At 68.8% G+C, this 54,492-nt stretch carries 57 protein-coding genes (1 of these 57 only partly in view); 24 read left to right on the top strand and 33 right to left on the bottom strand.

Annotation, left to right across the window (positions count from 1 at the left end):
- Together VLF18_RS19580 and VLF18_RS19575 are read left to right on the top strand one after the other, a co-directional pair.
- Positions 1–162 carry the 3' portion of a TonB-dependent receptor plug domain-containing protein gene (locus VLF18_RS19580; protein WP_325281315.1) on the top strand. Its footprint begins 2,751 nt before the window's first position, so only the last 162 of its 2,913 coding nucleotides appear in the window; its start codon lies off the left edge, out of view; the stop codon is at positions 160–162.
- Between the two features lie 225 nt (positions 163–387).
- Entirely contained in the window at positions 388–528 is a 141-nt protein-coding gene (locus VLF18_RS19575) for a hypothetical protein (protein WP_325281314.1), read from the top strand.
- Between the two features lie 264 nt (positions 529–792).
- Here the strand turns inward: VLF18_RS19575 and VLF18_RS19570 are convergent, their stop codons facing one another.
- The 3 genes from VLF18_RS19570 to VLF18_RS19560 all read right to left on the bottom strand — a co-directional run bounded on the left by VLF18_RS19570 (position 793) and on the right by VLF18_RS19560 (position 1,683).
- Positions 793–993, bottom strand: coding sequence for a CsbD family protein (locus VLF18_RS19570; protein WP_325281313.1), 201 nt, complete (start codon positions 991–993; stop codon positions 793–795).
- A gap of 9 nt (positions 994–1,002) precedes the next feature.
- Positions 1,003–1,440 carry a PA2169 family four-helix-bundle protein gene (locus tag VLF18_RS19565; RefSeq protein ID WP_325281312.1) on the bottom strand — a complete coding sequence of 146 codons (438 nt, stop codon included), beginning with the start codon at positions 1,438–1,440 and terminating at the stop codon, positions 1,003–1,005.
- An 81-nt stretch (positions 1,441–1,521) separates the two neighbouring features.
- Complete coding sequence (locus VLF18_RS19560) at positions 1,522–1,683, bottom strand: DUF1328 family protein (protein WP_325281311.1); 162 nt, start codon at positions 1,681–1,683, stop codon at positions 1,522–1,524.
- Positions 1,684–1,894: 211 nt separating this feature from the next.
- On the opposite strand from VLF18_RS19560, the gene VLF18_RS19555 reads away from it, so the two are divergent.
- Entirely contained in the window at positions 1,895–3,268 is a 1,374-nt protein-coding gene (locus VLF18_RS19555) for a sigma-54 dependent transcriptional regulator (RefSeq protein ID WP_325281310.1), read from the top strand.
- A gap of 81 nt (positions 3,269–3,349) precedes the next feature.
- Here VLF18_RS19555 and VLF18_RS19550 read toward each other — a convergent pair whose 3' ends face one another.
- The 6 genes from VLF18_RS19550 to VLF18_RS19525 all read right to left on the bottom strand — a co-directional run bounded on the left by VLF18_RS19550 (position 3,350) and on the right by VLF18_RS19525 (position 10,396).
- The gene (locus VLF18_RS19550; protein ID WP_325281309.1) at positions 3,350–4,663 is read right to left on the bottom strand and encodes an aspartyl/asparaginyl beta-hydroxylase domain-containing protein; all 1,314 of its coding nucleotides are present in this window, start codon (positions 4,661–4,663) and stop codon (positions 3,350–3,352) included.
- A 25-nt stretch (positions 4,664–4,688) separates the two neighbouring features.
- Entirely contained in the window at positions 4,689–6,770 is a 2,082-nt protein-coding gene (locus VLF18_RS19545) for a tetratricopeptide repeat protein (protein ID WP_325281308.1), read from the bottom strand.
- A 142-nt stretch (positions 6,771–6,912) separates the two neighbouring features.
- A complete protein-coding gene (locus tag VLF18_RS19540) occupies positions 6,913–7,902 on the bottom strand; it encodes a YheT family hydrolase (protein WP_325281307.1) in 990 nt (329 codons plus the stop codon).
- Between the two features lie 25 nt (positions 7,903–7,927).
- Positions 7,928–8,749: a lysophospholipid acyltransferase family protein gene (locus VLF18_RS19535; RefSeq protein ID WP_325281306.1), complete on the bottom strand. Its 822-nt coding sequence runs from the start codon at positions 8,747–8,749 to the stop codon at positions 7,928–7,930.
- Positions 8,750–9,014: 265 nt separating this feature from the next.
- Entirely contained in the window at positions 9,015–9,962 is a 948-nt protein-coding gene (locus VLF18_RS19530; protein WP_325281305.1) for a serine/threonine protein kinase, read from the bottom strand.
- The gene (locus VLF18_RS19525; protein ID WP_325281304.1) at positions 9,959–10,396 is read right to left on the bottom strand and encodes a hotdog fold thioesterase; all 438 of its coding nucleotides are present in this window, start codon (positions 10,394–10,396) and stop codon (positions 9,959–9,961) included. Before VLF18_RS19525 ends, VLF18_RS19530 begins: the two co-directional genes overlap by 4 nt.
- Before the next feature lie 190 nt (positions 10,397–10,586).
- Here VLF18_RS19525 and VLF18_RS19520 point away from each other — a divergent pair, with 190 nt between their 5' ends.
- Together VLF18_RS19520 and VLF18_RS19515 are read left to right on the top strand one after the other, a co-directional pair.
- Complete coding sequence (locus VLF18_RS19520) at positions 10,587–11,675, top strand: CDP-6-deoxy-delta-3,4-glucoseen reductase (RefSeq protein WP_414717247.1); 1,089 nt, start codon at positions 10,587–10,589, stop codon at positions 11,673–11,675.
- Positions 11,672–12,235: a DUF2845 domain-containing protein gene (locus tag VLF18_RS19515; protein ID WP_325281302.1), complete on the top strand. Its 564-nt coding sequence runs from the start codon at positions 11,672–11,674 to the stop codon at positions 12,233–12,235. The genes VLF18_RS19520 and VLF18_RS19515 overlap by 4 nt, the downstream gene beginning before the upstream one ends.
- 76 nt (positions 12,236–12,311) lie before the next feature.
- Here VLF18_RS19515 and VLF18_RS19510 read toward each other — a convergent pair whose 3' ends face one another.
- The 3 genes from VLF18_RS19510 to VLF18_RS19500 all read right to left on the bottom strand — a co-directional run bounded on the left by VLF18_RS19510 (position 12,312) and on the right by VLF18_RS19500 (position 15,522).
- Complete coding sequence (locus VLF18_RS19510) at positions 12,312–13,568, bottom strand: heme biosynthesis HemY N-terminal domain-containing protein (RefSeq protein ID WP_325281301.1); 1,257 nt, start codon at positions 13,566–13,568, stop codon at positions 12,312–12,314.
- Entirely contained in the window at positions 13,565–14,650 is a 1,086-nt protein-coding gene (locus tag VLF18_RS19505) for a uroporphyrinogen-III C-methyltransferase (RefSeq protein ID WP_325281300.1), read from the bottom strand. The genes VLF18_RS19510 and VLF18_RS19505 overlap by 4 nt, the downstream gene beginning before the upstream one ends.
- A gap of 68 nt (positions 14,651–14,718) precedes the next feature.
- Positions 14,719–15,522, bottom strand: a complete 804-nt coding sequence (locus tag VLF18_RS19500) for a uroporphyrinogen-III synthase (RefSeq protein ID WP_325281299.1) — start codon at positions 15,520–15,522, stop codon at positions 14,719–14,721.
- Between the two features lie 85 nt (positions 15,523–15,607).
- Here VLF18_RS19500 and VLF18_RS19495 point away from each other — a divergent pair, with 85 nt between their 5' ends.
- The 4 genes from VLF18_RS19495 to VLF18_RS19480 all read left to right on the top strand — a co-directional run bounded on the left by VLF18_RS19495 (position 15,608) and on the right by VLF18_RS19480 (position 18,078).
- Entirely contained in the window at positions 15,608–16,084 is a 477-nt protein-coding gene (locus tag VLF18_RS19495) for a YiiD C-terminal domain-containing protein (protein ID WP_325281298.1), read from the top strand.
- Between the two features lie 80 nt (positions 16,085–16,164).
- Positions 16,165–16,584 carry a hypothetical protein gene (locus VLF18_RS19490; RefSeq protein ID WP_325281297.1) on the top strand — a complete coding sequence of 140 codons (420 nt, stop codon included), beginning with the start codon at positions 16,165–16,167 and terminating at the stop codon, positions 16,582–16,584.
- A gap of 95 nt (positions 16,585–16,679) precedes the next feature.
- Entirely contained in the window at positions 16,680–17,123 is a 444-nt protein-coding gene (locus VLF18_RS19485; RefSeq protein ID WP_325281296.1) for a rhodanese-like domain-containing protein, read from the top strand.
- A gap of 94 nt (positions 17,124–17,217) precedes the next feature.
- Positions 17,218–18,078, top strand: coding sequence for an ABC transporter six-transmembrane domain-containing protein (locus VLF18_RS19480; RefSeq protein ID WP_325281295.1), 861 nt, complete (start codon positions 17,218–17,220; stop codon positions 18,076–18,078).
- 68 nt (positions 18,079–18,146) lie between these two features.
- Here VLF18_RS19480 and VLF18_RS19475 read toward each other — a convergent pair whose 3' ends face one another.
- From VLF18_RS19475 to VLF18_RS19430, 10 genes are all read right to left on the bottom strand, one after another.
- Entirely contained in the window at positions 18,147–18,542 is a 396-nt protein-coding gene (locus VLF18_RS19475) for a hypothetical protein (protein WP_325281294.1), read from the bottom strand.
- Between the two features lie 39 nt (positions 18,543–18,581).
- Positions 18,582–18,980 (bottom strand): hypothetical protein, encoded by a 399-nt coding sequence (locus tag VLF18_RS19470; RefSeq protein ID WP_325281293.1) that lies wholly within the window; start codon positions 18,978–18,980, stop codon positions 18,582–18,584.
- A 699-nt stretch (positions 18,981–19,679) separates the two neighbouring features.
- A complete protein-coding gene (locus VLF18_RS19465; protein WP_325281292.1) occupies positions 19,680–20,015 on the bottom strand; it encodes a high-potential iron-sulfur protein in 336 nt (111 codons plus the stop codon).
- A gap of 21 nt (positions 20,016–20,036) precedes the next feature.
- Positions 20,037–20,696: a c-type cytochrome gene (locus tag VLF18_RS19460; RefSeq protein WP_325281291.1), complete on the bottom strand. Its 660-nt coding sequence runs from the start codon at positions 20,694–20,696 to the stop codon at positions 20,037–20,039.
- Positions 20,697–20,743: 47 nt separating this feature from the next.
- Entirely contained in the window at positions 20,744–21,148 is a 405-nt protein-coding gene (locus tag VLF18_RS19455) for a cupredoxin domain-containing protein (protein ID WP_325281290.1), read from the bottom strand.
- A gap of 80 nt (positions 21,149–21,228) precedes the next feature.
- A complete protein-coding gene (locus VLF18_RS19450; RefSeq protein ID WP_325281289.1) occupies positions 21,229–23,784 on the bottom strand; it encodes an MtrB/PioB family outer membrane beta-barrel protein in 2,556 nt (851 codons plus the stop codon).
- A 14-nt stretch (positions 23,785–23,798) separates the two neighbouring features.
- Positions 23,799–24,866, bottom strand: coding sequence for a DmsE family decaheme c-type cytochrome (locus tag VLF18_RS19445; RefSeq protein ID WP_325281288.1), 1,068 nt, complete (start codon positions 24,864–24,866; stop codon positions 23,799–23,801).
- Positions 24,867–24,868: 2 nt separating this feature from the next.
- Positions 24,869–26,200: a S8 family serine peptidase gene (locus tag VLF18_RS19440; RefSeq protein WP_325281287.1), complete on the bottom strand. Its 1,332-nt coding sequence runs from the start codon at positions 26,198–26,200 to the stop codon at positions 24,869–24,871.
- Positions 26,201–26,204: 4 nt separating this feature from the next.
- On the bottom strand, positions 26,205–26,894 hold the full coding sequence (locus tag VLF18_RS19435; protein WP_325281286.1) for a zf-HC2 domain-containing protein: 690 nt from the start codon (positions 26,892–26,894) through the stop codon (positions 26,205–26,207).
- Between the two features lie 2 nt (positions 26,895–26,896).
- Positions 26,897–27,532, bottom strand: coding sequence for an RNA polymerase sigma factor (locus VLF18_RS19430; RefSeq protein ID WP_325281285.1), 636 nt, complete (start codon positions 27,530–27,532; stop codon positions 26,897–26,899).
- A 164-nt stretch (positions 27,533–27,696) separates the two neighbouring features.
- On the opposite strand from VLF18_RS19430, the gene VLF18_RS19425 reads away from it, so the two are divergent.
- Both VLF18_RS19425 and VLF18_RS19420 read left to right on the top strand, forming a co-directional pair.
- Complete coding sequence (locus VLF18_RS19425) at positions 27,697–28,413, top strand: hypothetical protein (protein WP_325281284.1); 717 nt, start codon at positions 27,697–27,699, stop codon at positions 28,411–28,413.
- 117 nt (positions 28,414–28,530) lie between these two features.
- Positions 28,531–29,307, top strand: a complete 777-nt coding sequence (locus VLF18_RS19420; protein WP_325281283.1) for a cupredoxin domain-containing protein — start codon at positions 28,531–28,533, stop codon at positions 29,305–29,307.
- Between the two features lie 318 nt (positions 29,308–29,625).
- Here the strand turns inward: VLF18_RS19420 and VLF18_RS19415 are convergent, their stop codons facing one another.
- Together VLF18_RS19415 and speE are read right to left on the bottom strand one after the other, a co-directional pair.
- Positions 29,626–30,531 (bottom strand): AEC family transporter, encoded by a 906-nt coding sequence (locus VLF18_RS19415; RefSeq protein ID WP_325281282.1) that lies wholly within the window; start codon positions 30,529–30,531, stop codon positions 29,626–29,628.
- An 86-nt stretch (positions 30,532–30,617) separates the two neighbouring features.
- Complete coding sequence (gene speE / locus VLF18_RS19410; protein ID WP_325281281.1) at positions 30,618–31,469, bottom strand: polyamine aminopropyltransferase; 852 nt, start codon at positions 31,467–31,469, stop codon at positions 30,618–30,620.
- 269 nt (positions 31,470–31,738) lie between these two features.
- On the opposite strand from speE, the gene speA reads away from it, so the two are divergent.
- The 6 genes from speA (at position 31,739) to VLF18_RS19380 (ending at position 37,946) form a co-directional block, all read left to right on the top strand.
- Positions 31,739–33,628, top strand: a complete 1,890-nt coding sequence (gene speA / locus VLF18_RS19405; protein WP_325281280.1) for an arginine decarboxylase — start codon at positions 31,739–31,741, stop codon at positions 33,626–33,628.
- 192 nt (positions 33,629–33,820) lie between these two features.
- Complete coding sequence (locus VLF18_RS19400) at positions 33,821–34,831, top strand: NAD-dependent epimerase/dehydratase family protein (protein ID WP_325281279.1); 1,011 nt, start codon at positions 33,821–33,823, stop codon at positions 34,829–34,831.
- A 76-nt stretch (positions 34,832–34,907) separates the two neighbouring features.
- Positions 34,908–35,891, top strand: coding sequence for a glycosyltransferase family 2 protein (locus VLF18_RS19395; protein ID WP_325281278.1), 984 nt, complete (start codon positions 34,908–34,910; stop codon positions 35,889–35,891).
- The gene (locus tag VLF18_RS19390; protein WP_325281277.1) at positions 35,888–36,220 is read left to right on the top strand and encodes a hypothetical protein; all 333 of its coding nucleotides are present in this window, start codon (positions 35,888–35,890) and stop codon (positions 36,218–36,220) included. The genes VLF18_RS19395 and VLF18_RS19390 overlap by 4 nt, the downstream gene beginning before the upstream one ends.
- Positions 36,217–37,341 carry a mannosyltransferase family protein gene (locus tag VLF18_RS19385; RefSeq protein ID WP_325281276.1) on the top strand — a complete coding sequence of 375 codons (1,125 nt, stop codon included), beginning with the start codon at positions 36,217–36,219 and terminating at the stop codon, positions 37,339–37,341. The genes VLF18_RS19390 and VLF18_RS19385 overlap by 4 nt, the downstream gene beginning before the upstream one ends.
- The gene (locus VLF18_RS19380) at positions 37,338–37,946 is read left to right on the top strand and encodes a hypothetical protein (protein WP_325281275.1); all 609 of its coding nucleotides are present in this window, start codon (positions 37,338–37,340) and stop codon (positions 37,944–37,946) included. The genes VLF18_RS19385 and VLF18_RS19380 overlap by 4 nt, the downstream gene beginning before the upstream one ends.
- Before the next feature lie 6 nt (positions 37,947–37,952).
- Here VLF18_RS19380 and VLF18_RS19375 read toward each other — a convergent pair whose 3' ends face one another.
- Positions 37,953–38,588 carry a LysE family translocator gene (locus tag VLF18_RS19375; protein ID WP_325281274.1) on the bottom strand — a complete coding sequence of 212 codons (636 nt, stop codon included), beginning with the start codon at positions 38,586–38,588 and terminating at the stop codon, positions 37,953–37,955.
- Positions 38,576–38,764 carry a hypothetical protein gene (locus VLF18_RS19370; RefSeq protein WP_325281273.1) on the bottom strand — a complete coding sequence of 63 codons (189 nt, stop codon included), beginning with the start codon at positions 38,762–38,764 and terminating at the stop codon, positions 38,576–38,578. Before VLF18_RS19370 ends, VLF18_RS19375 begins: the two co-directional genes overlap by 13 nt.
- Before the next feature lie 171 nt (positions 38,765–38,935).
- Here VLF18_RS19370 and VLF18_RS19365 point away from each other — a divergent pair, with 171 nt between their 5' ends.
- From VLF18_RS19365 to VLF18_RS19350, 4 genes are all read left to right on the top strand, one after another.
- Positions 38,936–39,892, top strand: coding sequence for a YafY family protein (locus tag VLF18_RS19365; protein ID WP_325281272.1), 957 nt, complete (start codon positions 38,936–38,938; stop codon positions 39,890–39,892).
- Positions 39,893–39,927: 35 nt separating this feature from the next.
- Positions 39,928–40,569: a ubiquinone biosynthesis accessory factor UbiJ gene (locus VLF18_RS19360; RefSeq protein WP_325281271.1), complete on the top strand. Its 642-nt coding sequence runs from the start codon at positions 39,928–39,930 to the stop codon at positions 40,567–40,569.
- On the top strand, positions 40,566–42,227 hold the full coding sequence (gene ubiB, locus VLF18_RS19355) for a ubiquinone biosynthesis regulatory protein kinase UbiB (protein WP_325281270.1): 1,662 nt from the start codon (positions 40,566–40,568) through the stop codon (positions 42,225–42,227). Before VLF18_RS19360 ends, ubiB begins: the two co-directional genes overlap by 4 nt.
- 136 nt (positions 42,228–42,363) lie before the next feature.
- Entirely contained in the window at positions 42,364–43,056 is a 693-nt protein-coding gene (locus VLF18_RS19350; protein ID WP_325281269.1) for a phospholipase D-like domain-containing protein, read from the top strand.
- Positions 43,057–43,094: 38 nt separating this feature from the next.
- Here the strand turns inward: VLF18_RS19350 and VLF18_RS19345 are convergent, their stop codons facing one another.
- The 5 genes from VLF18_RS19345 to VLF18_RS19325 all read right to left on the bottom strand — a co-directional run bounded on the left by VLF18_RS19345 (position 43,095) and on the right by VLF18_RS19325 (position 50,203).
- On the bottom strand, positions 43,095–43,292 hold the full coding sequence (locus VLF18_RS19345) for a hypothetical protein (RefSeq protein WP_325281268.1): 198 nt from the start codon (positions 43,290–43,292) through the stop codon (positions 43,095–43,097).
- Between the two features lie 141 nt (positions 43,293–43,433).
- Positions 43,434–46,148: a serine/threonine-protein kinase gene (locus VLF18_RS19340; RefSeq protein WP_325281267.1), complete on the bottom strand. Its 2,715-nt coding sequence runs from the start codon at positions 46,146–46,148 to the stop codon at positions 43,434–43,436.
- Positions 46,149–46,221: 73 nt separating this feature from the next.
- Positions 46,222–48,963 (bottom strand): serine/threonine-protein kinase, encoded by a 2,742-nt coding sequence (locus VLF18_RS19335; protein ID WP_325281266.1) that lies wholly within the window; start codon positions 48,961–48,963, stop codon positions 46,222–46,224.
- Between the two features lie 169 nt (positions 48,964–49,132).
- The gene (locus tag VLF18_RS19330; protein ID WP_325281265.1) at positions 49,133–49,588 is read right to left on the bottom strand and encodes an ADYC domain-containing protein; all 456 of its coding nucleotides are present in this window, start codon (positions 49,586–49,588) and stop codon (positions 49,133–49,135) included.
- A 300-nt stretch (positions 49,589–49,888) separates the two neighbouring features.
- On the bottom strand, positions 49,889–50,203 hold the full coding sequence (locus tag VLF18_RS19325; RefSeq protein WP_325281264.1) for a hypothetical protein: 315 nt from the start codon (positions 50,201–50,203) through the stop codon (positions 49,889–49,891).
- Between the two features lie 240 nt (positions 50,204–50,443).
- Here VLF18_RS19325 and VLF18_RS19320 point away from each other — a divergent pair, with 240 nt between their 5' ends.
- The 3 genes from VLF18_RS19320 to VLF18_RS19310 all read left to right on the top strand — a co-directional run bounded on the left by VLF18_RS19320 (position 50,444) and on the right by VLF18_RS19310 (position 53,295).
- A complete protein-coding gene (locus VLF18_RS19320; protein ID WP_325281263.1) occupies positions 50,444–51,013 on the top strand; it encodes an ECF-type sigma factor in 570 nt (189 codons plus the stop codon).
- Positions 51,014–51,475: 462 nt separating this feature from the next.
- Entirely contained in the window at positions 51,476–52,309 is an 834-nt protein-coding gene (locus tag VLF18_RS19315; protein ID WP_325281262.1) for a hypothetical protein, read from the top strand.
- A 14-nt stretch (positions 52,310–52,323) separates the two neighbouring features.
- Complete coding sequence (locus VLF18_RS19310; RefSeq protein WP_325281261.1) at positions 52,324–53,295, top strand: hypothetical protein; 972 nt, start codon at positions 52,324–52,326, stop codon at positions 53,293–53,295.
- Positions 53,296–53,359: 64 nt separating this feature from the next.
- Here VLF18_RS19310 and VLF18_RS19305 read toward each other — a convergent pair whose 3' ends face one another.
- Positions 53,360–53,785: an OsmC family protein gene (locus tag VLF18_RS19305; RefSeq protein WP_325281260.1), complete on the bottom strand. Its 426-nt coding sequence runs from the start codon at positions 53,783–53,785 to the stop codon at positions 53,360–53,362.
- 69 nt (positions 53,786–53,854) lie between these two features.
- Positions 53,855–54,307: a TerB family tellurite resistance protein gene (locus VLF18_RS19300; RefSeq protein ID WP_325281259.1), complete on the bottom strand. Its 453-nt coding sequence runs from the start codon at positions 54,305–54,307 to the stop codon at positions 53,855–53,857.
- Positions 54,308–54,492 lie beyond the last annotated feature (185 nt).

Here is a 54,492-nt window from a genome sequence, read left to right as displayed (position 1 = left end):
GCCGGCTGGCAGACGCCCTGGAACGCGAAGATCACGCTCGGCGTCCGCAACGCGTTCGACCGCGACCCGCCGGTCGCCTACTCGACCCAGTTCAATTCGTTCTTCGCCGACTACGACGTGCCGGGGCGCTACTGGTATGCGAGCTACCGCCAGCGGTTCTGAACCGACGCTGCGCTGAAGCACGGAAGATGCGGTTGCCGCCTGCGCCGCACGGGAAAACTGGTCGTCGCCGGCGGCGCGGCCAGTACCCCGCCGTCGCTGCCGACGACGCCGCAGCAGATTCTCGAAAGCCTCGGCTATTCGTTGTCGCAACCGCTGTTCGGGCGGCTCGCGACATGCTGAAGAAAGAAGCTTCACCGCGCAGCCCTATGCGACCTGCCGAGTGCTATGCCGGCTCGCGGCGCGCCGCAGCCGCGCGACGTGTTCGAACCGGCCACCGTCGTCGATCGCTTCGACATCGCATCGAACACGCAATGCTGGCTGCCGCCCGTATTCGATCTCGGAACCATCTCGGCCGAGTTCCCGTAACGAAAAAAAAGCGGCGACGCAGGGGAACGTCGCCGCCTTGGACCACGCACGTCGCCCCTTGGGGTGGGCGGGTGCTGCGCCGCTTCACAGCGGTGCTGGACCGGTCGGTCGGGGAAGGGTTCAGTGACCGGTCCGCTTGGGGAAAAGAACTTCCGTGTCGATGCGTCTTCCGTTGCGGGTCGCCCCGCGATTCGCACCGTTTCGCGTCGACACCGCGCCGTTGGTTCGCGGCGGCGACACGGGACGATGTGTCAGGTGCGGCGCCTACTGCAGCCGCGATTCAAAACTGTCGACTTCCTTCTCGGCCTGGTCCTTGGCCCAGCCGTAGCGTTCCTGCAGCTTGCCGACGAGATATTCGCGGTGGCCGTCGGCGACACCGAGGTCGTCGTCGGTCAGCTTGTTCCACTGCACCTTCGCTTGGCCGGCAACCTGCTTCCACTTGCCCTTGATGATGTCCTGGTTCATGGCGGTTCCTCAGGCAGCGAGACGGCGTTTCAGATCGCGCATTTCGTCATGCGTGCGCTTGAGATCCGGATAGTGGCGTTCGGCGATGCGACGCAGCTCCATATCGTCGCTCTGGGTCAGATCGTCGCGGAACGCTTCGAGGATGCGGTCCTCGGTCTGTTCGAGCTGCGCCACGTAGACCGATTCGCTGTCCTTGCTCATGCTCGCGCGGACGTCGGCGTAGAACTTGCGCAGCGAACCGAGCATGGTGCCGCCCTGCGGCGCGGTTTCGCCGTGCGAAGCCAGGCGGGCCGAAAGGTCGCTCGCGATCGCCTGCTTCTGCTGCGCCATGCGCTGGAACAGGTTGGCGTACGCGGGAATTTTCACCTTCGTCGCCGCCTCGCTGTAGAACTTCTCGCCGTCGTTCAACAGCTCGATCAGGTCTTTCAGGTTGCTCGTGGTACTCATGGATTTCTCCTTGGTTCTGCAGGGTGGTCGGGCCGCCGTCCCAGGCGGCCGGGCGTCGTCGTCGATGCCGGCCGATGACGGCTAAGCGCTTCGGCGGCCGGTGATCAGCGAGATCACGAACAGCACCAGGAACACGAAGAACAGGATCTTGGCGATGCCTGCTGCCGCGCCGGCGATACCACCGAAACCCAGCACCGCCGCGATCAGAGCGACGACCAAAAACACAACGGCGTAATGCAACATGGGTTATCTCCTTAGGCTTGCCATCCGCGTCGCATCCCGATGCCGCCGCGGTCGAAGCAATAGAGTCAATCCGCATGCCAACCGCGATGCTGGAAATTTCCCTTTGTTTTTCATTATCTTGCTATCTGCTGACATCGCTTTCACGAGGCGGATTGCAGGAATGCGCCAACTGCCCGTGCAGACTGCAAGGGCTTGAGCCCATGGGAACGCAATGAACGAAACCGCCAACACGCCGCGCGAACGCGTACTGTTGATCGACGACGACGCCACGGTGCTGCGCAACTTCAGGCTGTGCCTGGAAGACGAGGGTTATCAGGTCAACACCGCGCCGAACACCGGGTCGGCGCTCGCGGCGGTCGCCCGCAGTGTCTTCGACGTCTGCGTGCTCGACCTTCACATCGGCGAGGAGTTCGGCCTCGACCTGCTGCCGCAGCTGCGGGCTGCCGCGCCGTGGATGCGCGTGATCATGGCGACGGCCGAGTCGGATGCGGCGATCGCCGTCAGCGCGATGCGCGCCGGCGCGGCGGACTATCTGATCAAACCGTGCGAGCCCGAGAAACTGCTGCATGCGGTCGACCAGCAGATGCAGGCGCGCCGGCTCGAGCGCCGCATCGAGGAACTCGAGGCCTCGCGCTCCGAGACGCTGCCCGACCTGCTCGACAGCGCGAATCCGACCATGAGCCGTCTGCTCGAAATGGCGCGGCAGGCCGCCGAGACCGATGCGACCGTGCTGATTCTCGGCGAAAGCGGCACCGGCAAGAATGTACTCGCGCGCAACATCCATTTGTGGAGCAACCGGCGCAAGGCGGGCTTCGCGACGGTGAACTGCCCGTCGCTGTCGGCGGAACTGCTCGAGAGCGAATTGTTCGGCCACGTGAAAGGCGCCTTCACCGGTGCGCACGATCATCGCCAGGGCCGCGTGCAGGTCGCCGAGGGCGGCACCCTGTTCCTCGACGAGATCGGCGAATTCCCGCTGTCGCTGCAGCCGAAGTTCCTGCGCTTCCTGCAGGACCGGGAGTACGAGCGCGTCGGCGATCCGCGTACGCGCACGGCCGACGTCCGCATCATCGCCGCGACGAACCGCGATCTCGCCCATTCCGTGGCCGAAGGCACGTTCCGCACGGACCTGTACTACCGCCTCAATGTGATCGCGCTGACCGTGCCGGCGCTGCGCGAGCGCCCGGAAGACATCCTGGGGATCGCCGACCGTCTGCTGACGACGCTCGTCGCGCGCTACCGCCGTCCGGCGCGCCGCTTCACCGATACCGCGCGCAATGCGCTGCTCGCGTATTCGTGGCCAGGCAACGTGCGCGAACTCGCCAACGCGATCGAGCGCGCGGTGATCCTCTGCGCCGGCGAGGAGATCGCGTATGAGCATCTGCCGTTCGCGACCTCGGGCGTGGCCGCGACGAGCCTCGCGAGCGCGACCCCGCGCGCCGGCGATCCGGTCACGATCGAACAGCTCGAACGCGCGCACATCGAAGCCGTGCTCGGCGCGACGCCGACGCTCGACGTCGCGGCCAAGCAGCTAGGCATCGATGCGTCGACGCTGTACCGGAAGCGGAAGGCCTACGGGTTGGGGTGAGCGGCGAGAAAGAGAGTGACCAGGAGTGGGAACCGAGGAAGAAGAGCCGGTCACTCGCCTCTCACTCCTGTCCACTCGCCGTCAGCGAATTCCCGCCTTCTGATTGAAATCGCCGATCACGCCGACGAGCGCGGTCAGCGCGTCGCGTTCGGCGGCGGTCAGGTCGGGGTGCCAGGTGTCGAGAATCAGCACGACGCGCGTGCGCTCGCTGCGATTCCAGGCTTCGTGTTCGTAGGTGTCGTCGAACACGACGCAGCGGCCTTCCTGCCAGACGTGGTCGATGCCGCCGACGCGCAGCGCGCAGCGGTCGGGCACGATCAGCGGCAGGTGCGTGACGAGGCGCGTATTCGTGACGCCGCGGTGCGGCAGGATGTGCGCGCCGGGCGTCAGCAGCGAGAACAGTACTTCGGGCGCGTGGTCGCGGATGCGCACGATCGGCAGGTTGTCCAGCGCCGCCGTCGTCTGCGGGCAGCGCGCGCAGTTGTCCTCGCGGCGCTCGCCGTGGCGGTAGAAAAAGAATCCGGTCCAGGCGGACTGCCCTTCCCGGCCGCGCAGGTAATCTTCGACGCGCGCATCCGAATCAAAGCGCAGGAACGGCTCGAAGCCGTGCTCGGCCGCAAGCAGGTTCACGAGTTCGAGCCGGATCGCGTCGGTCTTCGCTTCGAGCGCCTCGAGCCACGGAAAACGCGCGCGTTCGTAGTAGGCCTGCGAGGCAATGCCCGGAAAGAACAGGAACAGCGGCCGCTGCGCCGGATCCGGGTAGTGCGCGGGCGCGTCGCCGAGGTAGATCGCGAGCGCCTGCTCGACGCGCCGCAGCTCGGCCGCACCGTGGCGCGCACGCAGCGGCGCGAGCGCGCCGTCGAACAGGGCATGGCGGCGCTGGTCGACGTAACGCATCGCAGCGAGCACCGGCTGGCGCAGTCCGGGCGGCGTCGTCGCTTCGTTCAGCCATTCGCCGAACTGCTGCGCCGTGCGCAGCGCGCGGAAGTATTCGGGCAGCGCTTCGTCGTCGCGCTGCAGCTGCTGCAGCGTCGCAGCCAGATGAAAGCGCGCGAGGAAATAGTCCGGTTCGCGCTCGACGGCCGCGCGCAGCATCGTCGCGGCCGTGTCGGGGCTGCCGGCACGCCGGTACGCCTGACCGAGGTTCTTGAGCGTTTCCGCATCGTCGGGCGCGACGCCGCGCGCGCGTTCGAACAGCACGATCGCATCGTCGACCTGCTGCCGCGACAGCGCGCACATGCCGAGAAAATTCAGCCCTTCCGCGAGATCGGGCAGCACGTCGACGAGCTGCCGGAACTGCTGCTCGGCCTCCGCGATGCGCCCTTGCGCGGCGGCGGTGCGCGCCGCGGCGATCTGCGCCTGCAGGGCCGGCGGCGGGCTGGCGGATGCGTTCATGCGGACGGGTTCCGGCGGCGGGCGCTCAGCGTGGCAGTTGGAGTTCGGCGAACGGCGCCGCGAGAACTTCGGTATAGGCCTGCCAGCGGCCCGGCGCAAGGCCGATCGGCAGACCGCCGAGGCCGCGCTGCAGCGTGCCGGCGGCGAGCTCGGTGCCGCCGATCGCCGCGGCGAGCGCGCCGCCCTGACCGACCGGGTCGGCCAGCACGGCGTCGGCATCGACATGGACCACGTTTATATCTTTTGCGTTGTTACATTCAGCAAGATGCGCATTGGCGCGGTTGAGCCAGCCGGCGGCGGAGACCGGGTCGTGCAGCGCGAAGCCCGGCATCCAGCCGTAGGCGAGCCAGTTCAGCAGCAGATCGCGCGGATCGCGTTCGACGATGACGACGGTCGCGCCCGGAAACGCCTGGCGGATCAGCGGCAGGAAGCGCGCATCCCAGCGCACGAGCCAGTCCACGATGCGGCCCTGCTGCGAATCGACGCCGTGGCGTTCGATCTCGGCCTGCCACTGCGCGCGCGCGGCCTGCGCCGTCGGCGCGTCGATGCCGTCGGCCCAGCCGGCGAAATCCGGCTCCGCGAACACGTCGCGGCGCACCGGCGAGAACGCGCGGTCGCGCAGCAGTTGCACGCCGGCCTGCTGGTGCAGCAGTGCGGCGACACGCTCGACCATGCTGCCGGGCAGCCCGACGAGGAAGATCGGCGGATTGGCCAGCGGCGCGGGCGCAGGCGCGGTCAGCGCCGCGGCGAAGGAATCGGGCAGCGCGGGCTGTTCGTGAATCTGGACCGGCAGCGTCGACTGCGATTCGAGCCAGGCCGGCACGGCCAGCTGCACGTCGTTGCGCTGGTCGGCGAGTACGCCGAACTGATGCGCCGCCTGCATGACCTGCAGCGGCGCGAGCTGCAGCCGGCGCAGTGATTCGAGCAGCGCGAGCGCTTCGGTATCGCGGCCTTCGCGCCGGGCGGCGCGCGCGCGCAGCAGGATCAGGTCGGCGTCTTCGGGCAGCGCCGCGGCAACGCGCTGCGCGAGCACGTCGGCGCCGGCCGTGTCGCCGCCGCGTTCGTGCAGCAGCGCGAGCCGCGCGAGCGGAATCGGATCGTTCGGCCGGCGCTGCGCGAGGCGCTGCCAGATCGCGAGCGCGCCGGCGTCGTTGCCGAGCTGGCTCAGGAGTTCGGCCTGCGCCGCTTCGATCGCGACGGTCTCGGGATTGCGCTGCAGGAAATCCGCATAGAGCTGCAGCGCTTCGTCTTCGCGCGCGCTGACGACGAGGCAGTTGCCGAGCAGCTGCACCGCGCGCGGCTGATCGGGCTGCAGCGCGAGGCCGGCGCGATAGTGTTCGATCGCCTGATCGATGCGGCGCTGATGGCGCGCGACGTCGCCGAGGCCGAAGCGGGCGATCGCCTGGTAGCCCGGCGCCTCGCCGAGCACCGCGAACGCGGCCTGCGCCTCGTCGACCTTGCCGTCTTCGAGCAGCACCTGGCCGAGCAGGTAGCGCGCGCCGTGGAGTTCGGGCGCCAGCGCGAGCGCGTTGCGCGCGGCCTGTTCGCCGAACGCGCGATTGCCGCGCAGCACGAGCGCGCGGGCCAGCGCGAACTGCATGCCGGCGTCCTTCGGCGCGAGTTCCACCGCGCGGCTCAGATAGGCCAGCGCCTTGTCGGCGTCACCGCGATCGAGCAGCAGGCGGCCGAGGCCGGAGATCGCGTGCGCGTCGTTTTCATCGGAGCGCAGCGCCGTGCGGAACAGCGACTCGGCCTTCGCGAGGTCGTTGTCGACGATCGCGATGCGCGCGAGCAGCGTGTGCGCACCGGGCTGGTTGGGGTTGTGACGGATCGTGTTCTCGATCAGCGCGCGCGCGCCGACGAGATCCTGTTCGAGAAAATAGAGGCCGGCGAGCTCGAGTGCGACGTCGCCGCGTTCCGGCGCGAGCTTGCGCGCTTGGTCGAGCAGCCGGCGCGCTTCGCCGAGATCCTGGCGCTGGCGGCGCAGCAGGCCGAGCAGATGCAGCGCGTCCACGTTGTCGGGTTCGTCGGCGAGAACGGTGCGATAGCCGGATTCGGCCTCGTCGAAACGGCCTTCGGAATGCAGTCGGGCAAAATCTTGCAGCATGGAATTCATGGAATGGGACGGCGGCGGACGCGAGCTGGCCATTATGCCGCAGCTACCGCCGGGGCGCTCCGGCAGGGTTCCGCCGCCCGGTTCCGGCAACGCCGCGGCCCGCCGCGCGCCGGAACCGCAACACCCGGCCGCTTTAGGCCACGAGCCGTCCGAGGCGGTGCGCGATGAAATCCTCGGTCCAGCTGTGCAGGCTGAAATCGCGGATGAAGCCGCAGTGGCCGCCGGCCGGCGCGATTTCCAGTTCCGTGTGCGCCGGCAGCTTGAGTTCGTGAAAGCCGCCGACCGGAATGATCGGGTCGTCAGACGCGGTCAGGATCGTCGCCGGCACGACGAGGTCGGCGAGGCGGTCGCCGGCGATCGAATAGCCGTCGAGATAGTTGTCGAGCGTGCCGAAGTCGGTATGACGCGCGACCATCGTCGCCGTCAGTTCGCGCATCGAGGCGCCGAGTTCGGTCGTGCTGAAACGCGCCGCATCGGGAAACAGCTTCTGCTTGCGGCGCAGCGATTCGCGCCATTTGTGCATGAAGTAGGCGTGGTAGAACCACGGTGCGCGTTCGATCGCGTCGAGGATGGCCGGCGGATGCAGCGCCGGGCAGACCGCGAGCGCATAGCTGAGCGGCAGGCCGGCGTCCGGCGCGCGCAGCGCGACGCGCAGCGCGAAATTGCCGCCGAGCGAGAACCCGGCGATCGCAAGCGGCCGCGGCGCGAAGCGGCGCGCGACGTCCTTGAGCGCCCCGACGACTTCGTCGATGCGGCAGGAGTGGAACATTTCCGGATTGAGATGGTGCGTTTCGCCGTGGTCGCGGAAGTTGAGCCGGAACACGTCCCAGCCTTCGGCGACCATGCGCGCGGCCGTGTGCAGCAGATAGGTCGACCGCACGCTGCCTTCCCAGCCGTGCAGCAGCACGACGAGCCCGCGCGCCTGTGCACGCACGTTCTGCGCGGTGTGATAGCCCTGCAGGCGCACGCCGTCGCCGCAGTCGAGGATCAGCTCTTCCGAGCGCGCTTCGAGCGCGGTGCGGCGGCCGCGCAGCAGCCAGCGGCGCACGCCGCTGGAAGCGAGCACGGATTGCAGATGCGCATTGCGCAACAGGCGGTGGGGACGGAAATCGGCGGCGCGCACGGCGGTCTCGGCTGGCAGATTCGTCTCAGTCTTCGGCGTTCGCGGCGGCGGCGCCGCCGCGTTCATGCGCATCGGGCAGGCCGAGTGCTGCGCAGATTTCGCTGCGCGCGTGTTCGGCCATGCGCCGGCGGCCTTCGCCGTTCACGGGTATCGGTGTACAGAAATGCACTTCCGCAGTCATGCCCGGTCCGCCGAGCACGCGCAGGAAGTTCGCGAAGAAGCTTTCGCCCGGCCCGAACGCGACGGCCGGATCCTGGCGGTGATCGTTGCCGTAGAGCAGCGCGACCGGCTGCACCGGAACGCCCGCGTCGAGCGCGACCTGGAAAATGCGCGCGTGGAACGTGCGCACGCGGTCGCCCGCGCCGGTGCCGCCTTCGGGAAACACGCCGACCGGCAGGCCTTCGCGCAGGCGTTCGACGACGCGCTCCATGACCGCGGCCAGCGAATGCCCGCTGCCGCGCTGGTGATAGATCGTGCCCGCGCGGCTCGCGAGCCAGCCGACCAGCGGCCAGCGGCTGATCTCGGCCTTGGCCACGAAACACATGAAGGCCTGGCTGTGCAGTACTTCGATGTCGAGCCAGGACAGATGATTGGCGACGAACAGCGCCGCGCCCGGGAGCGGTTCGCCGTAGCGCCGCAGCCGGAAACCGAAGCAGCGCACGAGCCAGCGCGACCACCACGAGGTCATCCAGTGATCGAGCCGCTGTCCGCGGATGCGGATGCGCGCGCCGAGTGGATTGATCACGAGCAGCGCAAGCGGCAGCGCAATGAGTATGTGCACAAAGAGCAATGGCGAGCGCCACAGATAGCGCAGCGGACGCAGGCGGTCGGGACGGGCGGCAGTCATCGCGTTGTCGGCCGTCGCATTCATCCGCGCAGGCACCCCGGCAACGAGGCGACGACGCAGGCGCTGCGCCCAAGGCAGGATGGCGGGGACAAGCGGCGGAGCATAGACGCCTCGGCATCACGGATGCGGCAGATCGGGCCAAGGGTAGCGAAGCGCGCTGCACTGCGCCAATCAACGCCGTGAATGCCCGCAATCGAACGCCTGTATGGCCGCTTTGCGCGCTCAAGGCGGACGCGGCGGCGCAACATGAAATCGCCGACGCCGTTCAGTCCGCCAGCCGGTCTGCGGCTTCGACGAGATCCTGCACGTGCTGCTCCCACCAGCGCGCCTCGCCCGCGAACGGAAAGCCCTGCGGAAACGCAGGATCGTGCCAGCGCTGCGCGATCCAGCCGGCCCAGTGCACCTGACGCAGCACGCGCAGCGGTTCGATCAGCGACAGCTCGGCGTAGTCGAAGTCGCGGAACTCCGCATAGCCTTCGAGCAGCAGGTCCAGCGCGCGTGCGTCCGGCGCGAGCATCCAGAGATCCTGCACGGCCGGGCCGAGCCGTGCGTCGTCGAGGTCGACGAAATGCGGACCGTGATCGGTCCAGAGCACGTTGCCCGGATGACAGTCGCCGTGCAGGCGCAGGCGCCGCGCGTCGCAGGCCGCAAAGCGCTGCTGCAGGGGTGCGTGGAGTGCGGCGGTAGCGCTGCGGTAGCGCGCCGCGATACCGCCGGGCAGCAGCGGGGAAGCGAGCACGGCCGCCGACGGTGCGCGCAGGAACGTCTCGAGGTCTATCGTGCCGCGTGCGGCGAACGTGCTGCGCGCGCCGACCGCGTGGATACGCGCGATCAGCCGTCCCATCCACTGCAGGTGCTCGGCCGATTCGAGCTGCGGCGCGCGACCGCCGCGGCGCGGGTAGACGGCGAAGCGATAGCCGCTGTCGCTGTGCAGCGTGCGGCCCTCGCGCACGAGCGGCGCGACGACCGGCAGTTCGGCCGCGGCGAGTTCCGCCGCGAACGCGTGCTCTTCGGCAATGGCCGCATCGCTCCAGCGGCCCGGCCGGTAGAACTTCGCGACGACCGGCGAATCGCCTTCGATGCCGACCTGATAGACGCGGTTCTCGTAGCTGTTGAGTGCGAGCAGGCGGCCGTCGGTGGTCAGTCCGACCGAATCGACCGCCGCGAGCACGCGCTCCGGCGTCAGGTCGGCATAGGGCGCGGAGACGCTCATGCCGCGGCGTCGCGGCGCGGCACGACCGCCATGGTCAGGCGCGCGATGCAGCAGAGATCGTTCTTCTCATTGACGATGCGGATGTCCCAGACCTGCGTCGTGCGGCCGATATGCAGCGGCCTCGCCGTGCCGGTGACCTCGCCCGACTGCACGGCGCGCAGATGGTTGGCGTTGATGTCCAGGCCCACGGCGATCTCGCGCGCGGGATCGAGGCAGAGTACCGCCGCGAGGCTGCCCAGCGTCTCGGCGAGCAGCACCGACGCGCCGCCGTGCAGCAGGCCGAACGGCTGGCGCGTGCGTGCATCGACCGGCATGGTGCCGCGCAGATAATCCTCGCCGAGTTCGGTGTAGCGGATGCCGAGCGACTGCGCCGCCGTGCCTTCGTTCCAGCGGTTCATCGTGTCGAGGTCGGGCTGTTGCTTCCAGGGACTCATGACGGGCTCGCGCGCAAGGACAAGGCGGGATTAGACCGGTTGGCGGCCTGCACCGGAAGGGCGGGGACCGCCAGGTGGATGGAGGAAAGCGTGGGAGGAGTGAGAAGCGAGTGGACGCGGCAGTCGGGCGCTGACTCGTTTTTCTCACTCCTCATGACTCGCTTCGTCCACTCTCTGCGCTCCACGCCCCATGCGACAATCGCGCGTCTTTCCAGCGGATCGCTGCGTGAGTCATTCCGTCACCCTGCAGGCCAGCGGCAAGCGCTTCGAGGTCGAGTCCGGCGAAAGCGTGCTCGAAGCCGCGCAGCGCGCCGGCCTCGCCCTGCCCTATTCCTGCCTCGCCGGCGTCTGCGGCAGCTGCAAGGCCAGCCTGGTCGCCGGCGAAGTCGCCTACCCGCGCAATCCGCCGGCCGCGCTGAGCGCCGGCGAACAGGCGCGTCATCAGGTGCTGCTGTGCCAGGCCGTTCCGGTCGGCGACATCACGCTGCTCGCGCGCGAGGTCGCGTCGGTCGCCGACATGCCGCGGCGCGTGCTCGCACTCAAGGTTATGCGCAAGGAGAAGCTCGCGCCCGACGTCGTGCGGCTGGTGCTGCAACCGCCGCGCGGCGAGCGGCTGCGCCGGCTGGCCGGGCAGTATCTCGACGTGCTGCTGTCCGACGGCAAGCGCCGCGCGTTCTCGATCGCGAATGCGCCCGAAGGCGACGAGACCATCGAACTGCATATCCGTCATGTCGCCGGCGGCGGCTTCACCGGCTTCGTGTTCGACGGACTCGAACCCGGCGCGGTGCTGCGTATCGAAGGTCCGCTCGGCACGTTCGTCCCGCGCGAGGATTCGGAACGGCCGATGCTGTTCGTCGCCGGCGGCACGGGCTTCGCGCCGGTCAAGGCGCTGATCGAACACTTCCAGCATCTGGGTACGCGACGCCGCATGCAGCTGTACTGGGGCGCGCGCCGGGCCGAGGACCTCTATCAGGCCGAACTGCCGCTGCGCTGGACACGGCAGTTGCCGAACTTCCACTACGTGCCCGTGGTCTCCGATCCGGCCTTCAGCGCCGGCCTGCGCAGCGGTCTCGTGCACGAGGCGGTGATCGAGGACCACCCCGACCTGTCGGGCTTCGACGTGTACATGAGCGGACCGCCGGCGATGATCGATGCGGGCCGGCGCAGTTTCGTCGAGGCCGGGCTGGACGAGGATCGGCTGTACTACGACAGTTTCGACTACGCTCCCGACGTTCTCGCTGAAATCTTGCGCAACCGCGCCGGAATCCACGGACTATGAAACGACTCGCCTTGTTCTGCCTGCTCTGCGCCGCGATCGCGCCGGCCCACGCCCTGCGCTGCGGCACGCGCGTCGTCGACGACGGAGACCGCGACTTCGCCGTGCGCGAACGCTGCGGCGAGCCGTTCTATGTCGACCAGTTCACCAGCGTCAGCGTGCGCGGTGCCGACGGTCCGCTGGAGACGCAGATCGAAGACGTCTACGACGTCTGGTACTACAACTTCGGGCCGCGCCGGCTCATGGTGCGGCTGCTGTTCCTCAACGGCCGGCTGCAGCGCGAGGAAACCCTGGGCTATGGCGTGACGACGATCGGCGACAGCTGCAATCTCGACACGCTGCCGGCCGGAACCAGCGCCGGCGAAATCGTCGCGTACTGCGGCGAGCCCGCCGCACGGCGCAACCAGCGGCGCGCGACGGTGCGCCGCGACGGCATCGGCAACGAGCGCTACACGCCGGTACGCGCCGAGGAATGGACCTACGACCTCGGCGGCTCGCGGCTGCTGCGCGTACTCACGCTGCAGAACGGGCGGCTGATCGGCGTGGATGCGGAAGGGCGTTGAGTGAAGAGGAGTGGGAAACGCGTGTGACGCGGCCGGCCCAAACTCTTTTCTCACGCCTCGTCACGCCTTTCTCGCATCACCCCGGCAACCGCGGCACCCCATGCTCGCTGCGCTCCTCGAACACCGCGGCCTTCGTGTCGAGGCCAAGGCGCGGCAGTGAGCCGGGCAGCGGTTCGCTGGCTTCGTTGCGCGCGAGGCGCAGTGCGTTGCGGTAGCAGTGTTCGGCGAGTGCGTGGCTGCCTTCGCCGGCGTGGCAATCGCCGAGCGCTTCCCAGGCCGAGGCGGTTTCGCCGATCGCAAGCGCACGTTCGAGGTAGTCGCGCGCCTTGCCCCAGAGCCGGCCGGCGACGCAGAGGCGGCCGAGCGCGGTCAGCAGCACGATGCTGTTCGGGTGCTGCTTGAGCCAGCCTTCGGCCTGGCGCAGCCGTGCGCCGGTATCGGCATCGGCGAGTTCGGCATAGGCCTGGACGACCGGTTCGGACCAGTCCTTGCGCAGGTAGGCCTCGATCTCGCTCATGCCCGGCAAGGGCTGCCCGAGTTCGGCGATGCGTCGCGCATAGGCGGCCAGCGCCGCCGGCACGCGGCGCTGCGCGCGCGTGAGCTGGGCCCACTGCGCGTTGAGACCGTCGGCGCTGCGCTGCGCGGCCAGCGCAGCGGCGAGCACGCGCGCTTCGAGTGCGGCGAACGTGGCCGGCGACAGCGCCTGGGCCCGCGCGAGCGGTCCGAGCGCGTTCGTCGCGGCGGCGACCTCGCCGGTCGCGAGCGCGGCTTCGATGAATTCGACCCAGGCCGCAGGCACGAGCGTCGTCGTGTTCGCCTCGGCGGCGAGCAGGCGATAGGCGTCGGCATGTTCGCCGCGTTCGCGCTTGAGGCGCGCGCGCAGCGCGAGCGCCGCGCCGGGTGCGGTTTCCGCCGCTTCGTCGAGCGCTGCGTCGGCACGCGCGGTTTCGCCGAGCGCGAGCGCGGCGCGCGCCGTCGCGAGCAGCGCCGGCGCACGCAGTTCGCGGTACTGCGTCGCGCGTGCGAGTTCCCTCTCCGCACGCAGATAGCGGCCTTCGGCCAGCGCGACGAGCCCGTTCGCGAGGCGCTCGCGGCTCTTCTTGCGCACGCGGCGGAACCACAGCCGCACGGGCCACCGCGCGAGGCGCCAGATCACGCCGACCAGCGCCCAGAGCAGGACGAGCAGCACGACCGCGACGACGAAGGTCGTTTCGTAGTGCGTGTTGCCGAGCCGCACGAGCACGTAGCCCGGATCGCTCGCCAGCCAGTGATACCCGACCGCGGCCGCCAGCATCGCGGCGACCAGCAGCAGACCCGCGAGCCAGTACCTCATGAGCTGCCGGCCCCGTCGGCGCGGGCCGGCGTCTGCGAACTCTGCGCCGCGCGCAGGTTGCGCAGCTCCTTCAGAGTTGCACCGAGCGCCGGCGGCGGCGCGGTCGGCGTCGTCATGGTGCGCAGACGGCGGATGCTCTCCAGCGCCTGCGCGACGGCCGCGTCGTTCGCGGCGAAGCCGTCCCTGATCTGCGCCTGCGCGCGATCGAGCGCGGCATCGAGCTCCGGTTCCTTGCGTTCGAGCAGCGCGAGTTCGGCCGCACGCAGTTCGAGCCCGACATAGTTGCGCAGCAGCGCCGGGTCGGCGACCGCGCCGCCGCCGGGTCCGGTCCGCGTGATGCGCACGAACTGCCCGAGCACGCGCCAGAGCTTGGTGTCGCTGCCGGCGGCCTGACGATCCAGCGCCGCGGCGAGCGGCAGGCGCGCGACCTGCGTGCGCAGCGCGGCGAGTTCCGCGAGCGCCGCCGCTTCGGTCGGCTGGTTCATCTGTTCGAGGCCGCGCAGTTCGACCGCCAGCGTTTCGCGCACGGTCGCGAAGGCGGGATCCTGCAGTAAGGCGAGCGCGCTGTCGGCGAGCCGGTAGGCGCGCGCTGCAGCGGCCGCGTCGTTGAACAGCTCGAACCGTTGCTGCGCGAGCAGCAGCACCGTCTCGGCTTCGTTCAGCAGCATGGCGTCGTGGCCCGACAGCCGCTTGTCGGCGAGATTCGAGATCGCGTCCTCGAGCACGCGTGCGCGCTCGGACACGCCGAGCACTTCTTCACGCAGGGTCTTGTTGACGTTCTCGGCATCGGCGAGGCGCTGGCGCAGTTGTTCGCGGTCGCGCCGCTCGAGTTCGACAGCGCGGCGCAGGCCGTCGACGTCGGTCCGCGCGAGCGCGATCTCGGTCGCGACGGCGGAACTCGCCGCGCCATCGGCGGCCGCGCGCCACCAGGCGACGGCGCCGATCGCGATGCCCGCGACGGCCAATGTCAGGGTGATGCCGCCTGCCAGCGGCGAGCGGCGGACCGGCGCAGGCGCGGCCGGCGGCGGGGCCGGCGCGGGGAACGGCGCCGGCGCAGCGGTATCGGGCGTATCCATGTCCATGAGGCCAATCGTACCGAAGAACGTGTCCCCGGGTCAGGCGACGATCGTCGCTCGCGATGTCGGCAAGGTTACAAGCGGTGTCGCGCCAGCGCGCGCGCGCAGGCCTCGGCGAGGTCGGCGGCGAGCGCGGATTCGGAAACATGTATACGAGTAAACCCGTGCTCGCGGGCCAGCGCGGCGAGCCGCTCGCTGCTGACCACGAGTTCGCCGGCGCGCAGGGCCAGTACGAGCCCGGCCGGCAGCGCGGTCGCAATGCGCGCAAGCGACTGGGCGCTGCTGACGACGACGAGGAGCGGCCGCGGTGCGGTTTCCAGACGCGCGTAGTGCAGCCGCGTCCAACGCGGCACCGCGCGCCGGTAGACCTCGACCTCGGCGACACGCGCGCCGCGCCGGCGCAGCGTGGCCGGCAGCAGGTCGCGTCCGCCGGCCGCACCGATCATGGCCCAGTCCTGCCCGCGCACGCCGCGCAGCGCCGCCTCGGCGAGCAGGCCTTCGCTGTCCTGGCGGCCCTGCGGCCGCACGACCCCGACGACGCCGCGACGACGCAGCGCGGACGCGGTCGCATCGCCGACGGCGCAGACGCGCAGCCGCCGCGGTAACCGCCAGTCCGGCAGCAGGCGCCAGGCGTGACGCACGGCGGCCGGACTCACGAATACGAGTCCGTCGCCGCGGGCTGCCGCGCGCAACGCGGCGCGCGCCGCGCGCGCGTCCTCGACCGCTTCGAGCCGCTGTCCCGGCAATGCGACGACGGTGTCCGCACCGTGCCGCCGCAGCAGCCGGGCGAATCCGTCGCCGCTGCCGGCCGCGCGCGTATTGATGACGCTGGCACCGGCCAGCGGCGCCTTCAGTACGGCTGCGTACCTAACGATCATTGCAAATTTGCCGCCGCGCGCCTTGCCCGCGCCGGCGTCGCGTGGCACCGTGCGCGCCCTGTTCGTCCTGTCAGTCGCTGTGTCCATGACCGATGCCCCGATCCGCGCGCTGGAGCGCGAAATCCTCGCCGACATTCCACTGGCCCGGGCGATGCAGCTGCAGATCGCCGCCTACGGTCCCGATGGCCTCGCCCTGCTCGCGCCGCTCGCGCCGAACATCAACGACAAAGGCTGCGCTTTCGGCGGCAGTTTGGCCAGTCTGCTGACCTTGTCCTGCTGGGCGCTGATCGTGCTGCGGCTGCGTGCCGCCGGCGAGGACTGCGATGTCTACGTGCAGGACTCGCAGCTGCGCTACCTCGCGCCGGTCTGGGGCGAGATCCGCGCGCAATCCGGGCTGGCCGACGGCGAGAGCTGGGACGCGTTCTTCGCGATGGTCGGCGCGCGCGGCAAGGGCCGGCTCCGCGTGATCGCGACGGTTGCCGACGAGTCCGGCAAACCCGCCACCACACTCGAAGCGCGCTTCGTCGCGCTGCGCCGCGAAGCCCGGTCGAGCGCGGCCTGAACACAGCGATCGGCCGCGAGGCTGATTCCTTGATCCGCTTGCTGCACAATCGCGCCTGTTTGCCCTGACGGAGCCGTCCGATGCGTCGCTGGCTGTTGCTACCGTTGTTGCTGCTGTCTCTCGTCGTCGGCACGGCCGAAGCCCGCAGCAAGAAAGACAAGGCCATGGACCAGGTCCTGCTGGACTACGCCGCGACCTTGCGCTGGGGCGGCTTCGAACAGGCCATCGCGTTCATCGATCCGGCCGTACGCGAAGCGCGGCCGATCTCCTCGATCGATCTGAACCGCTACCGCCAGGTCCGCGTCAGCTACTACCACCCGCAGTCGCCGGTGCAGGTCAGCAAGACCGAGATCCAGGTGCTGGCCGAGATCGGCATCATCAACAATCACAACCAGAGCGAGCGCGCGGTCATCGACCGGCAGACCTGGCGCTGGGACGAAAAGCTGAAGCGCTGGTGGCTGATGACCGGCCTGCCGACGATCACCTCGGCCCAGGACTGATCAGCGCTCCCGCGCGGTCATACGCCGGAACGCTAGGCGCGGCGGGTCCGCCTCGCCGATAATCCGGCCCCCTCCGCGCCCCCACTCCGGCCCTCATGTCCGAATTTCTGCAACGCCTGCCCGAGTTCATGGGCAATCACCCGGTCCTGTCGATGCTGTTCATCGGCGTCGTCATCGCGATCGTTGCGAACGAGTCGACGCGCTGGTTCCGCGGCTACAAGGAACTGACGCCGGCCGAACTCACGCGGCTGATCAACGGCGAGAACGCGCTCGTCGTCGACGTATCCGCACCGGCCGACTTCGAGAAGGGCCACGTGCCGACCGCGAAGAACGTCGCGATGGCGCAGTTCGATCCGGAACACAAGGATCTCGGCAAGGTGAAGGACAAGCCCGTCGCCGTGATCTGCCGCACCGGCCAGACCTCGGCCGGCGCCGCGGGCCGCCTCGTCAAGGCCGGCTTCAAGCATGTCTACACGCTGGCCGGCGGCACGGCCGCCTGGACCGCTGCGGATCTGCCGCTGCACAAGGGGCGCAAGTAAAGCGAGTGGAGAGTGGAGAGCGTGAGAAACGAGTAAGAAGCGGCGTCGCCATTTTTTACTCTTTTCTCACTCCTCCTCATTCTTCACTGCCCCTTTGATCGGCTCCTACGTCAAAGCCCATTTCGGCCGGCTCACGGCGGCCTATGCGGTTTCCATGGCCGGCAGCGTCGCCGGTCAGCTCTATCCGTTCGCGACCGCGCTCGCGATCAACGGCGTACTCGAACGGCGCTATGCGGCGATCGGCTGGCTCGTCGCCTGCCATTTCGGCGCATTGATCCTCGAAGTCAGCGCGAAAATGCTCGACACGCGCGTGTTCGCGCGCATCTATGCCGACATCGCCACGAGCTTCGTGCGCCGCGCGCACGACGAAGGCCAGGATCCCTCGCTGATCGCCGCACGCGCCGCACTGTCGCGCGAATACGTGACCTTTCTCGAACGTGATGTCCCTGCCGTGCTGTTCGCGGTGATCGGGCTCAGCGTGTCGGTGAGCGCGCTGTTCTGGCTCGATACCTACATCGGCCTCGCCTGCCTCGCACTCATACTGCCGCTGCTGGCGATCAACCGCTGGCTCGCAGGCCGATCGCTCGCGCTCAATCGCGGCCTCAACGACCGGCTCGAACGCGAAATCGACGTACTGCGCCGCGGCCGTGCGAGCACGGTGGAGCGCCACTTCCGCGCACTCGGCGGCTGGCGCATACGGCTGTCCGACGCCGAAGCGAGCGCCTACGGTGCGATGGAAATCAGCGTGATCCTGCTGTTCGTCGTCGCACTCGCGCGCCTGGCCGACAACGACGCCACGCGCGCCGGCGACATCTACGCGATCTTTGCGTACCTGTGGAAATTCATCGTCGCGCTGGATCAGGTGCCGCAGCTCGTGCAGCAGATGGCGAAGCTGCGGGATCTGAATGGGCGGCTGGTGCAACGAGGGGAGAGGAGTGAAAACGAGTTGACATGAATTCTCGCTCTACACTCGTTTCTTCTCTTAGTCTTTCCGCACGGACACAGCTGGCGACACAGACTTCTTTACTTCGTTCTCACCGTGATCAACTCGTAAAACGGGGCAGACGGTGGCCGCGGATAGTGTCGCCCGGTCATCTGCTCCACGTAACAACCCAGCTCCTGAGATTTCGGCATCGTCAGGAATTCGACGACAGTGCCATCCGCATCGAGCACCGCTAGCGCTGAAAACTTTTCGATCCCGGCCTTGATCGCAAGTGACTTGCATTTCTTGGATACGTCACGCCAGAACGTGTTGTGCGTAGCGATGAGTTCTCGCTCGTACGACTTTCCTGGCTCTTCCTTGACCATGGCTAGATGCTCGTTTGCAAGCCTCGTCCAGCGCTGCGTGTAGTCCTCCGCGTGCGCAGCCATTGTTGTTCCCGCCACTACAACACCCCATAAAAGGTGAAATCTCTTCATGCGTCAGGCCTCATAAGCGTGCGAAGGTCTATAGGAAGGCTAGTTCGCCGGCGGCTCATCTTCGACCTTTCGAAACCTCCGGTACAGATCTGCTTCCGGCCAATTCTGATCAAATGATCCAAGTAGACGCCGCAGCGCGGACCTAGCTCGCTCACTACGCTCTGTTTCCAGCCTATTGAGAAAAGACAGTTCGACCTCTTCCCAACGCAGGTAATGCATACAGAACTCAACGAGGTCGATTGGCCCTAGCGAAGGATCGTACGCAATTTTCAGAAAGGCACCTACTAAGTCGGAGCGGAGTTCCGGATTGGCTAGCACATGGTCAAGAACTGCTTCATATTCAACATTGGAAAATTCGGCGCGAAGCTCGTCGTCCGCACGCTTCGCGTTGAGTGCAAGCTCGAAGAATTTCACTATTTCCGGACGCTTGCTGACCATTTGGAAAACTCTTTTCGTTATAAACCCCTGTCGCGGGTAAGCCTATTCTACTGAAAGCGCTTTCAGCTGCATCACGAGCTTCAGGGCCAGAAGGTCTATAGTGTCCGGATTTGTTATCCAAGTTTTTAATGCGCCCATGTACCAGCGTTACTTCGCCGGCCGCGCGTACCGGCTCTCCGTTCGCCAAGTCGATGTGCCCCGGATCCATATTGTTTCGCCCTACGACCAGCGTTCTGTCAGCTTTCACAACGTCTGCAGCATTTTTAAGTGCAATCCCGTGTAGACGTTCGTTTGGTATCACGTTTGCGGGCCGCGGCTTGTCTTCAGGGTACAAGTTGAAAAAGAGCTTCTGATCCGCCGGTTGGCGCAGATCAAGATTAGCTCCAGCCCGATCAGCCGCGAACTCGGCGACACATTTCCATACACCTCCCTAAGCACACTCGAGGCCGAATTTATTCAGCTCATACGCTTTTGAGATCTGAGGGACATCTGTGCAGGTGTATTCCGCTTTCCGGAAATGGTTCTCCGACGTGAGGTCGGTGATCAGCGCATGGGAAACGACACTGAAGGCGTTCGTGGATCCTGCCATCCGGCAGTCGGCTCACGCAGCGGCTTGCCTGCCGGCGCGTCACGAGCCTGCTGAAATCCGCGGTACAGAAAGGAGTGGGAGTCGGGAAAGCGCCGCCCCCACTCGTTGCTTCACGCCTTCGCCGCGTACGCCGAACACCAGCCCTTCGCGCTGACCGACTTGCCCGGAAACAGCTGGCACGGGCCGGTCGCGGCGGTACCTTGATAGAAGTTGCAATTGGCACATTGCTGCTGCGCCGAGTGCTTCGGGAATTTCGCGGCGTCGACCTGGCTGCCGTCGGCCTTGTAGCCGAGTGCCTGAGCGGTCGGATCGGTTTCCGACAGCGGCGCGGTGTCGGCCGCGGCGGGCAACGCGAACGCGGCGCCGAGTGCCGCGACGGTCGCAAGGAAACGGCGGCGCGGATTCGCGCTCGGAAAATCGGGCGGAGCGTTGCCTGGGGTCTTCATCGGTAGTCTCCGGGTGGTAGGTCAGCGCGGCGTCGCCGTGAGCCAGGCCGCGAGTTCGGTGATTGCCGCGTCGTCGAGGTTGTGCGCGACGCCCTGCATGATGCGCGCGTTGCTCGTGTCGGTCAGCGTGCCTGCGCGGTATTGCCGCAGGCGAGCGGCGAGGTATTCCGCCTGCTGGGCGGCGAGCGCCGGGTAGTAGTCGTAGCGCGCGGCGACGTCGCGCCCGGGATGTCCGCGCGCGTCGGCGCCGTGACAGCCCTGACACGGCACGATGCCGCGCGTGGCATCGCCGTCGCGAAACAGGCGCGCGCCCGGCGCGTCCGTCGAGCTCGCCGCCGCCGGCACCGTGCGCGATTGCGCCGCGAAATAGGCGGCGATGTCGGCCATGTCGGCGTCGGTCAGCGACTGTACCTGCGCGGTCATCGGCGAGGCCGGATCGGCGCGACGGCGGAAACCGGCAAGGCTCTGATAGAGATAGCCCGCATGCTGCCCGGCCAACGCCGGAAACGCGGGTACGACCGCGTTGCCCGACGGTCCGTGGCAGGCGACGCAGACGGCAACTTTGGACGCGCCGGCCGCGGCGTCGCCGCGCACGGCAGGCGCGTCGCGCAGATCGACGAAGTCGGCCGCCGTCGCGAACGACGACGCCAGCAGCAGCGCGATGGCGGGGACGCGTTTCATGGCAGCGCTCCGCGCGGCGGACCTACGGCCCGCCGCGCCGTCAGGGTTCAATCGATGTCGAAGGACTGCAGCGTGACCGGCACCGGGTTCACGATGATGGTTCCGCTCATCGACTGGCCATGCACGTCGCACAGATAGTTCGCCGTGCCGGCATCCGGAAACGTCACGGTCTGCTGCCACGTGCCGCCGCCGGGTTCCCCGTTGCCGCCGCCGACGCCGTCGCAGCCGTTCGGGCCGCAGCGGAACGCGGTGATGGCACCGGGTTGCGAGGCGACGTTGTGAAATCCGGCAACCTGGCGGAACGTGACCGAGTCGCCTGCGGCGATCGTCAGCGTCGCCGGCACGTAGGCGTTGCCGCCCTGGCCGACGAGGACTTCATGCGTGGTGCCGCCTGCCTGGGCCGCGAACGGCAGCACCAGCGCGAGGGTGAACAGGGCTTTCTTCAGGTGCATCGTCTCTCTCCATTTCCACTTGTGTTTGTTGCTGCGTTTGCACGGACCGCGATCCGTGCCCGATGCGTCCCTGCGCCGCATCACAGCCTGATGTCGAGCAGCAGACCGATCAGGTTGGCGGTGTAGCCGCGCGGACCGCCGTCGAGGTAGACGCGGTGATCGATGACGCGGGCGGTGTCGAGGCCGAGGTAGTGCCAGTCGTCGACGCGGCCGCGCTCGAACAGGTCGAACACGCGCAGCGTGAAGCGCTCGCTCAGCGGCAGGCTCAGGCCCAGGCTCAGACTGTCGACGCGATAGCGCATCGTCGGGAAGCGTCCGTCCGTCGCGCCGCCGAGGCCGTCCTCGAAATACGCGAGCGCCACCGGCGATGCAAAGCGGTACGCGGTGACGCCGCGCGCATCGACGAGGTTCCAGCCGGCGTCGACGCGCAGCGGTCCGAAGTCGTGATCGATGCGCACGCCGGCGTTGAAATTGCGCTGCTTGTCGAACACCCACCAGCGCGCGTTGTCCGGAAAGTCCGGACCGCCGAGGCTGCCGTCGGGTCCGAACACGACGTCGGCCACGTTGGCCATGACCAGCCGCGCGCGGTCGGCGCCGGCATGGACGCTGGCCAGCGTCGCGGGCGAGGGCTGCCATTCCCACTGCAGGCTCACGCCGTGCCGGTCGTAGGCCTGGCGGCCGATCTGCGCGTCGTAGTCGTTCCAGTCGCCGCGCACGCCGGCGCTCAGCGTCGCCGTGCGGCCGAGCGCGAGCGTCGCGCTGAGATCGAGCTTGTGCTCGCGCCGGTCGGCGAGGTCGTACTTGCGCATCGCATCGACGGTGAACGCGGGCACGCCGCCGCCGGGCACGACGAATCCGGGCAGGCTCGACGAGTACGCGAACCCATAAGGATCGGGTACGTAGCTGTCGCCGCCCTGTTCGATGCCGGTATAGCTCGCGCGCAGGGTCAGCGATTCGACGCTGCGGTCGACATAGCTCAGCTTCACGCTGTCCTTGTCGACGCGGCGGCGCTCGCGGTTCGTCGGTTCGTCGCGCTGCGTGTCGAGATTGAGCCCGAGCGAGCGGCGTTCGCCGAGACGCCAGTCGGCGCCGAGGTTCGCGCCCTGGGTCTGCAGATCCAGCGGAATGCTGCGCACACGCGTGATGACCGACGGCGACGTCAGCGGATTCCAGGTGCCGAGCGCACCGGCCTGGATGCTCGCCTGCGCGCCGTTCTCGGTGATGTAGCCGTAGTCGCCGGTCAGCGGGTTGTAGGCGAGATACGCGTTGCGATAGTCCTCGCGGTTGAAGCGCACGCCGCCGCGCACCTGCAGCGCCGCGACCGGCTGCAGCACGAAGCGGCTGTCGAACGAATAGGTGTCGATGCGCAGGTCGGCGCTGTCGCGCGACAGCGCCGCGGTCGTGTTCCAGTCGGCGCAGTCGTGCAGGAAGCGGTTCGCGCCGCCGGGCACGCCGCTGCCGTCGATGTCGACGCCGAACGTGCCGCTGCAGTCGATCGGCGCGATCAGGCCGTCATCCTGGCTCATGCGACCGGCCGCCGCAGTCACGCTGAATTCGCCGTCCCAGGGCAGGCGCCGCGTGATGCTCGTGCGCAGCCGGTGGTAGTCGTTGTCGGGTTCGAGCGCGAACTGGCCCTGGTAGATCGGCGCCGACGTCGCGTTGGGCCGCGTCGGCGTCAGCGCGAACGGGCTTTCGAAGCGGAAGCGGCGATAGCGGTCGCGGTAGAACGAACCGTCGTAGGCGAACTCCATGCGCCAGCGCGATCCGGCGTAGCGCAGGCTCGTTTCGAGCGTGACGGTGCTGTCCTCGACCGGACGCGGCGTTTCCAGCACGCCGGCGTTGCCCGGAAAAAGAAAATTGTAGAAAAAGGCGCCGCCGAACGGGCGTGCGCCGCTGCGCTGTTCCTCGCTGACCTTGGCGTGTGCGACCCAGCGCGGGGTCAGCCATGCGTCGAATCCGATACCGGTCTTGCTGCGCACCACTTGCAGGCGCTGCGGCGCGACGCCCGCGACGACGGCCGCGACCTCGGCGCTGCTGCTCGCGCCGGGCTCGAGGTCCGGCAGCAGCGTCAGCTCGTTCGTGCCGACGCCGTTCCAGATCGGACGCGTCGAGTCGCTGACGCCGTTCGGCAGCTCGCGCAGGAACGCCTGCACCTTGTAGCTGCCGGCGCGCCCGAACGCGGCCTCGAAGAACGCGTCGTCGCTGCTGATGCGGCTCGCGCGCAGGTCCGCATAGCTGCCGTCGTCGGGCCGTCGCAGCGCGATCTCCATGAGTCCCAGCACGAGCCCGCTGTCCCAGCGCACATAGCGGTTCCACAGCGCGTTGCCGTCATCGCCGAAAGTGCCGATCCAGCCGAGCTGCACGTGGCCGTCGTACTCCCACTCGCCGAGCCGCTCCGGCGTCGGCGGTTCGAGCGGACAGCCGTAGAGATGGCCGGACGGCGAACGGCGCTGGCCTGGCTGCAGCCAGCTCGTGCCGCGCGCGTCGGGCTGGGCGTCCGCCGCGCCGCGGCGCGCGAGCAGCGCGTTGCCGCGTTCGAGATCGACGCCGCTGCCGCTGTCGGCGTACCCGACGGCCGGCAGCGCGAGCGCCAGCGCCAGCGGCAGGGCGGCGCGATCGAATGGTGCTGCAGGCATCGCCGTCTCCCGCCTCACTCGTGGAATTTCGGGCCGGACGGCGCGTTCGAGCCGTGCACCTGCGCGTGGCAGGTCAGGCAGGCGCGGCCGATCAGGCGTTCGTCCGGATGCGCGCCGTTGGCGAGCGAGGCCGGCGTCTGCAGATCGTTCGGATGGCCGAGCTGGCTATGGCACTGCTGGCACAGGAACGGAACCGGCGCGACGAGCAGCGCGTGCTGGTTCGAGCCGTGCGGCGTGTGGCAGTTCAGGCAGCTTTCTCGCACGGGCGCATGCTCGAACAGGAACGGCCCGCGCTTTTCGGCGTGGCACTGGTAGCAGGTCTCGTTGACGGTCGCCGTCTTGAGCAGCGGCGCGGTCAGCGAGCCGTGCGGGTTGTGGCAGTCGACGCAGCTCATCTGTCCTTCGTTGAGCGGCATGTGCGAGCGCCGTCCGAACTGCTGGCGCACGTCGTTGTGGCATTGCGCGCAGGTGTCGTTGATCGAGCGTTTCGCGAGCAGGCCGTCGCCGGAGAACTTCGCCATCGGGTTGTGGCAGTCGCTGCACGACAGGTCGTTGCGCTGGTGGATCGAACCGGCCCAGTGGTCGCGCGCGCCGCCTTCGTGGCAGCCGAGGCAGACCGCGGTCTGCTGCGCGACCGGCGTGGCCGAGGTGCGCGTGTAACCGATGATCGCGCCTTTGGCGGTCGGATCCTTCGCATGCAGCGAACCCGGTCCGTGGCAGGTCTCGCAGACCGGCACCGACGGGTCGGCCTTGGCCGCGGCATGCAGGCCGAGCGCATGCAGCGTATGCGTGAAATGCTCGCTCTCGAGCTGATGGCAGGCGATGCAGGTTTTCTCGCCGACCGGTTCGGCGCCCGGCGCGAGCGGGTTGCGCGCGACGCTCGCGAGCGCGAAGCCCGGCGCAGCGAGGAACTGACGCGCGCCGCGCTCGGCCTGCGCGCCGGAAAAGTCGGCGGGCAGGCGCTGCGCGAGTTCATCGCGCGTCTGCTGCGCCGATACCGGCGCGGCGAGCAGAAACGGCAGCAAAGCCAGCACGGCGCGCCGCGCCCACGTCCCTGCGAGCCCGATGGCGCGGCTGTGCATGGTCAGGGTCCTTTGCCGGTCGGCGGCAAAGCGTCGCCGTCGCAGACCGCGGCGTCCTGGCGCAGCGCGGCGACCGCGCGGCAGATGTCGATCGGCGCGCCACTGCGCTGGCTGCGCTGCAGCAGCGCGGCGAGTCTTGTCGCCGATTCGCCGGGTTTCAGCGAAAGCAGCAGCGCGAGCGCGCCGGTCACCTGCGCGGTGGCGAGCGAACTGCCCGAGGCATAGTCGAAATGGCCGCCGGGTTCGAGCGTGAGAATGTCGCGGCCCGGCGCGCGCAGCACGCGCGCGGACAGCGGTGCATCTTCGGCCGCGTCGACCGCGATGACGCCGGCGACGCCGACCGGAAAGCCGTCGAGGCGCCGGTCGGGCGGCACGGCGCCGACGACGACGGTGCCGCGCTCGATCGCATGCGCGACGAGTTGTTCGAGCAGCGGATCGGCCGGACCGCCGAGGCTCAGGTTGATGATGCGCGCATCGGACGCGAGCGCGGCGCCGAGCGCGAGAGCGAGCGTGTAGGAATTGCAGCGCGCGCCCTCGGCCGGCGGCGGCAGCGGCCAGCAGGCGCGATAGGCGAGCACGCGGGCCGCCGGCGCGATACCGACGATGCCGAGCTTGTTGTTGGCGACGGCGGAGATGACGCCGGCGACTTCGGTGCCGTGACGCTCGGCGGTCGGCGCGTTGCCGGCGCCGACGAAATCGCGCTGCAGCGCGATGCGCCCGTCGAGATCGGGATGCGCAGCATCGACGCCCGTGTCGATCAGCGCAATGCTGACGCCGTCGCCGCGCGTCGTGCGCTGCGCACCGGCCGCGGCGATCGCGGAAAAACTGTGCTGCAGGCCGAGGTACGGATCGTTGTAGGCACTCTCCGGCGCAACCGTCGCCGCCGCACCGGCCGGCGCTGCCGGCAGGCCCAGCGTCTCGAATTCCTGCAGCGGCTGGGCGATGCGCACGCGCCGGTCGCGCTGCAGCTGGGCGAGCACGTCGGCGCGATCCGCCGCCGGCGGCAGCGCGAACACCATGCAGCGCAGGCGCAGCGGTTCGATGACCCACGCCGACAGTTCGCGCAGCGCGTAATCGGACGACAGCTTCGCGGCCGTCGCGACGGCGCGGTCGCCGCCGGAATAGTTCGGCAGCGCGTCGTAGCCGCGCGGCGTGGCGCCCGCGGCGGGCTGCGGATCGGGCTTTTCGGCGACGGCGACGACGATCATCTGCGTCGCGTCGTAGCCCGCGGCCCAGTCCGGCGCCTCGACGGTGCGCACACCGGCCGCAGCAGCGCCGGCGGCCAGGGCGAGCACCGCGAAGATGATGTCGCGCAGAGCGGCGGCGGCGCGCATGACCTCAGGGAGCCCGGCCGGCGGCGCCGGCCACCGGTTCGACCAGCACGACGCCCGGTTCGCGGCGCAGCTGCGCTATGGCGCCGGCGACGAAATCAGGATTGGTGGACAACGCTGCATTTTTCGGCGCGAGCCCGAATGCGGCATTGTCGGCCGTGCTCTCGACAATGCGCAGCTGAGCATCGGCCAGCATGCGGCGCAGGTTCGCGAGCGTGGTGTCGGGCGCGACGACGAGCCGGATCGTCGCGCCGGCGCGCGCCGTCTCGCTGCTCAGCGTGCGGTAGCTCTCGCCGGCCGGCGCCGCGTCGGGCCGGCCGAGCACGAAGCCGCCGAGCAGCGAGAGTCCGATCGCCTGCACGACGACCGCGGCCGCGAGCCACGGCGTGAAGCCGCGCGACGCGCGGCGCGCGGGAAACTCGCGCTCGATCGCCGGAAACGCATCGGCGACCGCGGCCGGTTCGAGGTCCAGGCGCGCGAGCAGGCGCTGCAGACCCGGCTGCGGGTCGATGACGGCGCCGGCGTCGATCCTCAGCCCGGCCTGGAACTGCTGCTGCAGCGCGAACTCGTGGCGGCAGTCGGCGCAGTCGCGCAGATGCTGTTCGACGCGCTCGCGCTGCGCCGGCGTCGCCGTGCCGTTGACGACCCAGGGAATCAGATCCCAGGTGCGGCAGTGGGCATTCGGTTCGTCGTTCATGGTCATTTCCGTACTGAATGTGTGGCCGCGTCGGGCCCTGCGTCGCCGCCGAGTGCGGGCAGCGAATTGCGCAGGCGCAGGCGCGCGTGAAACATGCGCGCCTTCACCGTGCCGGTCGCGCAGTTCATGATCGTGGCGATCTCCTCGCAGGACTGGCCGAGGTAGTACGCGAGTTCCATCGTCATGCGCTGCTCTGGCGACAGCAGCGCGAGGCCGCGCCGCACCCAGTCGCTGAGTTCGCGCAGTTCGCTTTCTCCGGTATCCGAGCCGGACAGGTCGAATGCCTCGTCGGCATCGGCGTCGACGACCGGCACGTTCTGCCGCAGCGCCTTGAGCATGCAGCGATACGCGATGCCGATGATCCAGGTGCCGACTTTCGACTCGCCGCGAAACTCGGCGGCCTTGCGCCAGACGACCCAGAACGCGTCGTTGATGATTTCGTCGACGAGATCGCGCCGCGCGGTATGCCGCGCGATGAAACGCGCGAGCAGCGGATGCTGGCGCAGATAGAGCCGTTCGAACGCGATACGGTCGCCGCGGCCGACGGCGGCCAGCAGGCTACGCTCGATCGCGTCGCCTTCGGCCTCCTGGACGGCCGGGGCGTTCCCCGCACCGCTGTCGTCGGTGATAGATTCCATCGGCTTCCGGATCCCGTCAGTTCAGTTCTGAGTACCGGCCCGGCGCGAAAAGGTTGCGCTGTCGGAATTTTCTGGCGGACTCGGGCGTGACCCCGGCCGCAAACCTGCCACTTCTCCCGGTGTAAGTTCGCGTGACGACCGACAGTTCAGGCAGATTCTGCGCCATGGCAGGCCCCCGCATCGACGCTTTTCGCCGCCGCGCGCTGCTGGCCGGTCTGGCCCTGTCGGCCGGTGCGGCGAACGCGCAGTGGGGCGGCGCGATCGGCTATGGCACCGACAACGTCTATCGCGGCGTGAGCCTGAGTTCCGGCCAGCCGGCATGGCTCGCCGACCTGCACTACCGCGGCGACGGCTGGACCGCCGGTTTCGGCGCGTCGCAGGAACGCCCGCCATTCCAATCCTCGGGCGCGCAGCTCACGCTGTATGCCGACCGCTACTGGTCGCTCGACGACGACTGGTCGGCGAAGGTCGGTGTCGTGCACTACGAATCGCCGTGGAACGTCTGGCGCAACGAACTGCGCTACAACGACGTGACCGCCGCGATAGGCTGGCGCGGACGCTGGCGGCTCAGCATCGCGCTGTCGCCGGACATGCCGGGCATCTTCAGCTATCTCGGTGCCCAAAAAGGTTTTGCGGGATCGGCCGAACTCAGCTATCGGCAGCCGATCCGCGGACGGCTGTCGGCGAACGCCGGCCTCGGCGTCGCGCATCTGCACGTCGCCGGTCTGAGCTATCGCTACGGCAGCGCCGGCCTGAGCTACGGCGTCGGCGACGTCTACATCTATACCTCGCTGCTGTGGTCGTCGCCCGACGCCCTGCGCTACAACACCGGCGCACGCGACCAGACGCGCTGGGTCACCAGCGTGGTCTGGAGCTTCTGACGCGAACGCGCCCGACGTTCGCGGACTGACGTTCGCGGACAACCATTCCGCGCGCCGCCTGCACTCACAGCCAACGAACCGCGCATCCGGCGCGGCGTTACGCTACGGAGGCATTTCATGAATCGGCGATTCGTTCGACTGGTGGCGGGCGTCTGCCTGCTGCTCGGCACAGGTCTGGCCACGGCGGCCAATCACGTCGTCACCGTCGGCGGCAGCGGCAACGGCTTCTCGCCGTCGACGCTGACGATCCAGGCCGGCGATACGGTAACTTTTCGCAATGCAGGCGGTTTCCACAATGTAGTCGCCGACGACGGCTCGTTCCGCTGCTCCAACGACTGCGCCCGCGACGGCTACGTCACCGGCGGCGCGCCGAGCTCCAACGAATGGTCGCAGACGCTGACCTTCTCCGATGCCGGCGAAGTCGGCTACTACTGCAGCGCACACGGCGCTGCCGGCGGCATCGGCATGTCGGGCAAGATCATCGTCCAGGGCGGCGGCTCGGGCTTCGCGATCGGCAATGCGGTCAGCGGCAACTGGTTCAATCCGCAGCAGAGCGGCCACGGCTTCCAGCTCGAGAAGGTCAACGACACCACGGTGACGGCGTTCTGGTTCACGTTCGACGCGAACGGCAACCAGGTCTGGATCCTCGGCGTCGGCCAGCTCGTCAACAACCGCATCGAGATGCAGGCGGTCAAGAGCCGCGGCGGCCGCTTTCCGCCGAACTTCGACCCGACGCAGATCACCAATCCGCCGTGGGGCACGCTGACCTTCACGTTCACCGGCTGCAATGCCGGCAGCGTCGCCTGGACGTCGACAGATCCGGCATTCACCGCCTCGGGCACGCTCGCGCTGGAACGCGTGACGTCGATTGCGGGGACGAGTTGCGCGCAGTAGACGGAGCGCGTGCGTGACCGTTGAGAGCGAGGGGCGGCGGAGGCCGCCTCTCGTTTTCGAAGCAAATTGGAGACTGGCAGGCAAGAACTGGGAAAAGCGGGCGTTCTCTCGTTCTTACCCTACTAACCTCTTGTGTCCTGTTCCGTAAAGACGTCGGAAAAATTCCGGATGGATTTCGTCGCGAGACCAGGCGCACCGAGGCGCCGTAGCGGCGCTACGGCAACGCGGTGCAACGACGTATCGCGGCAAAAGACACCGGAATTGTTCGACCGTTGGTCACGGAACAGGACACAGTTCTTGCTTGCCGATCTCTAGTTCCTAGATCAACGCCCGCCACGCCGGCAACGTCGCCATCGACAGCACCACGCCATAGCCGACCAGCGCCGCGCCGAGTTCCGGCGACAGGCGCGCCATCGCGGCTAGCGCGGCGGCGGTGATCATCGGCGGCATCGCCGATTCGAGGACGACGGCGGCACGCGCGTCGCCCTCCAGGCCCAGCGCGGCGCAGACGCCGAGCGCGAGCGCCGGCATCAGCAGCAGCTTTCCGGCGAGGCCCAGCCCCAGCGGCAGCAACTGCGCGCGCGGCAGGCGCAGTTTCAGCTGCATGCCGAGCGCAATGCCGACCATCGGCAGCATGGCGCTCGCGACCTGCTGCAGCATCTTCGTGATTTCCGCCGGCGGATCGGCCGGCATCACCGTCAGCGCGAACACGAGCGCGAGGAACGGCGGGAAGCGCAGCACGCGTTTCGCGACCGCCGCCGGCGTCGGCCGTTCGCCGCCGGAATAGACGGCGATTACGGTCAGGCCGAAGGTCGACAGAATCAGGAAACTGCCGAACTGGTCATAGAGCACGGCGAACGGCATCGCGTCCGGGCTCGCGAGCACCGGAATCAGCGCATAGCCGAGAAACGACGTATTGCCGAGCGGCGTCTCGAGCAGCAACACGGCGGTGTCGCTGCGCTGCAGGCGCAGGAATCGCGCGGCGGTCAGCACGATCAGCGTGCTCAGCGCGAGCAGCAGCCATGGCGCGAGCGCGACGGCGAACGTCGACGCAGCCAACTGCAGCTTCGGCACCTGCAGCAGGATCGAGGCCGGCATGCAGACATACAGCACGACCATGTTGAGCGCATCGGGCGCGCTGTCGGGCACGAGCCGCCGCCAGGCCAGCGCGCGGCCCAGCGCCATCAGCAGCAGGACGAACGCGAAGGCGGCGGGGACGGACATGAAGCGAGAAAACGAGTGAAGAGGAGTGAGAAACGAGTAAGAGCGGCCTCGCTTACCCGTTTCTCACTCCTCTCCCCTCTTCCTGCCTACTCGCCCAGCGCCTCGCGCACGAACTCCGGCAGTGCAAGCGCCGCGCGGTGCATGTCGACGTTGTAGTAGCGCGTCGGGAACTGCTTGCTCGCCGCGCCGCGTTCGCGGAAGCCGGCGAGGTCGGCGCCCTTGCGCACCATCGTGCAGCTCCACCAGCCGGTCGGATAGCAGGGCTGCGGGAAGTTCAGCGTGCGCGCGGCCTGGAAGCCGGCGCTCTTCATCGCGAGGCGCATCGACTTGATGAGATCCAGATGCACGAGCGGCGATTCGGACTGCTGCACGAGGATGCCGCCGTGACGCAGCGCCTTGTAGCAGCTCGCATAGAACGCCGCGTTGAACAGGCCTTCGGCCGGACCGACCGGATCGGTCGAGTCGACGATGATCAGGTCGAGCGATTCCGGTTCGCACTCGGCCATGTACTTGATGCCGTCGATGAACAGCAGCTCGGCGCGCGGATCGCTGTTCGCTTCGCACAGTTCCGGGAAATATTTTTCGGCGAGCCGCGTGACGCGCTCGTCGATCTCGACCTGGACGGCTTTCTCGACCTCGTCATGACGCAGCACTTCGCGCAGGGTGCCGCAGTCGCCGCCGCCGATGATGACGACGCGCTTGGCGCGCGCATGCGTGAACAGCGCCGGGTGCGACATCATTTCGTGATAGAGGAAATTGTCGCGGCTGGAGACCATCATGCAGCCGTCGATGACCATGAGCTTGCCCCAGTCGGTCGTGTCGTAGATCTCGATGGTCTGGAACGGCGTCTTTTCGGCGTGCAGCTTTTCTTTGACGCGAAAACCAATCGACGAGCCGGAATGCTCGTGCTGTTCGGTGAACCAGGAGGTCTCGGACATGGCGCGGTTCTCGGGGAGGCGGTCTGATCGGGGCGCGCGATTGTACCGGTTCCCCGGCGACTTGGGTCGCGTCCTGCGGTGTCATCGACGCTAGACCTCCGCCCGGTACAATGCGCGGTCCGACGGCCCCGCGGCGTGCGAGGCTTCCGGTCGTCGGCAAGAGACAACGGGGTCAGGTTCACTTGCTCAAGTGAAGCCGACCGTTGTCTGGTTCTACGTCCAGGCCCGCCGCTGCGACGCACCTTTCGGACAGTTGAGGAAACGCGTCAATGACGAATGCGTGGAACGTGGAACAGGCGCGCCAGCGCTACGCCGTGCCCTACTGGGGCGAAACCTATTTCGATGTCGACGCGCACGGCCGCATGGTCGCGCAGCCGCAAGGGCCGGACGGACCGGCCGTCGCGCTCGACGACATCGTCGCCGCGGCGCAGGCGCAGGGCTCGCGCCTGCCGCTGCTCGTGCGTTTCTCCGACATCCTGCACCACCGCCGCGCCCGCCTGCAGGCGGCGTTCGCGAAGGTCATGGGCGACTGGGACTACGCCGGCGGCTACACCGCGGTGTTCCCGATCAAGACCAACCAGCAGCGCGGCGTCGCCGGCGAACTCGCCGCGCATGGCGACCGGGGCTTCGGCCTCGAAGCCGGCTCCAAGCCCGAACTCATGGCCGTGCTCGCGCTCGCCAAGCCCGGCAGCACCGTGATCTGCAACGGCTACAAGGACCGCGAGTACATCCGGCTCGCGCTGATCGGCCGCCGGCTCGGCCTGGAGATCTACATCGTCATCGAAAAGCCGTCCGAACTCGGCCACGTCATCGAGGAATCGCGCGCGCTCGGCGTCGAGCCGCTGCTCGGCGTGCGCATGCGCCTGGCGACGCTCGGTGCCGGCAAGTGGCAGAACACCGGCGGCGACAAGGCCAAGTTCGGCCTGACCCCGCGCCAGGTGCTCGACCTTGTCGAACAGCTGCGTTCGCACCGTCTCGACCACACGCTGAAGCTGCTGCACTTCCACATGGGTTCGCAGCTCAGCAACGTGCGCGACATCGCCGCGGGCATGCGCGAGGCGGTGCGTTACTTCGTGGAATTGTCCAAGATGGGACTTCCGATCGCGACGATGGACGTCGGCGGCGGCCTCGGCGTCGACTACGAAGGCTCGCGTTCGCGCTCGTTCTGCTCGATCAACTACGGGCTCGAACAGTACGCCGCGACCATCGTGCAGCCGCTCGCGGAGGCCTGCGCCGAACACGGCCTCAAGGCACCGCGCGTGATCACCGAAGCCGGCCGCGCGATGACCGCGCACCACGCCGTGCTCATCGTCAACGTCAGCGAAGTCGAGCAGGCGCCCAGCGGCGCGATTCCGCCGGAACGCGCGAACGAACCGGCCGTGCTGCGCCATCTGCGCGAGATCCACGCCGAACTCGACGAACGTCCGCTGCTGGAGCTGTATCAGGAAGCCCTGCATCACGTCGCCGAAGGCCAGACTCTGTACGCGCTCGGCCAGCTGTCGCTCGCCGACCGCGCGCGGCTCGACGATCTGTTCTACGCGATCGTCACGATCGTGCGCACGCGGCTGAAGCCCGAGGAGCGCGCGCACCGCCAGGCCATCGACGAGCTCGACCTGCGCCTCGTCGACAAGTATTTCGTGAATTTCTCGGTGTTCGAGTCGATTCCGGACGTCTGGGCCATCGACCAGGTGTTCCCGATCGTGCCGCTGACGCGGCTCGACGAGGAACCCACGCGCCGCGGCGTCATCGGCGACCTGACCTGCGATTCCGACGGCCGCATCGACCAGTACGTCGAGGAGGACGGTCTCGACGTGAGCCTGCCGCTGCACGAACTGCGTGCCGGCGAGTCGTACCGGCTCGGCATCTTCATGGTCGGCGCGTACCAGGAAACGCTCGGCGACATCCACAACCTGTTCGGCGACACCGACGCGGTCAGCGTGCACGTCGACGCCGACGGCCGCGCGCAGCTGTCGCAGTTCAAGCGCGGCGACTCCTGCGACATCATGCTCGACTACGTCGGCTACGACCTGAAAGCGCTGCGCCAGGCCTATCGCGACAAGATCGTCGCGGCCGGCCTCGACGAAGCGACGGCGCAGCAGTTCGACAGCGTGCTGGAAACCGGGCTGACGGGGTATACGTATCTGGCCGAGGCGCCCTGAGAAGCAGGAAATAGGGAGCAAGACATAGGGAAAAGCGCTGGTCGCTCGTTTCTACCTATTCGTCCTTGGTCGTTTTGAGCAAGTAAAAGAGCGTAGGTGGCAGGAAATAGAGAAAGCGCGCCCGCTCTCTCTACTTCCTACCCATTCCTCTCGGGTTCTTCGCTGTGCAGCGCCTTTTTTGCGGAATTTTCCATGAAAGTACTCGTCACCGGCGGCGGCGGTTTTCTCGGCAAGGCCGTCTGCAAGCAGCTCGTCGCGCGCGGCCATGCGGTGCGCTCGTTCAATCGCCACGACTATCCCGAACTCGCGACGCTCGGCGTCGAGCAGCGGCAGGGCGATCTGCGCAACCTCGATCTGATCGCCGCGGCGGCCGAAGGCTGCGATGCGATCGTGCACACGGCGGCCAAGGCCGGCGCCTGGGGACCGCTGTCGGAGTATTACGAGGTCAACGTGCGCGGCACCGACAACGTGCTGGCGGCCTGCGAGATCCACCGCATTCCACGGCTCGTCTACACGTCGAGCCCGAGCGTCGTGCACGACGGACAGGACCTCAACGGCGTCAACGAATCGGTGCCTTATGCGAAGCATTTCCTCGCGCCGTATCCGCAGACCAAGGCGCGCGCCGAACAGCGTGTGATCGCGGCGAATTCGCCGCAGCTCGCCACCGTCGCGCTGCGGCCGCACCTGATCTGGGGACCCGGCGATCCGCATCTGCTGCCGCGCATCATCGACCGCTCGACGAGGGGCCGGCTGCGGCACATCGGCGACACGCCGAAGAAGATCGACACGGTCTACGTCGACAACGCGGCCGAAGCGCATGTGCTCGCGCTCGACCGGCTCGAGCCCGGCTCGCCGATCGCGGGCAAGGTCTACTTCATCACGCAGGGCGAGCCGGTCAACCAGGACGCGATGATCAACGCGCTGCTCAAGGCCGCCGGCCTGCCGCCGGAGGAACGCCGCATCTCGGTCGACTTCGCGCGCTTCGTCGGCCGCAACCTCGAACGCATCTGGAGCCTGCTGCGGCTCAAGTCCGAGCCGCCGCTGACGCGCTTCATCGTCGAGCAGCTCTCCACGGCGCACTGGTTCAACATCGCCGCGGCGCGGCGCGACCTCGGCTACACGCCGCGGGTCAGCACCAACGAAGGGCTCGCGCGCGTCGGCGAACAGCTGGCGCGGCAGCGGATGCAGCAGCGCAAGGGCTGAGACCCGATCGTACAGTCGCCAGGGCGGTGTGGCCTCGGCCACAATACGACGTTCTTCGCACCCGGCAGCAGACCTCATGATCGCGACCGCACTGCCCCGCGACGACCGACCGCGTCCCCGCGTCAGCGTCGTCGTTCCGTGCTTCAACGAGGAAGAAGTCATCGCCGAGACCGCGCGGCGCCTCGGCGCGGCCTGCGTCGCGGCGGCCGGCGACGACTACGAGATCGTCTTCGTCGACGACGGCTCGCGCGACCGCACCTGGGAGCTGCTGCAGGCCATCGCGCGCGCCGACGCGCATGTCGTCGCGCTGTCGCTGTCGCGCAACTTCGGCCACCAGCTCGCGCTGAGCGCCGGTCTGCAGCTCTGCCGCGGCGAACGCATCCTGATGATCGATGCCGACCTGCAGGATCCGCCGGAACTGCTCGCGCCGATGATGGCCGCGATGGACCAGGGGGCCGACGTGGTCTACGGCCGGCGCACCGAACGCCAGGGCGAGACCGCGTTCAAGACCGGCAGCGCGAGCCTGTTCTACCGCGTGCTCAACAGACTCACCGATGTGGACATTCCCGAGAACGTCGGCGACTTCCGTCTCGTCACGCGGCCGGTGCTCGATGCGCTGCTCGCGCTGCCCGAACAGCATCGCTTCGTGCGCGGGCTCGTCGCCTGGCTCGGTTTCCGCCAGGTCGCGTTTCCGTACGTGCGCGCCGAACGCTTTGCCGGCGTCACCAAGTATCCGCTGCGCAGGATGCTGCGCCTCGCGGTCGACGCGATCACCGGATTTTCGGTCGTGCCGCTGCGGATCAGCATCTGGGCCGCACTCGGCTGCTTCGGCGTCGCGCTGGCGGTGATGGCCTATGCGCTCGTGTCGTGGCTGTTCTTCGACGTGGTGCGCGGCTGGGCCAGCCTGACGGTGCTGCTCGCCCTGTTCGCCGGCGTGCAGCTGGCATGCCTGGGCATCCTCGGCGAATACGTCGGCCGCATGTTCATGGAGTCCAAGCGCCGGCCGCTGTACATCGTGCGCGAGATCGTGACCGCCCTGCCGGTGGACCCGGCACCATGAAGGTCTACGCGATGCTGCTGGCCAGTGCGTTCTGCGCGGCCGCGGGACAGATGCTGTTCCGCGTCGGTGCCGCCGGGCGTACCGCGCTGGTCGAGTTCGTGAATCCGGCGCTCGCGGGCGGACTCGCGCTCTACGGCGCGAGCACGCTGCTCTGGGTGTTCGCGCTGTCGAAGCTGCCGCTGCGCAGCGTTTATCCGTTCACGGCGCTGACCTTCGTGCTCGTCTACGGCGGTGCGGTGCTGCTGCTCGACGAGAAACCGTCGTGGCGCGGAATCGCCGGCGTCGTCATCGTGCTGGCCGGCCTCTACTGCATCGTCACCGACCGATGAACGCACCGCCCGCCGCCGAGCGTCCGTGGCGCATCGCGTTGACGATCGTCGCGCTGTACCTCGTGTCGCGACTGGCGCTGATCGCGGTCAGCGTCATGGTTCGCCAGACTCTCGGCGACGGCAGCACGGAGACGCTGCCGCGGGCGTTCTGCCGCTGGGACTGCGACTGGTACCTCGCGATCATCGACAAGGGCTATACGACGACGAGCGCGGACGGCGGTCCGGGCATGACGAGCTATGCGTTCTTCCCGCTGTTTCCGCTGCTGGCCGACGCCCTGACCGCATTCGGCCTGAGCGCAATCGAAGCCGTCGTGCTGCTCGCGAACCTCTGCTTCGTCGCGGCGCTGTTCTACGTGCAGCGCTATGCGCGCCTGCTCGGCCTGTCGACGCAGGCGAGCCTGATCGCGGTCGCCCTGCTCTGCTTCGTGCCGCACGGCTTCGTGTTCTCGGCCGGCTATACCGAAAGCCTGTTCCTGCTGCTGCTCGCCGCGGCGATGTATCACCTGCGCCGCGAGCACTATCTCGCCGCCGGCATCGCCGCCGCCGCGCTGTCGGCCGTGCGCGCGAACGGCGTGTTCTTTCTCGTGTTCGCGCTCGCCGTGGTCCTGCGCAACGAGGGCTGGCGCCTGTTCCTCGCGCCCTGGCGCAAGCCCGAGGTGTTCGTGCCGGTCGTGTTCGCGCCGCTCGGCCTGTTCCTGTTCTGGGCCTGGTGCTTCTACGGCACGGGCGACGCATTCGCGCAGATGAGCAGCGTCGAGCAGGGCTGGCAGTGGCGCTCGGCCGCGCCGTGGAAGAATCTCGCGAAGCATCTGGCCGGCGAGGCCCCCGCGCGGTTCTGGGCGATCGCGAGCCTGAGCATCGCGGCGGCGTCGCTGCTGCTGCTGCGCCGGCGCTGGTACGAGGAGTTCGTGCTCGTGGCCGCGATCCTCTGCCTGCTCTGGAGCGGCCAGATCGCGAACTCGCTGCTGCGCTACTGCATCGTGCTGTTTCCGGTGTGGATCGCCGTGGCGCGCGAACTCGAGAACCGGCCGGTCGCGCTCGCGACCGTCGCCGGCTGCTTCGCGCTGTTCAACGGCTGGCTCATGGCGGCCTGGACGCTCGGAGCGTTCATCAGCATATGAAGACCGTTCCCGCCTGGCGCCGCTGGCTGCTGCTCTGCGCATTGTTCACGCTCGGACTTCTGTACATCGCGGCATTTCGTGCCTTCCGGCACGACAGCCGCAATTTCCTCGACGCGGTGGAAGACGCGCGCGCGCGCGCCTACGCCGAGCGTCACCCGCTGCGCACGCTGCCGCAGCGGCTCGTGTTCAACCACGGCAATCCGGAAGCGGGCTATCTCGCCGGCGGCTGGTGGCCGCCCGCGCACGACGGCGCGACGCTCGTGCACACGCCGGCGCGCCTGCTGCTGCCGCTCGCGCCGCCGCGCCGCGCCGTGCGCATCGACTTCACGCTCGACGCCTACGTACCCGCGCCCGGCGCGACGGTGACGCTGACCTCGCGCGGCCGCGAACTCGCGCTCTGGAAAGTCGGCGACACGCCGCGGCTGAAGGACGCGAGCGTCGTCGTGGCGGCCGCCGACCAGCGCGACGGCTTCCTCGAGTTCGAGTTGCATCTGTACGGCCCGCGCAAGGCATGGAAGGGATCGCGCGCCGCGGTCACCGGCGCCGAGATCGCGCTGCTGCTGCGCGAACTGACGATCAGCGCGGTCGAGCCGGCCGCGCCGTAGCGGGAATCACCCGCCGCGCCAGCCGGCCGCGGCCGTCCACAACGCGGTCAGCAGCAATACGACACCGACGGCCCGATTGAGGCGCAGACCCGCCGCGGGCCGGTGCGCGAGCCAGTCGCGCGCACCGGCGGCGGCCAGCGCGAGCGGTCCGTAGATCAGCGCCTGCGTCGCCGCGATGATCAGCCAGAGCACGAGCGCCTGCAGCCAGACCGGGCCGCGCTGCGGATCGATGAACTGCGGAAACACCGCGAGCATGAACAGATAGGCTTTCGGATTGAGCAGGGACGTCAGCGCGCCGCGCAGCACGGCCGCACGCGGCGACAGCCGCGGCGCATCGGCCTGCAGCGCAGCGGCGTCACGGCTGCGCAGCAGGGTCCAGGCAATCCACGCGAGATAGCCGGCGCCGGCCAGCAGCACGGCATTGAACAGTCCGGGCACGAGCTTGAGCAGCAGGCCGATGCCGAGCGCCGCCGCGAGCACGTGACAGATGCCGCCGGCGACGACGCCGGTCAGCGCGAGCAGTCCCTGGCGCCGGCCGCCGACGAGCGAGCTGCCGGCGATGTAGGCCATGTCCATGCCGGGCAGCAGCACGACCGCGAGCACGACGAGGAAGAACAGCCAGAGCTGCGTCAGCGTCTGCATGACACGGCTCCGCGCAGCGGGAAGGCGCTCGGGTAGACGAACGCGACGCGCGAGGCAACCGCCGCGCGCGGTGTCGCGATGCCCGCGTCGGGTGCCGCACCGTCGCCGCCCTGCGCAACGACGATCGCCGTCGCGCTGGCCAGCCACAACACGCCGGCCGTCATCCGTATCGTCATTTCCCTGCTCCCGGCATCTGCGAGGCGCGCAGCATGGCCGGCAATGCGGACGGGTTCCGTCCTCTTTCGGGATGGCTTCCGGTCGCAGGAATGCTGGATCGGGTCGCGCCCGTGTCGGCTGCACTCGAATCCGGGCGGGTTCGGCCCTGATTCCGTCTATGCTGATGGCTCATGAGCCATCCCGCGTCCCGCGTCCTGACCGTCCTCGAACTGCTGCAGGCCCATGGCCGGCTCAGCGGCAGCGACCTCGCGCAGCGTCTGCAGGTCGACGTGCGCACGACGCGGCGCTACATCCGCGTGCTCGAGGACATCGGCATCCCGATCACGGCCGAGCGCGGCCGCTACGGTGCGTATTCGCTGATTCCGGGCTTCAAGCTGCCGCCGCTGATGTTCGGCGACGACGAGGCGCTGGCCCTGTCGCTGGGCCTGCTCGCCGCGCGCAGCCTCGGCATCGCCGACGCGGCACCGGCCGTCGCGAGTGCGCAGGCCAAGCTCGAACGCGTGATGCCGGCCATGCTGCAGCGGCGCGTGCGCGCGATCGCCGAGACCGTGACGCTGGATCTCAGCCACACGCCGACGGCGACCGACACCGAGTCGCTGCTGGCCCTGAGCGCCGCGGCGCAGAGCCAGCGCCGCGTGCGGCTGGACTATCGGGCCGCCGACGGCGCGACGAGCCGGCGCGAATTCGACACCTACGGCCTGACCTGGCGCGGCGGCCGCTGGTATGCGCTCGGCCACTGCCATCTGCGCCGCGACATGCGGTCGTTCCGCCTTGACCGCATCGAGAGCGTCGTGCCGATCGACCGCAGTTTCGGACGGCCGGCGAATTTCGACGCGGCGGCGCAGCTGGAACTGAGCCTTGCGAACCTGCCGCGCGCGATCGCCGTGGAAGTGCTGCTGCAGACCGATCTCGCCGGCGTGCAGGCCGAACACCTCGGCAACATCGGCGTGTTCGAAGCGCGCAGCGACGGCGTGCTGCTGCGCACGCGCACCGACTGCCTCGACTGGTTCGCGCGCCAGCTCGCGCGGCTGCCGTTCGCGTTCACGGTGATCGAACCCGACGGACTGCGCGAAGCCCTCGCGGCGCAGATCGCACGGCTGCAGGCAGCCATTGTCGCACCCGCCTGATCGGCGCCGCCGCGTCACGTAGAATCGGTCGTCTTATGACGACGCCGCGTACTCCGAACCCGATCCTGGCCGTGCTCGGCCGCCTGCTGCAGTCGGCGCTGAACCGCGCGCTGGCGCTCGATCCCGACACGCGCGGGCAACTCGGCCGCCTCGACGGCCGCGCCCTCAGCGTCACCTTCACCAACACGCCGCTCGCACTGCGGCTCGCCGTCGCCGGCGAGCGGCTCGAAGTCGGCCCGGCCTTCGGCGGCGACAGCGCGCTGCGCGTGGCGGCGACGCCCGGCAGCCTGCTCGCGCTCGCCCTGCGCCGCGGCGACGATGCTGCGCTCGCGCCCGGCAAAGTCGAAATCGCCGGCGATGCGGAACTCGCGCGGCGGCTCGAAAAGATCGCGAGCGGCTATCGGCCCGATTTCGAGGAAGCCTTCACACGCGTATTCGGCGACGTCATCGGCGTGAAGCTCGCGCAGGGCTTCGCCGCCGCGCTGCGCTACGCGCGCGACCGCAGCGAGGCGCTGCTGCGCGACGGTGCGGAGTATCTGCGCGAAGAAAGCCGCGACCTCGTGGCGCCCGGCGAAGTGGACGAGTACCTCGACGACGTCGACAGCCTGCGCGAACGCGCCGAGCGTCTGCAGGCCCGCGTCGCGCGTCTTGCCGCAGCCGCGGGCAAGCGCGCATGACGCCGCTGACGAGCGCGCCGCGCCTGATCGGCATCGCCCGCGTGTTGCTGCGCTACCGCCTCGACGAGCTCGTCGAAGCCGTACATCTGTTCCGTCCGCTGAAGTGGGTGCGCGGCCTGTTCGGCCAGCCGCGCGCGGACATCGCCCGGCTCAGCCGCGGCGAGCGCCTGCGCATGGCGCTCGCCGAACTCGGCCCGATCTTCGTGAAGTTCGGGCAGATCCTGTCGACGCGGCGCGACCTGCTGCCGCCGGACATCGCCGACGAACTGACCCTGCTGCAGGACCAGGTACCGCCGTTTCCCGGCACGCTCGCACGCGCGGCGATCGAAGCCGAACTCGGCGCCCCGGTCGCCGAGCTCTACGCCGAATTCGACGAGACACCGCTCGCCTCCGCCTCGATCGCGCAGGTGCATGCGGCACGGCTCAAGGACGGCCGTGAAGTCGTCGTCAAGGTGCTGCGCCCCGGCGTCGGCCGGCGCATCGCCGCCGACATCGCACTGCTGCGCGACTTCGCGCGGCTCGCCGAGCGCTTTCATCCGAACGCCGACAAGATCCGTCCGCGCGACGTCGTCGCCGAGATCGAGACCACGCTCGTCAACGAACTCGACCTGCAGCGCGAAGGCGCGAACGCCTGCCTGCTGCGGCGCAATTTCCGCGACTCGCCCGACCTCTACGTGCCCGAGGTGTTCTGGTCGCATTCGCGCGAAACCGTGCTGACGCTCGAACGCGTGCGCGGCATCCCGGCCGACGACATCGCCGCGCTCGACGCGGCCGGCATCGACCGGGTCAAGGTCGCGCAGAAAGGCGTGCAGCTGTTCTACACGCAGGTCTTCCGCGACAACTTCTTCCACGCCGACGCGCACGCCGGCAACATCTGGATCGACGCGACGCGGCCTTCCGAGCCGCGCTTCATCGCGATCGACTTCGGCATCATGGGCTCGCTGCCCGAGGCCGATCAGTACTGGCTCGCGGAAAACTTCATCGCACTGTTCAACCAGGACTACCGCCGCATCGCGCAATTGCACGTGCAGGCCGGCTGGATGCCGGCGACGACGCGGCTCGACGAACTCGAATCCGCCGTGCGCGCGGTCTGCGAGCCCTACTTCACGCGGCCCCTGAGCGAGATCTCGTTGGCCGAGGTGCTGGTCAAGCTGTTCCAGACCGCGCGGCGCTACGAACTGACGATCCAGCCGCAGCTGATCCTGCTGCAGAAGACGCTGCTCAACATCGAAGGCATAGGCCGCCAGCTCGATCCGAAGATCGACATCTGGGCCGTGGCCAAGCCCGTGCTCGAACGCCTGTGGCGCGACCGGCACGGCCCTGCTGCGTTGTGGAAAGCGCTAAAACGCCGCGTTCCGGAATGGCTCGCCGCCGCGCCGGACATGCCGCAGCTGCTGCACGACTACCTGCAGAAAGCCAGCAGCGGCGGCATCGAGATGCGCGTGCATTCCGAAGACCTGCGCAACCTGCACGCCGACGCGAGCGCGAGCCGCACGCAGATCGTGCCGCTCGCGCTCGGCGCGACGCTGATCCTCTCGGCCGTACTGCTCTATGCGCTCGACGATGCGGCCGGCCGCTTCCTCGGCGTTCCCTGGACGGCGTGGTTCACCGCCGTCGCGGGTACGCTGTGCTTCTGGACGGCGAATCGGCGTTCCTGAGCCGGAATGAAGGAATGAGTGACGAGGCGTGAGAAACGTACGAGCCGCGCACTTCGCTCACTCCTCGTCACTCGTTCCTGCAACCGGCCCGCAACGCGGCGTCACACGCAATCGTCATCGGCCAACGGAATCCGTCATGGACTTCGACAGACTCGACCAGACCCTGCGCGCGAGCGCCGCCGACTTCCGGCTCGACGACCGCGAGAAAGTGGAGTTGCGCGAGATCGGCGCGCAGCTCTCGCTCGAACACGTGCGCCGGTTGCGCAACACCGCGTTCGCGATCGCGCGCGCGCAGATCGCGGCCGCGCCGGCGCAGGCCGACGGCGTACTGCGCTGGCTCGAGCAGGTCGTGCGCACGCTCGACCTGTCGAGCCAGGTTGCCGCCGCCGCGCACAGCGCCTACTTCACGCCGGGCGACGCCTGCCTGCGCAAGCTGCGCGAACTCTGCGCCGGCGCGCGCCGGCAGATCGACATCTGCGTGTTCACGCTCGCCGACGACCGCCTCACCGGCGAAGTGCTGGCCGCGCACCGCCGCGGCGTGCGCGTGCGCATCATCAGCGACGACGACAAGCGTTTCGATTCCGGCAGCGACGTCTCGCAGCTCGCCGACGCCGGCGTCGAGATCCGCCTCGACCGCAGCCCTGCCCACATGCACCACAAGTTCGCACTGTTCGACACGAAGCTGCTCGCGAATGGCAGCTTCAACTGGACCCGCAGCGCGAGCCTGGGCAACGACGAGAACCTCGTCGTCAGCAGCGACGGCTATCTCGTGCGCTGCTTCGGCGGGCAGTTCGAAGTGCTGTGGGAGCGCCATACCGGAGTCGTATGAGCGGATACCGCGAGGCAGGCTTCGATGCCCGCCTTGTCTTACTGCGGTTCCTGCACGCCGCAGTCGTCGATTTCGCTCGGAATGCATCCTTCGGCCGGCTTCTGGTCGGCCCAGGACATAGACAGCCCGAACCACGAGCCGGTGAGCCAAGACGCCTGCGCCGCAAACGCGGGCGCGAGGAAAGCGGCAGCAACGACGACAAACGAGGCAGCAGGCAGCGTGCGGCGAGCGGACATGGCGGTTCCTGGCGGGTGAGCGCCGCGCGAGCGTAACCTTCCCGCGCGGAATCGGGAATCGGGGAGCGGGAACGTTCGCATCGTGAGCGCTCTGCACGACCGCTGTCGGGAACCGGGAGCGGAACCGAATCCGCAACGAAGCTATTTGTCCATTCCTGAAAAACTGTCGATCCAGCGCAGCCGCGCGTCATCGGCCGGCAGCCTCGCGCGCAGCGCCGTCTGCATCTCGAGCAGCACGGCCTGGGCGGCCGCATCACCCGCGCGCAGCCGGCAGGCGGCGGCAGCCGCGCGGCTGAACTGCGCGAGCAACGGCTTCGGCCCGAGATCCTGCTCGACATCGCGCGCGGCGGCTGCAATGGCCGCGCAGTCGTAGCCCGGCGTAACCGGCAGTTCGGCGACGGTGCGTTCGATCGCGAGCGAGGCCGTGCGCCAGGTGCCGGCCGGCATGACCTCGAAGCCGAGCGCCGCGCGGTCGAAATCGGCGCGGCCGTCGTCATTGCGGTTCAACCGGTAGCGCGCGTGGCCGCGCAGCGCGATGGCCCAGGCCACCGACAGCGGCGGCTTGGGCTGACCTTTGTCGCGCAGGGCGATCGCTTCGTCGAGCAGCGGCAGCGCCGTGACCGCATCGCCGCGGCGCAGATGCACGGTCGCCAGCGTCACCAGCGGCTGATAGATGCTGCCGGGGTTTTCCGCCGCGTGCGCACGGCGCAGCGCGAGCGCCTTGTCCGCCCATTGCAGCGCTTCGGCGTATTCGCCGACTTCGGTCAGCTGGTCGGCCAGGTTGCCCATGCGCAGCGCGGTATGCGTCGACGTGTCGCCGTAGGCGACGCGCTCCTGTTCCAGCGCTTCGCGGCTGTAGCGCAGGTGCTGCCAGGGATCATCGTGCCGCCAGCCCGCGCCGAGCGCATCGAGTGCGCCGGCGAGTTCGGTCGCCCGTTCCGCGCCGCCGCGCCGCAGCGTGTCGACGATGGGCTGTACCGCTTCGCGGCCGCGCGCGAACTGGTCGGTGTTCAGCAGTGCGCGTACCCAGCGTATGCCGGTCTCCTGCGTGATTGGATCGTCGTCGCCGAGCAGCTGGCGCCGCCGTGCATAGGCGTCGCCGAATGCCTGTTCCGCTTCGACGACGCGGCCGAGACTCATCAGCGCGTTCGCTCGGCGGCTTTGCACTTCGATGCGGGTCTTGTCGGCGTCGGCCCCGCGGCCGAGCGCGAGCGCGGCCGCTTCGTCGAGCGATTTGAGGGCATCGTCATGCTTGCCGAGGTCCTGCTGCGAGGCCGACCGCAGCGCGAGCGCCCGCGCCAGCAGCTGCGGATCGTTCATGCCGCGGCGCAAGCTCACGGCTTCGTCGGTCAGCGGCAGGGTGTCGACGGCGTTGCTGACGCCGCGATAGGCACGCGTCATCGCGAGCAGCAGTTCGCTGCGCGGTGCGGGATCCTGCACTTCGCTGCGGATGCGCTCGCGCGCCTGATCGAGCAGTTCGACCGCGGTGATGGCCTTGCCGCTGGTCTTGCCGGTGTCCGCACTCGTGAACACGCCGACCATGAAGTCGAGCACCTGGCGCGACTTCTGCGCTTCGCGCCGCACGGTCTGCGCCTGATACAGCGTCAGCGCGAGTCCCGCGACGAGCGCGACGACCAGCAGTCCGGCCAGACCGACCGCGAGCGCGTGCCGCCGCACGAAACGCGCGGCGCGATAGCGCCAGCCGCCGCGGCGGGCGAGCACGGGCCGGCGGTCCAGATGCCGCTGCACGTCGGCGGCGAGTTCCGAAGCGTTCGCGTAGCGCAGCGCCGGCTCCTTGCGCAGCGCCTTGAGCACGATCGCGTCGAGGTCGCCGCGCAGCTCGCGGCGCAGCCGCTCGGGCGTGAGATGGCGCCGCGCGGCGAGTTCGCCGGCCCGTGCCGGATCGCGCGTCACGGCAAGACTCGGCCGCGTCGGCTCCTGGTCGAGGATCGCGCGCTCGTAGGCGGCCGGCGTGGAATTGTCCACCTGATAGGGCCGCTGTCCGCTGAGCAGTTCGTAGAGCAGCAGGCCCAGCGCGTAGATGTCCACCGCCGTCGTCACGACCTCGCCGCGCACCTGTTCGGGCGCGGCGTATTCCGGCGTGAAGATGCGCGTCGCGCTGGTCGCGGCGGCGTCCTCGGCAATGAGTTTCGCGATGCCGAAATCGAGCAGCTTCACGACGCCGTCGCGGCTCACGAGGATGTTCGACGGCTTCAGGTCGCGATGCACGACGAGACGCTGATGCGCATGCTGCACCGCCTCGCAGACCGTCAGGAACAGCGCGAGCCGCGCGCGCAGGTCGAGCCGCTGCGCATCGCACCAGGCGCGCAGATCGACGCCGTCGACGTATTCGAGCGCGAGCCACGGCCAGCCGTCGGCGCTGACGCCGCCGTCGACGAGATGCGCGATGTTCGGATGCTGCAGCGACGCGAGGATCTGCCGCTCGGCGCGAAACCGCGCCTGGGTCTCGGCCGTATCCCAGCCGCCGCGCACCAGTTTGATCGCGACCACCTGCGCGAACTGGCCGTCGATGCGTTCGGCGAGCCAGACCGCGCCCATGCCGCCGCGGCCGATCTCGCGCACGAGCCGGAACGGCCCGAGCACGAGCCCCTCGTACGCCGCGCTCGATGCAGCGTCGAGCTGCTCGGCGAGCCCGGCGACGACGTCGGGCGCCTGCGCGAGCATCTCGGTGCGATCGGTCGCGTCGGCGTCGGCGCGCAGCAGATCGAGCACGTCGGCGCGCAGTGCCGCATCGTCGGGACAGGCCGCGCGCAGGGCGTCTTCCCACTGCGACGGCGCGAGTTCGCTCGCGCGGTCGAACAGCTCGCGTATGCGCCGCCAGCGTTGCGCGTCCATGAAGCTCCCCTCTTCGCCGGATCGCCCGCGCACGGTAGCGCAAACCCGCGCACGCGCGGCACGGGGGTTTTACTCAGCGGCGCGCGGACCAGCCGGCGACGAGTGCGGCCGCCATGCGTGCGCGCGGATCCTGCGCGCCGCGCGACAGGCCGGCGACGAGCGCGTCGCGCGCGCGCGCCGCGGCGTCGACCGCCACCGCGCGGCCTTCGCTGCAGAGCGCCGCGAGGAAGGCCGCGAAGCGCGCGTCCGGACCGTCGGCGCGCCTGGACGCCGCGAACGCCGCGGCGACCGCGGCAGCCTCGCCGCAGCTTTCCGCGACCGGCGCGCGCAGGCGCCAGTGCGCCGCGAGATCGGCACTGCGGATGCGCAGCATCAGGTCGGTGTCGGGCCCGTAGGTCGGCGCGAGCACCTCGCGCGCGCGCGCGGCGTCGCGCCGCGCGGCCGCCGCGTCGCCGCCGATCACGTCGAGAGTCGCGCGCCACAGCAGGCAGCGGCCGAGTTCCATCGCGATGTCGCTGCGCGCGGCGACCTCGATCGATTCGTCGAGCGGCGCGCGCGCGTCGGCGTCGCGGCCGGCGATCAGCAGCAGGCCGCCGTAGTTGCACAGGCTGCTCGCGAGTTCGTGCGTCGCGTCGGGTCCGCGGCGCCGGTCCAGCGCGACCGTGCGTTCGAGCAGCGGCAGCGCTTCCTCGACGCGTCCGGCTGCATTGAGCTGGACTGCCAGACTGTTGAGCTGCGGCGTGATCGCGGGATCGTCGGCGCCGTAGAGTTTTTCCATGACTCCGAGTGCCTCGCGCTGCAGCGCGATCGCCTCGTCGACGCGCTGCTGGTGCGCGACGGCCGTCGCGAGCGTACCGAGCGTGTCGGCCAGCAGCACGCGTTCCGCGGTTGCGTCGCCGCGCAGCCGGTCGAGGTAGGGCCGCAGCACCGCTTCCGCGTCGGCGGCGCGGCCGAGCTTGTCGAGCGCGAATGCGAGATGTCCGGCGAGTTCGACGCGCAGGAAGCGGTGGTCGGGCGAGTCGTCGAGCAGCGCAAGGCCGCGCCGCATTGCCGTCGCGATGTCCTCGTAGCGGTTGTCGAGCTGCAGACCGTAGACGCGCAGCGCGAGCGCGTAGGCGACGAGTTTCGCCTGTGCCGGATCGCGCGGATCGAGCAGGCTCTCGGCGCGATCGAGCAGCGCCGGGCAGCGCTCGGATTCATTGCCGAGATCGAGATGGCGGCACTGCTGGATCAGCGCGGAGGCCTCGAGCACGCGATCGCCGGCGGCGCGCGCGATCGCGAGCGCTTCGTCGACGAGCGGTACGGCGGGCTCGCGCTGGCCGAGCCCGAGATAGGCCGATGCCATGGTCAGCAGCAGGCGGCCGCGCGCCACGTCGCGCCGCGGCAGCGCCGTGCGCATGTTTTCCACGCCGGCGTCGAGCAGGTCGCGCACGCTGAGCGCTTCGCCTTTGCGCCGCGCGGGGTCGGCGTTGTCGAACAGCGTCGTCATGAAGCCGAGCGCTTCGCGCGCGGTGTCGCGTTCGGCACGTGCGACGCGCGCCTGCCACACCGCGACGCCGAGTCCTGCGGCCAGCGCGAGCGCCGCCACGGTGCCGAGCGCGACGGACGCCGTATGCCGCTGCAGGAAGCGCGTCGCGTGATAGCGCCAGTTGCCGCGGCGTGCGAGCACGGGCTGATGCCGCAGATAGCGCTGCACGTCGGCGACGAATTCGCCGACGCTCGCATAGCGCTGCGCGGGCTGTTTGCGCAGTGCCTTGAGCACGATGGCGTCGAGGTCGCCGCGCAGCTCGCGGCGCAGGCGCTCGGGCGTCAGGTGCCGCTTCGCCGCGATCGCCTCGGCCTGCGGCGTGTCGCGCGTGAGCCGCAGGCTCGGGCGCGTCGGCTCCTGGTCGAGGATGGCGCGCTCGTAGGCGGCCGGCGTGGAATTCCCGGTCGCGTAGGGCCGCTGCCCGCTGAGCAATTCATAGAGCAGCAGGCCGAGCGCATGGATGTCGACCGCGGTCGTGACGAGTTCGCCGCGCACCTGTTCGGGCGCGGCGTACTCGGGCGTGAAGATGCGCGTCGCGCTGACCGAGGCCGACTGCGGATCGATGAGCTTGGCGATGCCGAAGTCGAGCAGCTTCACGACGCCGTCGTCGCTGACGAGGATGTTCGACGGCTTCAGGTCGCGATGCACGACGAGCCGCTGGTGGGCGTGTTCGACCGCCTCGCAGACGGTCAGGAACAGCGCGAGCCGCCGGCGCAGGTCGAGCGCGTGCGCGTCGCACCACTGGCGCAGGTCGGTACCGGACACGTATTCGAGCGCGAGCCACGGTCGGCCGTCGGCGGCGACGCCGCCGTCGACGAGATGCGCGATGTTCGGATGCTGCAGGCTCGCGAGGATCTGGCGCTCGGCGAGAAAGCGCGAATGGGTTTCGGCGACGTCCCAGCCGCCGCGGATCAGCTTGATCGCGACGGTCTGCGAGAACTGGCCGTCAGCACGCTCGGCAAGCCAGACCGCGCCCATGCCGCCGCGGCCGATCTCGCGGACCAGGCGGAACGCACCGAGCCGGTCGCCGCTGCGCACGGCGGCCGCCGCCGCGGCGTTGCGGCCGGTCAGTTCCTGGGCGAGACCGGCGACGAGGTCGGGCACCTGTTCGTGCATGCCGGTCGCACGCGTCGCCGCCGCGTCGGCATGCAGCAGCGCGAGCACTTCGGCGCGCAGCGCCGCATCCTCGGGCGCGTGCCGCAGCAGCTGCGCTTCCCAGTGATCGGGACCCAGGTCGACGACGGTCTCGAACAGGTCGCGCGCCTGACGCCAGCGTTGTGCATCCATCGGTTCGACTCGGCAGTTGATTGCGGCGGCTGAACGCGTAGGTTGCTGGCGAGCGCGGGGAACCGCAACCGCGTGAGGGAGAGTGAAGAAGAATGACAAACGAGAGAACGCAAGGTGCGCCGCCCGCTCTCGCTCGTTTTCACTCCGCTTCACTCACTCGCTTTTCGTTTCAGCGCGACCGATTGAACAGCACCGCGCCGGCGGTCCGCGCGGCCCGCTCGTCGCAGCGCTCGCCCAGCGCGCCCTTGAGCCGCGGACAGCGCGCCGCGATCGCATCGAGCGTGACGTTGCCGGGCACGCACACGTGATTGACGCAGACCGCGCCGGTCGGCGCCCGGCCGGCTTCGAAGCGGAAGTCTTCGCCGCTCTCGGATTTCTGCACGCCGTGCCGGTCGTAGATGTCGATGGTCATGCCTTCGCGCGTCGTCGCGGTGCCGTCGCCGCAATAGTCGGCGCGGACCATGTGCACGCACGCTTCGTACATCTGCGCCTTCGGCGTGCCGGGCGCGCGGTCCCAGGGACGGTAGCCCCAGCGCATGCACTTGGCCCGGGCGCCGCCGGTGCAGGTCAGCGCGAAGTGTGCGCCGTCCGAGCGATAGCGGCCGTCGACCCGGCGGCCCGGCACCGGAAATCCTTCGCGATGGCCTTCGCGGTCCGCGCCCGCAGGCGTCGCACCAGACACCGTCGCCCATTCGCTGGCTGAAACGGTGCAGCCGCAGGCGACTGTCGCTCGGGTCGGTCCGGACAGCGTCGATGCGCAACTGCACGCCGCCGCCGAGATCGGGTTCCGCGCCGACCAGGTCGGCGCTGCGCGGCACGCGGCGGTCGGCGCGGTACAGCACGGACTCCGTGCCGTCGACTGTCCGGCGCGAGGCCGGCTCGGCCACCGCCAGCGCCGTCAGCGCAACGCCGAGCCGGCACCGCATCAGCGGGTTTCCGGCAGGCGGACCTGCATGTCGGCCAGCGACACCGCCGACCAGTCGGTCGTGACGTTCGCGAAGGCCGCGGTATGCGTACCCTGGATGACGGCGCCTTTCGTGCCGACGCCGTTGAGCGTCCAGCCGTTGAGGCGCAGGCCGTTCAGACGGAAGTCGTTGAGGCGCACGCCGTTGAGGTTCAGGCCGTTCAGGCGGAAGTCGTTGAGTTCCACACCGTTGAGACTCCGGCCGTTGGTTTCGGTGGCGGCCGGCGCGACGCCGGCCGCGGCGATCAGAGCGAAAGCGATCAGGAAGCGTTTCATGGCGTACTACGGAGTTGATGGGGCGGAAAACCGTGTCCGCTCTGACATACGACGTCGATGACCCGCACGGATCATGCCCGGCCGTCCGGGATTTCCCTCAGCCGCCGGCGCACGCAAATTCCGCAACGGCGCACCTCGGAATCCGCACCATGCGACGTGGTACAACTGCGGCACGTCCGCGCTCGGCGTTGCGCTCATGAGCAGGACGACGCGAACGCGCGACGGCAGGGGAGGACGGCGATGAACGAGCACGAGATCACCGCGCGCATCGCGGCGGCCAATCAGGATTCGGCCGAACGCGACAAGGCGCTGAAACTCGTCTACGACGACCTGCTGCGCATCGCGCGCGCCGAACTCGCGCGCCATCGCCGCGGCGATACCTTGAACACGCGCGCGCTCGTCAACGAGGCCTACCTCAAGCTGTTCGACCGCAACGAAAGCCATTACGAGAACCGCAAGCACTTCTTCGCGACGGCCGCGCGCGCGATGCGCCAGGTCGTCATCGACTACGCGCGCGCTCGGCTGGCCGAGCGCCGCGGCGCCGGCGCCGAACATGTCGAACTCGAAGCGCTCGAAGGCATGCCGCTGCCCGTCGACGAACAGGCCGAGCAGCTCGTCGGCATGGATCGCGCACTGGAAAAGCTCGCCGCTCTCGACGCGCGCCTCGTGACCGTGGTCGAGATGCGCTTCTTCGCCGGGCTCGAAGTGAAGGACATTGCCGAACTGCTCGGCGTCTCCGAACCCACGATCAAGCGTGACACGCGTGCGGCGAAGGCGTTCCTGCAGAAAGAACTCGCGCTGGGAAATTGAATGCGCGGACAGGTTGGGTTGAGCCGCAGGCGAAGCCCAGCAGCGCGGTGCATCCTCCGGCGAAGAAGCCGTGCCGAAGGAAGCGCCTGTCTTTCGTCACGCGTGTGAACCCGCGGCAAGCCGTCCGATTTCTTCCCCTGCGGTCTTTGCGGGTGGAACACGCCGGCACCGGCCTTCGCTGCACTCGACCCAATCTGCGCAACGTCTCTTCACGACGCTGAACCACACCGCCGACCTGTGAAGCAATCGACGCCTCATCGCGGCGGCGCATCGCAATTCGCGATTTTCGTCGTGTTACCGCGCGATTCCGCTGTTCGCTTTTTTGAACATGCCACGTTCGTATACACGTTGCGTTTTCCCGCCAAGGACGGGGACGGCAACGCGAGACGGGCACGACGCTTGTTCGGTATGCGCCGCGCGCTGCGTTCCGATGGCTCGTCATTCATCGACATGGAGCATTCAATGAAAGCGACACGCAAAGCATTGCTCGGCGCCGGGCTCGCCCTCGCCGCGCTCGGCATCGGCGGCAACGCGCTGGCCGACTCGGTCTGGAGTTCGGCGATCACGAAGTGGGACGGCGACTGTTCGGGTTCGCAGCGCGACTGGTGGGACGACATGTGCATGGCCTGGCGCCACGAGATGGCCGACCGCGGTTTCGTGCCGGTCTGGCAGAACTTCTCGCTGGTCCGCGTCAACAAGTACGTCGATCCGTCGATTTCGGCCTGGGGCACGGACAACAGCCGCCTCGACGCGCAGGACGCGGGGCTGATCTGCACGCACGGCAGCCTCGACAGCGTCGGCTGGCAAGGCAGCATGCACACCAAGGATCAGGGCGAGTGCAAGCTCAACGTCAACCAGATGAAGATCGGCAAGGCATCTGGCGGACGTCTGCGCTTTTTCCACATGTCATCCTGCCAGAGCGTGCAGTGGGACAAGCGCCTGTCGTGGTTCGGCCCGGCCAAGGGCGGCGTGCACGTGATCTCGGGCTTCCACGGCCTGATGTACATCGGCTCGCAGTACGTCGACGAGTATGAAGACCTCGCCGCCGACGGCACCTCGTCCAAGGGCGTCGGCAAGGCCTGGGTCGACAACATGCATCACGTCGACCACTGGTACAACAGCTACAAGACGATCTGTCCGGTCTCGATGGGCTTCGGCAACACCGCGGCGCGTTCCTCCGACGTGCTCAACGAACGCTACGCGAGCAAGTGGGCCGACACGAGTCCGAACTGGACCACGTCGCGCTACATCAGCGGCTGCGATCCCTCCACGGGCGGCGGCGCGCTCCCCAACTGAACGGACTCACGATCATGAAAAAATCCACGTTTCGCACCCGCACCGGTTTTCTCGGCCTGTTCGGCCTGATGCTGCTCGCGCCGCTCGCGGCCAGCAGCGCCGCCGACGTCAACGACCTGGGTTCGCCGGCCGAAGCCGCCGAACTGTATTCCGAGGACTACGCGCGCCTCGTCGAGTTCGCGATGCCGCGCTTCGACGGCGAGATGCTCGGCCGCCGCCTCGCGACGGTCCGCGCGAAGTATCCGAACGGCCACGACCCGCTGCGCCTGCGCAAGATCGGCGACATCGAAGACATCCTCGGCCTGCCCCACTCCACGACGGGCGGTTCCGATTTCGTCTCGACCAAGACGGCGACCTACGGCATCAGTCAGGGATCGAGCCGCGTGCACTACGCACGCAATCTCGAGGGCCAGCCGCCGATGGACTTCGCGCTCGCCCAGCGCACGCAGCGCGAACTCGAAGCGCGTCATCTCGACCTGCTCTCGCAGGCCGGCATCGATCGCGAACAGGTGCTGTTCGCCAACACCGGCATCATGTCGCTGCGCACGCAGTCGGCCGACATGGGCGACGACAGCGCGATGCTCGCGGCGGACTCGGTGTTCACCTACGCCCTGCGCAACATCGACGGTCTGCAGGTCGAAGGCAGCGACGCGAAGATCGCCTCGCGCGGAGCCGGCGACGTCGTCAGCATGAGCCTGCGCTGGCCGTCGGTACTGCTGCATCCGCAGCTGACGAGCTTCAAGCTCAAGAGCACCGAGGAACTCAAGCGCGAAGTGCTGGCCGAAGTGACCCGCGCCGGCGACGGCTCGGTCGTCAACCTGCGCATGGCCGTCGTGCTGCGCCCGGTCAAGCTCGACGGCCGTCGCGTCTACGTACCGTCGCTGAAGGTCGGCGTGATGCCGCGCGACGAAGCCGGTGCGCTGTTCTACGTCGACCTGCCGCAGCAGCAGCTGGCTTACGACGAAGGCGAGATCGTCGATCGGTAAGCGGAGATGCAGCCGGTGCAAAGCCCTCTCCCCCAGGCGAGCTTGGGGGAGAGGGAGATCGGAATCACTCGTCCAGCGTCGCGTCCATCGAGATCTCGGCATTGAGCACGCGCGACACGGGGCAGCCGGCCTTCGCCTTGCCGGCGAGTTCGGCGAACGTCGTCGCATCGGCGCCGGGCACTTTCGCGTTGACGACCAGATGCACGGCGTTGATCGTGAAGCCGGCGTCGGTCTTGATCAGGCTGACCTCGGCGCGCGTGCGGATGTAGTCGGCGGTCAGGCCGGCCTGGCCGAGAATGTTCGACAGCGCCATCGAGAAGCAGCCTGCGTGCGCGGCGCCGATGAGTTCCTCGGGATTCGTGCCGGGACCGTCCTCGAACCGCGACTTGAAGCCGTAGGGCGCATCGCGCAGCACGCCGGTCTCGGTCGAGATCGTTCCGCCGCCTTCCTTGATGCTGCCTTTCCACTCCGCCGATCCGGTCTTCTTCATGGACGTCTCCTGGTCTGTGGGTCTGGGATTACGGCGCAACCGCAGTTAGCGCCGCGTGAGCGGCACGCATCAGCGATTCAGTTCCTTCGACACTTCCTGCAGCGCGTCGGTGTTGCTGATGCGCGAAATCTGCTGCAGCAGGTAGTCGGCGACGCCTTCCTCGATCTGTCCGAGTTCGCCGGCAGACACGCCGAGCGCATCGGCGAAGGATTGGACCTTGGCGCGTTCGGTCGCCGAGTAGCTGCCGTCGGCATGCGCGAGCAGCAGGCAGGAATGCAGCAGCGCGATCTTCTGCGCCGTCTGCTTGAAGTCGTCAACGATCGCGGCGAGATCGAACGGCATCGCGATGAGGTCGTCGAACGAGGCGAGCGCCGCCGCATCGCGCTGGCAGGACTCGTAGAACCCGCGCAGCATCACGCGCTCGGCGTCGTGGACGCCGTCGGTCAGCGCGATGTCGTGCATCGCGCGCACGATCGCCTGCAGGTGATGAAGTTCGAGCGTGGTCGTCGGTGTAGCGGTCATGATCGGCTCCGATAAAGAAGAGGCTTTGCTCCCTCTCCTCCAAGCCTGCTTGGGGGAGAGGGCCGGGGTGAGGGGAGAAGTTTCCACTCGCCGCACGCTTGGATTGTCGGCCGGGTCGGGACGCACACGGTGCGCTTCGACCCAGTGTCGGGTTGGCAGGCGTTTGCGCCCCCTCACCCTACCCT

This window comes from Tahibacter sp., from assembly GCF_035481375.1.
Classification (GTDB): domain Bacteria; phylum Pseudomonadota; class Gammaproteobacteria; order Xanthomonadales; family Rhodanobacteraceae; genus Tahibacter.
This window is presented reverse-complemented; position numbering and strand designations above follow the sequence as displayed.

Bases quoted from the DNA above. Each gene is read 5' to 3' on its own strand.
- VLF18_RS19320 (WP_325281263.1), top strand. From the start codon at position 50,444: ATGAACGAGCACGAGATCACCGCGCGCATCGCGGCGGCCAATCAGGAT.
- VLF18_RS19300 (WP_325281259.1), bottom strand. From the start codon at position 54,307: ATGACCGCTACACCGACGACCACGCTCGAACTTCATCACCTGCAGGCG.
- VLF18_RS19345 (WP_325281268.1), bottom strand. From the start codon at position 43,292: ATGTCCGCTCGCCGCACGCTGCCTGCTGCCTCGTTTGTCGTCGTTGCT.
- VLF18_RS19430 (WP_325281285.1), bottom strand. From the start codon at position 27,532: ATGGAATCTATCACCGACGACAGCGGTGCGGGGAACGCCCCGGCCGTC.
- ubiB (WP_325281270.1), top strand. From the start codon at position 40,566: ATGACGCCGCTGACGAGCGCGCCGCGCCTGATCGGCATCGCCCGCGTG.
- VLF18_RS19530 (WP_325281305.1), bottom strand. From the start codon at position 9,962: ATGAGCGTCTCCGCGCCCTATGCCGACCTGACGCCGGAGCGCGTGCTC.
- VLF18_RS19385 (WP_325281276.1), top strand. From the start codon at position 36,217: ATGAACGCACCGCCCGCCGCCGAGCGTCCGTGGCGCATCGCGTTGACG.
- VLF18_RS19310 (WP_325281261.1), top strand. From the start codon at position 52,324: ATGAAAAAATCCACGTTTCGCACCCGCACCGGTTTTCTCGGCCTGTTC.
- VLF18_RS19545 (WP_325281308.1), bottom strand. From the start codon at position 6,770: ATGCTGCAAGATTTTGCCCGACTGCATTCCGAAGGCCGTTTCGACGAG.
- VLF18_RS19360 (WP_325281271.1), top strand. From the start codon at position 39,928: ATGACGACGCCGCGTACTCCGAACCCGATCCTGGCCGTGCTCGGCCGC.
- VLF18_RS19395 (WP_325281278.1), top strand. From the start codon at position 34,908: ATGATCGCGACCGCACTGCCCCGCGACGACCGACCGCGTCCCCGCGTC.
- VLF18_RS19335 (WP_325281266.1), bottom strand. From the start codon at position 48,963: ATGGATGCACAACGCTGGCGTCAGGCGCGCGACCTGTTCGAGACCGTC.
- VLF18_RS19375 (WP_325281274.1), bottom strand. From the start codon at position 38,588: ATGCAGACGCTGACGCAGCTCTGGCTGTTCTTCCTCGTCGTGCTCGCG.
- VLF18_RS19380 (WP_325281275.1), top strand. From the start codon at position 37,338: ATGAAGACCGTTCCCGCCTGGCGCCGCTGGCTGCTGCTCTGCGCATTG.
- VLF18_RS19505 (WP_325281300.1), bottom strand. From the start codon at position 14,650: ATGGACATGGATACGCCCGATACCGCTGCGCCGGCGCCGTTCCCCGCG.
- VLF18_RS19575 (WP_325281314.1), top strand. From the start codon at position 388: ATGCCGGCTCGCGGCGCGCCGCAGCCGCGCGACGTGTTCGAACCGGCC.
- VLF18_RS19445 (WP_325281288.1), bottom strand. From the start codon at position 24,866: ATGCACAGCCGCGCCATCGGGCTCGCAGGGACGTGGGCGCGGCGCGCC.
- VLF18_RS19305 (WP_325281260.1), bottom strand. From the start codon at position 53,785: ATGAAGAAGACCGGATCGGCGGAGTGGAAAGGCAGCATCAAGGAAGGC.
- VLF18_RS19315 (WP_325281262.1), top strand. From the start codon at position 51,476: ATGAAAGCGACACGCAAAGCATTGCTCGGCGCCGGGCTCGCCCTCGCC.
- VLF18_RS19470 (WP_325281293.1), bottom strand. From the start codon at position 18,980: ATGGTCAGCAAGCGTCCGGAAATAGTGAAATTCTTCGAGCTTGCACTC.
- VLF18_RS19520 (WP_414717247.1), top strand. From the start codon at position 10,587: ATGCGACAATCGCGCGTCTTTCCAGCGGATCGCTGCGTGAGTCATTCC.
- VLF18_RS19325 (WP_325281264.1), bottom strand. From the start codon at position 50,203: ATGAAACGCTTCCTGATCGCTTTCGCTCTGATCGCCGCGGCCGGCGTC.
- VLF18_RS19570 (WP_325281313.1), bottom strand. From the start codon at position 993: ATGAACCAGGACATCATCAAGGGCAAGTGGAAGCAGGTTGCCGGCCAA.
- speE (WP_325281281.1), bottom strand. From the start codon at position 31,469: ATGTCCGAGACCTCCTGGTTCACCGAACAGCACGAGCATTCCGGCTCG.
- VLF18_RS19515 (WP_325281302.1), top strand. From the start codon at position 11,672: ATGAAACGACTCGCCTTGTTCTGCCTGCTCTGCGCCGCGATCGCGCCG.
- VLF18_RS19495 (WP_325281298.1), top strand. From the start codon at position 15,608: ATGACCGATGCCCCGATCCGCGCGCTGGAGCGCGAAATCCTCGCCGAC.
- VLF18_RS19565 (WP_325281312.1), bottom strand. From the start codon at position 1,440: ATGAGTACCACGAGCAACCTGAAAGACCTGATCGAGCTGTTGAACGAC.
- VLF18_RS19455 (WP_325281290.1), bottom strand. From the start codon at position 21,148: ATGCACCTGAAGAAAGCCCTGTTCACCCTCGCGCTGGTGCTGCCGTTC.
- VLF18_RS19525 (WP_325281304.1), bottom strand. From the start codon at position 10,396: ATGAGTCCCTGGAAGCAACAGCCCGACCTCGACACGATGAACCGCTGG.
- VLF18_RS19435 (WP_325281286.1), bottom strand. From the start codon at position 26,894: ATGAACGACGAACCGAATGCCCACTGCCGCACCTGGGATCTGATTCCC.
- VLF18_RS19550 (WP_325281309.1), bottom strand. From the start codon at position 4,663: ATGAACGCATCCGCCAGCCCGCCGCCGGCCCTGCAGGCGCAGATCGCC.
- VLF18_RS19390 (WP_325281277.1), top strand. From the start codon at position 35,888: ATGAAGGTCTACGCGATGCTGCTGGCCAGTGCGTTCTGCGCGGCCGCG.
- VLF18_RS19460 (WP_325281291.1), bottom strand. From the start codon at position 20,696: ATGAAACGCGTCCCCGCCATCGCGCTGCTGCTGGCGTCGTCGTTCGCG.
- VLF18_RS19490 (WP_325281297.1), top strand. From the start codon at position 16,165: ATGCGTCGCTGGCTGTTGCTACCGTTGTTGCTGCTGTCTCTCGTCGTC.
- VLF18_RS19350 (WP_325281269.1), top strand. From the start codon at position 42,364: ATGGACTTCGACAGACTCGACCAGACCCTGCGCGCGAGCGCCGCCGAC.
- VLF18_RS19475 (WP_325281294.1), bottom strand. From the start codon at position 18,542: ATGAAGAGATTTCACCTTTTATGGGGTGTTGTAGTGGCGGGAACAACA.
- VLF18_RS19485 (WP_325281296.1), top strand. From the start codon at position 16,680: ATGTCCGAATTTCTGCAACGCCTGCCCGAGTTCATGGGCAATCACCCG.
- VLF18_RS19500 (WP_325281299.1), bottom strand. From the start codon at position 15,522: ATGATCGTTAGGTACGCAGCCGTACTGAAGGCGCCGCTGGCCGGTGCC.
- VLF18_RS19420 (WP_325281283.1), top strand. From the start codon at position 28,531: ATGAATCGGCGATTCGTTCGACTGGTGGCGGGCGTCTGCCTGCTGCTC.
- VLF18_RS19510 (WP_325281301.1), bottom strand. From the start codon at position 13,568: ATGAGGTACTGGCTCGCGGGTCTGCTGCTGGTCGCCGCGATGCTGGCG.
- speA (WP_325281280.1), top strand. From the start codon at position 31,739: ATGACGAATGCGTGGAACGTGGAACAGGCGCGCCAGCGCTACGCCGTG.
- VLF18_RS19535 (WP_325281306.1), bottom strand. From the start codon at position 8,749: ATGACTGCCGCCCGTCCCGACCGCCTGCGTCCGCTGCGCTATCTGTGG.
- VLF18_RS19450 (WP_325281289.1), bottom strand. From the start codon at position 23,784: ATGCCTGCAGCACCATTCGATCGCGCCGCCCTGCCGCTGGCGCTGGCG.
- VLF18_RS19400 (WP_325281279.1), top strand. From the start codon at position 33,821: ATGAAAGTACTCGTCACCGGCGGCGGCGGTTTTCTCGGCAAGGCCGTC.
- VLF18_RS19555 (WP_325281310.1), top strand. From the start codon at position 1,895: ATGAACGAAACCGCCAACACGCCGCGCGAACGCGTACTGTTGATCGAC.
- VLF18_RS19370 (WP_325281273.1), bottom strand. From the start codon at position 38,764: ATGACGATACGGATGACGGCCGGCGTGTTGTGGCTGGCCAGCGCGACG.
- VLF18_RS19560 (WP_325281311.1), bottom strand. From the start codon at position 1,683: ATGTTGCATTACGCCGTTGTGTTTTTGGTCGTCGCTCTGATCGCGGCG.
- VLF18_RS19340 (WP_325281267.1), bottom strand. From the start codon at position 46,148: ATGGACGCGCAACGCTGGCGGCGCATACGCGAGCTGTTCGACCGCGCG.
- VLF18_RS19465 (WP_325281292.1), bottom strand. From the start codon at position 20,015: ATGAAGACCCCAGGCAACGCTCCGCCCGATTTTCCGAGCGCGAATCCG.
- VLF18_RS19425 (WP_325281284.1), top strand. From the start codon at position 27,697: ATGGCAGGCCCCCGCATCGACGCTTTTCGCCGCCGCGCGCTGCTGGCC.
- VLF18_RS19365 (WP_325281272.1), top strand. From the start codon at position 38,936: ATGAGCCATCCCGCGTCCCGCGTCCTGACCGTCCTCGAACTGCTGCAG.
- VLF18_RS19415 (WP_325281282.1), bottom strand. From the start codon at position 30,531: ATGTCCGTCCCCGCCGCCTTCGCGTTCGTCCTGCTGCTGATGGCGCTG.
- VLF18_RS19440 (WP_325281287.1), bottom strand. From the start codon at position 26,200: ATGCGCGCCGCCGCCGCTCTGCGCGACATCATCTTCGCGGTGCTCGCC.